The sequence below is a fragment of the Streptomyces sp. NEAU-YJ-81 genome, from assembly GCF_017592595.1.
Lineage (GTDB): Bacteria > Actinomycetota > Actinomycetes > Streptomycetales > Streptomycetaceae > Streptomyces > Streptomyces hygroscopicus_B.
Genome location: NZ_JAGFNO010000006.1, coordinates 344286 through 390790, shown reverse-complemented (window position 1 = coordinate 390790; position 46505 = coordinate 344286). Strand labels below are relative to the sequence as shown.

General features: G+C 71.2%; 34 protein-coding genes (1 of these 34 only partly in view). 11 read left to right on the top strand and 23 right to left on the bottom strand.

All coding sequences use genetic code 11. The features are described 5' to 3' along the window. From J5X86_RS17855 to J5X86_RS17840, 4 genes are all read right to left on the bottom strand, one after another. Nucleotides 1–197: flavodoxin-dependent (E)-4-hydroxy-3-methylbut-2-enyl-diphosphate synthase (locus tag J5X86_RS17855; RefSeq protein ID WP_208517766.1), on the bottom strand; the 197-nt coding region annotated here is incomplete at its 3' end. 141 nt (nt 198–338) lie between these two features. Then, a complete protein-coding gene (locus J5X86_RS17850) occupies nt 339–1640 on the bottom strand; it encodes an RIP metalloprotease (RefSeq protein ID WP_078647698.1) in 1302 nt (433 codons plus the stop codon). Beyond that, nucleotides 1637–2899: a 1-deoxy-D-xylulose-5-phosphate reductoisomerase gene (dxr, locus tag J5X86_RS17845; protein WP_208517765.1), complete on the bottom strand. Its 1263-nt coding sequence runs from the start codon at nt 2897–2899 to the stop codon at nt 1637–1639. Before dxr ends, J5X86_RS17850 begins: the two co-directional genes overlap by 4 nt. 153 nt (nt 2900–3052) lie before the next feature. After that, nucleotides 3053–4987 (bottom strand): acyl-CoA dehydrogenase family protein, encoded by a 1935-nt coding sequence (locus J5X86_RS17840; protein ID WP_208517764.1) that lies wholly within the window; start codon nt 4985–4987, stop codon nt 3053–3055. A gap of 343 nt (nt 4988–5330) precedes the next feature. Here J5X86_RS17840 and J5X86_RS17835 point away from each other — a divergent pair, with 343 nt between their 5' ends. Continuing rightward, a complete protein-coding gene (locus J5X86_RS17835; protein WP_078644055.1) occupies nt 5331–6347 on the top strand; it encodes a LacI family DNA-binding transcriptional regulator in 1017 nt (338 codons plus the stop codon). Between the two features lie 91 nt (nt 6348–6438). Here the strand turns inward: J5X86_RS17835 and J5X86_RS17830 are convergent, their stop codons facing one another. The 5 genes from J5X86_RS17830 to J5X86_RS17810 are packed head-to-tail and all read right to left on the bottom strand — an operon-like array spanning nt 6439 to nt 12872. After that, nucleotides 6439–7140, bottom strand: a complete 702-nt coding sequence (locus J5X86_RS17830; protein WP_208517763.1) for a hypothetical protein — start codon at nt 7138–7140, stop codon at nt 6439–6441. Next, entirely contained in the window at nt 7110–9170 is a 2061-nt protein-coding gene (locus J5X86_RS17825) for a beta-galactosidase (RefSeq protein ID WP_208517762.1), read from the bottom strand. Before J5X86_RS17825 ends, J5X86_RS17830 begins: the two co-directional genes overlap by 31 nt. Before the next feature lie 44 nt (nt 9171–9214). Then, on the bottom strand, nt 9215–10168 hold the full coding sequence (locus J5X86_RS17820; RefSeq protein WP_208517761.1) for a carbohydrate ABC transporter permease: 954 nt from the start codon (nt 10166–10168) through the stop codon (nt 9215–9217). After that, nucleotides 10165–11190, bottom strand: a complete 1026-nt coding sequence (locus J5X86_RS17815; RefSeq protein WP_208517760.1) for a sugar ABC transporter permease — start codon at nt 11188–11190, stop codon at nt 10165–10167. The genes J5X86_RS17820 and J5X86_RS17815 overlap by 4 nt, the downstream gene beginning before the upstream one ends. After that, entirely contained in the window at nt 11190–12872 is a 1683-nt protein-coding gene (locus tag J5X86_RS17810) for an extracellular solute-binding protein (RefSeq protein ID WP_208517759.1), read from the bottom strand. The genes J5X86_RS17815 and J5X86_RS17810 overlap by 1 nt, the downstream gene beginning before the upstream one ends. 302 nt (nt 12873–13174) lie before the next feature. Between J5X86_RS17810 and J5X86_RS17805 the strand changes: the two genes are divergently transcribed. Then, nucleotides 13175–16195: a glycoside hydrolase family 3 C-terminal domain-containing protein gene (locus tag J5X86_RS17805; protein WP_208517758.1), complete on the top strand. Its 3021-nt coding sequence runs from the start codon at nt 13175–13177 to the stop codon at nt 16193–16195. A gap of 88 nt (nt 16196–16283) precedes the next feature. Here the strand turns inward: J5X86_RS17805 and J5X86_RS17800 are convergent, their stop codons facing one another. The 3 genes from J5X86_RS17800 to J5X86_RS17790 form a co-directional block, all read right to left on the bottom strand. Further along, nucleotides 16284–17744, bottom strand: coding sequence for an aldehyde dehydrogenase family protein (locus J5X86_RS17800; RefSeq protein WP_208517757.1), 1461 nt, complete (start codon nt 17742–17744; stop codon nt 16284–16286). Between the two features lie 201 nt (nt 17745–17945). Continuing rightward, nucleotides 17946–19709, bottom strand: a complete 1764-nt coding sequence (locus tag J5X86_RS17795) for a PucR family transcriptional regulator (protein WP_208517756.1) — start codon at nt 19707–19709, stop codon at nt 17946–17948. Between the two features lie 207 nt (nt 19710–19916). Further along, nucleotides 19917–22112, bottom strand: a complete 2196-nt coding sequence (locus tag J5X86_RS17790) for an ATP-binding protein (RefSeq protein ID WP_208517755.1) — start codon at nt 22110–22112, stop codon at nt 19917–19919. 363 nt (nt 22113–22475) lie between these two features. Here J5X86_RS17790 and gabT point away from each other — a divergent pair, with 363 nt between their 5' ends. Together gabT and J5X86_RS17780 are read left to right on the top strand one after the other, a co-directional pair. After that, nucleotides 22476–23825: a 4-aminobutyrate--2-oxoglutarate transaminase gene (gene gabT, locus J5X86_RS17785; protein WP_208517754.1), complete on the top strand. Its 1350-nt coding sequence runs from the start codon at nt 22476–22478 to the stop codon at nt 23823–23825. A 103-nt stretch (nt 23826–23928) separates the two neighbouring features. Continuing rightward, on the top strand, nt 23929–24849 hold the full coding sequence (locus tag J5X86_RS17780; RefSeq protein WP_208517753.1) for a phosphatase PAP2 family protein: 921 nt from the start codon (nt 23929–23931) through the stop codon (nt 24847–24849). 67 nt (nt 24850–24916) lie between these two features. Here J5X86_RS17780 and J5X86_RS17775 read toward each other — a convergent pair whose 3' ends face one another. The 8 genes from J5X86_RS17775 to J5X86_RS17740 all read right to left on the bottom strand — a co-directional run bounded on the left by J5X86_RS17775 (nt 24917) and on the right by J5X86_RS17740 (nt 33959). Next, on the bottom strand, nt 24917–26365 hold the full coding sequence (locus tag J5X86_RS17775) for an NAD(P)/FAD-dependent oxidoreductase (RefSeq protein WP_374229261.1): 1449 nt from the start codon (nt 26363–26365) through the stop codon (nt 24917–24919). A gap of 5 nt (nt 26366–26370) precedes the next feature. Beyond that, entirely contained in the window at nt 26371–27168 is a 798-nt protein-coding gene (locus tag J5X86_RS17770; RefSeq protein WP_208517752.1) for an ABC transporter permease, read from the bottom strand. Continuing rightward, on the bottom strand, nt 27165–28118 hold the full coding sequence (locus J5X86_RS17765) for an ABC transporter permease (protein WP_208517751.1): 954 nt from the start codon (nt 28116–28118) through the stop codon (nt 27165–27167). Before J5X86_RS17765 ends, J5X86_RS17770 begins: the two co-directional genes overlap by 4 nt. Beyond that, nucleotides 28115–29278, bottom strand: a complete 1164-nt coding sequence (locus J5X86_RS17760; protein WP_208517750.1) for an ABC transporter ATP-binding protein — start codon at nt 29276–29278, stop codon at nt 28115–28117. The genes J5X86_RS17765 and J5X86_RS17760 overlap by 4 nt, the downstream gene beginning before the upstream one ends. A 20-nt stretch (nt 29279–29298) precedes the next feature. Further along, nucleotides 29299–30549, bottom strand: a complete 1251-nt coding sequence (locus J5X86_RS17755) for a spermidine/putrescine ABC transporter substrate-binding protein (protein WP_208517749.1) — start codon at nt 30547–30549, stop codon at nt 29299–29301. A gap of 80 nt (nt 30550–30629) precedes the next feature. Continuing rightward, entirely contained in the window at nt 30630–32150 is a 1521-nt protein-coding gene (locus J5X86_RS17750; RefSeq protein WP_208517748.1) for a gamma-aminobutyraldehyde dehydrogenase, read from the bottom strand. A gap of 309 nt (nt 32151–32459) precedes the next feature. After that, the gene (locus tag J5X86_RS17745) at nt 32460–32882 is read right to left on the bottom strand and encodes a DUF4190 domain-containing protein (RefSeq protein WP_208517747.1); all 423 of its coding nucleotides are present in this window, start codon (nt 32880–32882) and stop codon (nt 32460–32462) included. Between the two features lie 153 nt (nt 32883–33035). After that, nucleotides 33036–33959: a DUF4190 domain-containing protein gene (locus tag J5X86_RS17740; RefSeq protein WP_208517746.1), complete on the bottom strand. Its 924-nt coding sequence runs from the start codon at nt 33957–33959 to the stop codon at nt 33036–33038. 112 nt (nt 33960–34071) lie between these two features. Between J5X86_RS17740 and J5X86_RS17735 the strand changes: the two genes are divergently transcribed. Further along, a complete protein-coding gene (locus J5X86_RS17735) occupies nt 34072–35094 on the top strand; it encodes an adenosine deaminase (RefSeq protein ID WP_208517745.1) in 1023 nt (340 codons plus the stop codon). Beyond that, nucleotides 35091–35780: a glycerophosphodiester phosphodiesterase gene (locus tag J5X86_RS17730; RefSeq protein ID WP_208517744.1), complete on the top strand. Its 690-nt coding sequence runs from the start codon at nt 35091–35093 to the stop codon at nt 35778–35780. Before J5X86_RS17735 ends, J5X86_RS17730 begins: the two co-directional genes overlap by 4 nt. Here the strand turns inward: J5X86_RS17730 and J5X86_RS17725 are convergent, their stop codons facing one another. Together J5X86_RS17725 and J5X86_RS17720 are read right to left on the bottom strand one after the other, a co-directional pair. After that, entirely contained in the window at nt 35781–37070 is a 1290-nt protein-coding gene (locus J5X86_RS17725) for a hypothetical protein (RefSeq protein ID WP_208517743.1), read from the bottom strand. Nucleotides 37071–37157: 87 nt separating this feature from the next. Then, nucleotides 37158–38609 carry a gamma-aminobutyraldehyde dehydrogenase gene (locus J5X86_RS17720; RefSeq protein WP_208517742.1) on the bottom strand — a complete coding sequence of 484 codons (1452 nt, stop codon included), beginning with the start codon at nt 38607–38609 and terminating at the stop codon, nt 37158–37160. Nucleotides 38610–38787: 178 nt separating this feature from the next. On the opposite strand from J5X86_RS17720, the gene J5X86_RS17715 reads away from it, so the two are divergent. Together J5X86_RS17715 and J5X86_RS17710 are read left to right on the top strand one after the other, a co-directional pair. Continuing rightward, entirely contained in the window at nt 38788–39258 is a 471-nt protein-coding gene (locus J5X86_RS17715) for an Lrp/AsnC family transcriptional regulator (protein ID WP_043235601.1), read from the top strand. A gap of 2 nt (nt 39259–39260) precedes the next feature. Then, nucleotides 39261–40622 carry an aspartate aminotransferase family protein gene (locus J5X86_RS17710; protein ID WP_078644019.1) on the top strand — a complete coding sequence of 454 codons (1362 nt, stop codon included), beginning with the start codon at nt 39261–39263 and terminating at the stop codon, nt 40620–40622. Between the two features lie 153 nt (nt 40623–40775). Here the strand turns inward: J5X86_RS17710 and J5X86_RS17705 are convergent, their stop codons facing one another. Continuing rightward, the gene (locus tag J5X86_RS17705) at nt 40776–42320 is read right to left on the bottom strand and encodes a PucR family transcriptional regulator (RefSeq protein WP_208517741.1); all 1545 of its coding nucleotides are present in this window, start codon (nt 42318–42320) and stop codon (nt 40776–40778) included. 268 nt (nt 42321–42588) lie between these two features. Here J5X86_RS17705 and J5X86_RS17700 point away from each other — a divergent pair, with 268 nt between their 5' ends. From J5X86_RS17700 to J5X86_RS17690, 3 genes are all read left to right on the top strand, one after another. After that, the gene (locus J5X86_RS17700; protein WP_208517740.1) at nt 42589–44064 is read left to right on the top strand and encodes a sodium:solute symporter; all 1476 of its coding nucleotides are present in this window, start codon (nt 42589–42591) and stop codon (nt 44062–44064) included. Between the two features lie 88 nt (nt 44065–44152). Beyond that, nucleotides 44153–45829 carry a thiamine pyrophosphate-binding protein gene (locus tag J5X86_RS17695; protein WP_208517739.1) on the top strand — a complete coding sequence of 559 codons (1677 nt, stop codon included), beginning with the start codon at nt 44153–44155 and terminating at the stop codon, nt 45827–45829. Between the two features lie 169 nt (nt 45830–45998). Next, nucleotides 45999–46505: the 5' portion of an ABC transporter ATP-binding protein gene (locus J5X86_RS17690; RefSeq protein ID WP_208517738.1), read on the top strand. 219 nt of this gene lie beyond the right edge of the window; the window shows 507 of its 726 coding nt (coding positions 1–507); the start codon lies at nt 45999–46001; the stop codon falls past the right edge of the window.

The following is a 46505-nucleotide window of genomic DNA, read 5'->3' as shown; positions in this document are numbered from 1 at the left end:
TGACAGCCCGACGCCGTCAGCTCCGCGATCTGCTGCAGCGTCGCCCCGATATCCGCCGTCACCGTCGTCGTCATCGACTGAACCGAGACCGGAGCATCGCCACCCACGGCCACCGGACCGACCTGGATCTTCCGGCTGACCCTGCGCTCGGCGAGCTTGGCCGGTACGGACGGCATTCCTAGCGAAATCGCAGTCATCTGGTTCGTAACCCCAAGAAGGTGTGTGCGTGGCCGGAGATCAGCGGACTCCGATCTCCGAGATTACGGCAACGGTGATGGCGTCAGCACACCGCGCTCCTGAAGTCCACCTAAAGGTGAACTTCAGGACATCTCGCGTCATCAAGAGATTTTCACGGGGTTCACGACGTCCGCCACCAGGACGAGGAGGGTGAAGCAGATGAAGACTCCGGCGATCACATAGGCGACCGGCATCATCTTCGCCACATCGAACGGCCCGGGGTCGGGCCGCCGGACCAGCCGGGCGGTGTGGCGCCGGATGGCCTCCCACAGCGCGCCCGCGATATGGCCGCCGTCCAGCGGCAGCAGCGGGAGCATGTTGAACAGGAACAGCGAGAGGTTGAATCCGGCCACCAGGAAGAGCATGGTCGCGATCCGCTGGGAGGGCGGGATGTCGAGGCTGGCGACCTCGCCGCCGACCCGGGCCGCGCCCACGACGCCCATCGGGGAGTCGGCCTTGCGCTCGCCGTCCCCGAAGGCCGCGTTCCACAGGTCCGGGACCTTCGAGGGCAGCGCGATCATGGAGTCGATGCCGTCGTGGACCATGTCGCCCATGCGGTCCACGGACTGCCCGAAGGACTGCTGGACCACGCCGTTGGCCGGGGTGAAGCCGAGGAAGCCGGCGGTGACGTACTCCCCCTCGACATAGCCGCCGTTCCCGTCGGACTTGGCGACCTGGTTCTCTATGAGGTTGGCGTGCAGGGTCTTGCGGACGCCGTCCCGCTCGATGGTGATCGTGGCGGGGCCGGTGGTCTCGCGGATGTCCTTCTGGAGCGCGCCCCAGTCCGGGGTGCGGTGCCCGTTGAAGGCGATGATCTTGTCCCGCGGCTGCAGACCGGCGGCCTTGGCCGGGGAGTCCTTGGCGGTCTTGGGGCACTTGTCGGTGGCGGACGAGGCCGCGACCACGCACTGGGAGACCGTGCCCACGCTGGTGGTCTGGGTGTTGACGCCGAAGCTCATCATCACGCCGAGGAAGATCACCACCGCGAGGACCAGGTTCATAAAGGGCCCGGCGAACATGACGATCACGCGCTTCCACGGCTTGCGCGTGTAGAAGAGGCGGTTCTCGTCGCCGGGCTGCAGCTCCTCGAAGGCGGCCGACCGGGCGTCCTCGATCATGCCGCGCCAGGGGGAGGTGGAGCGGGCGGTGAGCTTGCCGTCGTCGCCCGGCGGGAACATCCCGATCATGCGGATATAGCCGCCGAACGGGACCGCCTTGATGCCGTACTCGGTGTCTCCCTTCTTGCGGGAGAAGATCGTCGGCCCGAAGCCGACCATGTACTGCGGGACCCGGATGCCGAAGAGCTTGGCCGTGGAGAGATGACCGAGCTCATGCCAGGCGATCGAGATCAGCAGGCCGACGGCGAACACCACTATGCCGAGGACCGTCATCAGTGTCGTCATGCGCGAGCCTCCGGGGTCGCCTTCGCCGCTCTGGCGGCCAGTTCCGTTGCGCGGGCGCGGGCCCATGTCTCAGCCTCGAGGACGTCCGCGACGGTGAGCCGGGTTCCCACGGCGGGGGTGCCGTGCTCGGCCACCACCTCGGCGACCGTATCGACGATTCCGTTGAAAGGCAGCTTTCCGTCAAGGAACGCGTCCACGCACTCCTCGTTCGCCGCGTTGAAGACGGCCGGGGCGGTGCCGCCGAGGTCGCCGACATGGCGGGCGAGGCCGACCGAGGGGAACGCTTCGGTGTCGAGCGGAAAGAACTCCCAGGTGTGGGCCTTGGTCCAGTCACAGCCGGGCGCGGCGTCCGGCACCCGCTCGGGCCAGCCGAGGCCGAGCGCGATGGGCATCCGCATATCCGGCGGGCTCGCCTGGGCGAGCGTCGAGCCATCGGTGAATTCAACCATCGAGTGGATATACGACTGAGGGTGGACCACCACCTCAATCCGCTCGAAGGGAATGTCGTACAGCAGATGGGCCTCGATGACCTCGAGGCCCTTGTTGACGAGGGTCGCGGAGTTGATCGTGACCACCGGGCCCATGTCCCAGGTGGGGTGGGCCAGCGCCTGCTCCGGGGTGACCGAGGCCAGCTCCCGCTTCGTCCGGCCGCGGAACGGGCCGCCGGAGGCGGTGACGACCAGCTTGCGGACCTCCTCGCGGGCGCCGCCGAGCAGCGCCTGGAAGAGCGCGGAGTGCTCGGAGTCGACGGGGACGATCTGGCCGGGCTTGGCGACGGCCTTGACCAGGGGGCCGCCGACGATGAGCGACTCCTTGTTGGCCAGCGCCAGCACCCGGCCCGCCTCCAGGGCGGCCAGGGTCGGCGCCAGGCCGATGGAGCCGGTGATGCCGTTGAGCACGGTGTGGCACTGGGAGCGGGCGAGCTCGGTGGCCGCGTCGGGCCCCGCCAGGATCTCGGGGAGCGGCTCACCGGCTCCGTAGAGCGCGCTCAGCGCCTCGCGCACCTCGGGCACCGCCTCCGGACGGGCAACCGCCACCCTGTCCACCCGCAGCAGGTGGGCCTGCTCGGCGAGGAGCCCGGCCCGTCCCCCGGCGGCGGACAGGCCGGTCACGCGGAAGCGGTCGGGGTTGCGCACCACCACGTCGATGGCCTGGGTGCCGATCGAACCGGTGGAGCCCAGGATCACGATGTCGCGCACGCTCTCCGCGGCGGTGGCCGCTGGAAAGCGCAGATGCGGGTCAGCCAGGGATTCCGTCATCCCCCCATTGTGGCGGCAAGGGATGACGGCTCGGGGACATGCCCCGGGTTACGGCGATCACGGGCTCCAGCGGCCTCCGAAGTGACTCCTCGGTCCTCTTCAGTGACTCCTCGGTCCTCTTCACTGATTCCTCGGTGACTCCTCGGCCGCTCCTCAGTGGATGGGGCGGTGGACGTTCTGTGCGGCGGTCGGGCCGGGGGTGGCGTCGGCGATCCAGGGGCCGTCGCCGCTGGGGTCGAGAACGCCCTGCTCGAGCCACTCGTACGCCCCGGAGAGCACCCCGGAGACCACCTTGCGGTCGAGGTCGTCGGTGTTGGTCCACAGCCGCCCGAAGAGCTCGTCGGCGCGGATCCTGGCCTGCCCGCAGAACGCGTCGGCCAGCTGGTAGGCCGCGACGCCGTGGTCACCGCGCGAGCGCAGCATCTCGGCCCGTACGCAGGCCGCGCTCATCGCGAACAGCTCCGCGCCGATGTCCACGATCCGGGCGAGGAAGCCCTGTTTGGTCTCCATCCGGCCCTGCCAGCGGGACATGGCGTAGAACGTCGAGCGGGCCAGCTTGCGCGCCGAGCGCTCCACATAGCGCAGATGCGGTGAGAGGTCCCGATGGTTGGCCGGGTGGAACTCCGGGTAGGCGCGGGGCAGTTGGCCGGGCCCGGCGAGCAGTCCTGGCAGCCAGCGGGCGTAGAAGCCGCCGGCCTTGGCGGCCGCCTTGCCCTTGTCCTGCAGGGACTTGTCGGGGTCGATGAGATCGCCCGCCACCGACAGATGGGCGTCCACGGCCTCGCGGGCGATGAGGAGATGCATGATCTCGGTCGAGCCCTCGAAGATCCGGTTGATGCGCAGATCGCGGAGCATCTGCTCGGCGGGGACGGCCCGCTCCCCGCGGGCGGCCAGCGAGGCCGCGGTCTCATAGCCCCGGCCGCCGCGGATCTGGACCAGTTCGTCGGCCATCAGCCAGGCCATCTCGCTGCCGTAGAGCTTGGCGAGTGCCGCCTCGATGCGGATGTCGTTGCGGTCCTCGTCGGCCATCTGGGAGGCGAGGTCGATGACGGCCTCCAGGGCGAAGGTGGTCGCCGCGATGAAGGAGATCTTGGCGCCGACGGCCTCGTGCTCGGCGATGGGCTTGCCCCACTGCTCACGGGCGGCGGACCATTCGCGGGCGATCTTCAGGCACCACTTGCCGGCGCCCGCGCACATCGCGGGCAGCGACAGCCGTCCGGTGTTGAGCGTGGTCAGCGCGATCTTGAGGCCGGCGCCCTCGGGGCCGATCCGGTTGGCGGCCGGGACGCGGACCTGGTGGAGGCGGGTGACACCGTTCTCCAGGCCGCGCAGCCCCATGAAGGCGTTGCGCTTCTCGACGGTGACGCCCTCGGAGGCGGTCTCGACTACGAACGCGGTGATGCCGCCCTTACGGCCCTCGGAGCGCGGCACCCGGGCCATCACCACCAGGAGGTCGGCGACCACGCCGTTGGTGGTCCACAGCTTGACGCCGTCGAGGAGGTAGTCGTCGCCGTCGGGCACGGCGGTGGTGGCGAGGCGGGCCGGGTCGGAGCCCACGTCCGGCTCGGTGAGCAGGAAGGCCGAGATGTCGGTGCGGGCGCAGCGCGGCAGGAAGCGGCCCTTCTGCTCCTGGGTGCCGAAGAGCTTCAGCGGCTGCGGTACGCCGATGGACTGGTGGGCGGAGAGCAGGGCGCCGATCGCCGGGCTGGCGGAGCCGGCCAGGGCGAGGGCCTTGTTGTAGTAGACCTGCGTGAGACCGAGGCCGCCGTACTTGGTGTCGATCTTCATGCCGAGCGCGCCGAGTTCCTTGAGCCCCTGGATGGTCTCGTCGGGGATCTGGGCCTCGCGCTCGATGCGGGCGGCGTCCACCTGCGTCTCGCAGAACTCGCCGAGCTTGGCGAGGAAGGTCTCGCCACGGCGCACATCATCCGGGGCGGGGGCGGGGTGCGGATGGATCAGGTCGAGTCGGAAGCGGCCGAGGAAGAGCTCCTTGGCGAAGCTGGGCTTGTGCCATACCTGTTCGCGTGCGGCCTCGGCGACCTGGCGCGCTTCACGCTCGGACACCGGCCTGACGGAGGATGCGGTCATCGGTGCTCCCTTGCCGCGAATGACGATCTCGTGACATTACCGGCACGTACCGCTGCCAGTGTGCCTCCGGTCCGACCGGTCGGCAAAGCGGGAGGACGCCGCAATCGGGAGGATGGAACGGGATTGCCACAGCCGTGGGACTCAGGGGGCGCACGAGGGGTGCCTAAGTGGCGTCGAAGCCCAGTCGAAGCGCTTCGATAACTCTGGACAGCTCTGCACTACAGGTCTACTGTCAATCCGCATGGCCAGCGGGAAGAGGCTCGACCATGCGTCGAAGCGCTTCACTGATTCGTCTCGCCTTCTTCTCTTCTCCTCGCAATCCCATCGGATGGAGTCGCCCCGCATGGTCACCCTCGCCGAGGTCGCCCGCCACGCCGGAGTCTCCGCCAGCACGGTGAGCTATGTCCTCAGCGGCAAGCGGTCGATCTCCGCCCCCACGCGCGAGCGCGTCGAGCACAGCATCAAGGAGCTGGGCTACCACCCGAACGCCGGAGCCCGCGCCCTGGCCAGCAGCCGCTCCAACATCCTCGCGCTCATGGTGCCACTGCGGACGGACATGTATGTGCCGGTCATGATGGAGATCGCCATCGCGGTCGCCACCACCGCCCGCTCCCACGGCTATGACGTGCTGCTGCTCACCGGCGAGGAGGGCCCGGCGGCGGTTCGCCGGGTGACCGGCAGCGGGCTCGCCGACGCCATGATCGTGATGGATGTGGAGCTGGAGGACGAGCGGCTGCCGCTGCTGCACGCGGCCCGCCAGCCCACCGTACTGATCGGGCTGCCCGCCGACACCGTCGGCCTGACCTGCGTCGATCTGGACTTCACCGCCACCGGCGCACTGTGCGCCGAGCATCTGGCGGAGCTCGGCCACCGGGAGATCGCCGTCGTGGGCGAGGCCGCGGCCGTCTATGAGCGCCACACCGGCTTCGCCGAGCGGACCCTGGAGGGGCTGCGGCGCCGCGCCGGTGAGCTGGGGTTGCGGCTGCTGCACCGCCCGTGCGAGGGCAGCTACGAGTCCATGGACGGCACCCTGTCCCGGATCTTCGACGAGCGGCCCGGCACCACCGGCTTCGTGGTGCAGAACGAGGCGGCCATCGATCCGCTGCTCAGCCTGTTGCGGCGGCAGGGGCGCGCGGTGCCCGAGGACGTCTCGGTGGTCGCCGTCTGCCCCGAGCAGGTGGCCACCCAGGCGTCGGTACGGCTCACCTCGGTGGCCATCCCGGCGCAGGAGATGGGGCGGCGCGCGGTGGAGCTGGCGGTGGCGAAGCTGGAGGGGCAGCCCCTTGAGGAGCAGGTGACCCTGCTGGCCCCGGAGCTGACCGTACGGGCCAGCTCGGGCCCGGCACCCGGCACCTCCTGACCCCGCGGGCCCGGAACCCGGCGCCTCCTTACCCCCGCGGGCCCGGTGGCGTACCGCCGCCGCGCGGGAGGGCGGCGGCGGTACGGGGGCATCAGCTCGCGCTCACTCCGAAGCTGTTGGTCCGGAAGTCCAGACCGCCGGCCGAGGAGGTGATCTCGTACCCGAACTGGACGTCGCCGATGGTCACATCGCCGAACCAGCCCTTGGTGTTCTTGATCCAGTTCACGATGGGCTTGATGTCCACGGAGCCGGAGGTGGAGTTCGAGGTGCGGATGAACGAGAAGACTTCGTTGGCCCCGTTGCTGCCCTTGTAGACGCTCCAGGTGTGGCCGCCGAGGGAGACATTGCCCTGGGCGGTGCCGAGCGGGCCCACCGGGCCGGTCTTGTTGACCCAGAGCATGATCTCGTAGTCGTAGTTGGTGTCCCAGATGTCGTACGAGGTGTTGTACGCGCCCGAGGACGGCACGGTGACGTTGTAGGTGCTGGTGAGGGTGGAGATGGCGCTGATCTTCTTGCCGACGACCTTCTTGGCGTTGGGGTAGGACTTGATGCCGCCGGTGTTCGGGTGGTTGGCCCACACTCCCCAGTCGCTGAAGGAGTTGGCCCAGATGCTCTGGGCTCCGGCGCCGGAGCCCCAGATGTTGTTGTAGAGGGTGTAGCCGCCGTTGGACCAGGTGCCCCACTGGTCCGAGGAGGACCAGGTGGCGGCCTGGGCGGGGGCGGCGGCGAAGCCGATCAGCGCGAGTAACGCGATCAGCGGGGTCAGGAAGAGCGTTCGGGCGGTTCGTCGCACGGGACTTGTCCCTTCGGGTGGAGGGCCGGACGGCGGGATTCGGGCGGAGCCAGGACCATGACCGCGAAGCGGTCGAGCCGGACGCCGGTGTGGTGCGCACGTCCGGTGAGCAGATCCGTCCGCGGGGACGGCAGGGGGACGGCCGCCGGGGTGCGGCCGTGGTTGAGGAGGAAGAGATACGGGCCGCGCTCCACCGCCTCGACGCCCTCGGGGAGACCGGGCAGCGCCGGTGCCAGCCCCGCCTCCTCGGCGGCACGGGCGAGCAGCGCGCGCAGGGCTGCGGGTTCGGGGAGGGTGGAGACGTACCAGGCGGTCCCGGCGCCGTAGGCGTGACGGGTCACGGCGGGGCGGCCGTCGAGCTCACCGCCCTTGACCCGGGCGACCGGTTCGGCGGTGGACGGCTCCAGGTCCTCGGACCAGCCGGTGCCGTGGAACGGGCCGAGCCAGGCGCCTTCGGCGTCGAGCGTCTCGCCCTCGTCCAGCGGCCACCACTCGTGGACCGTACGGATGCCGAGAAGCTCACGGAGCCGCCGGTCCACGCCGCCGGGGCGCACCCGGTCGTCCTCGTCGGCGACGCCCGTGAAGAAGCCGCAGACGAGGGTGCCGCCGCCGCGCACATACGCCGCGAGGTTGTCCAGCGCCTCGTCGCTCAGCAGATACAGCTGGGGGACGGCGACGAGGGCATAGTCGGTGAGGTCGGCGTGCGGATGGGCGAAGTCGGTGGTGAGGTTCCGCTCCCACAGGGCCCGGTGCCAGGCGCGCAGCAGCCCTTCGTAGGGGACCTGGGAGGAGGGTCGGCCGTCCTGGACGGTGGCCCACCAAGAGTGCCAGTCGTGCAGGATCGCGGCCCGCGCGGGGACGTCCGAGCCGGTGACCGGGGCCAGTTCGCGCAGCTCGGCGCCGAGGTCACGCACCCGCGCGAAGGTGCGGCTGTGCTCACCGGCGTGCGGGACCATCCCGGAGTGGAACTTCTCGCTGCCCTGCCGGGACTGCCGCCACTGGAAGAAGCAGATCCCGTCGGCGCCGCGCGCGACGGCCTGCAGGGACCACAGCCGCATCAGCCCGTCCGGCTTGGGGTGGTTGACGCCGCGCCAGTTGACCGGGCCCGCGGCCTGCTCCATGAGGACCCAGGGGCCGCCCGCCTGGGAACGGGTCAGATCCTGGACCATCGCCCCGTACGCCGCCGCGTGCGGGTCCTTGGGGTCGGGGTAGAGGTCGACGGAGACCACGTCCTCCTCCGCCGCCCAGGCCCAGCCGTCCTGGCCGATGAACAGCGGCATGAAGTTGGTGGTCACGGGGATGCGCGGGGTGCGTGCGGCCAGCGCGTCGCGTTCGGCGGTGAAGCACTCCAGCAGGGCGTCGCTGGTGAAGCGGCGGAAGTCCAGCCCCTGACCGGGGTTGATCATGTACTGGGCGCGGCGCGGCGGGATGATCTCCTCCCAGGAGTCATAGCGCTGGCTCCAGAAGGCCGTCCCCCACGCCTCGTTGAGGGCGTCCAGGCCGCCGTACCGCGCGCGCAGCCAGCGGCGGAAGTGCCGGGCGGTCTCATCGCACCAGCAGTGGGTGCCGTACTCGTTGCCGACATGCCACATCCGCAGGGCCGGATGTCCGCCATAGCGGTCGGCCAGATCCTCGGTGATGCGCAGCGCGTAGTCGCGGTAGACGGGGGACGAGGCGCAGAACTGGTTCCGTGAGCCGTACCAGACGACCGAGCCGGTCTCGTCGCGCGGCAGGGTCTCGGGGTGGCGGGAGCCCATCCAGGGCGGCGGGGAGGCGGTCGGGGTGGCCAGGCACACCTCGATCCCGCCGTCGTGGAGCAGGTCCATGACGCGGTCCAGCCAGCCGAAGTCCCGTGCGCCGGGGCGGGGTTCGAGCCGGGCCCAGGAGAAGACGCCGAGGGTGACGGTGGTGACGCCCGCCCGGCGCATCAGCCGGATGTCGTCGTGCCAGACGCTCTCGGGCCACTGTTCGGGGTTGTAGTCGCCGCCGTAGAGGATGCGGCCGCGGGTGGCGTCGTTCAGGTCGGGCATACCGGCTCCCGTCTCGGGTCGGCTGGGAACGGGGGCAACCGGCGTCAGCCCTTGACGGCGCCGGTGAGCATGCCCTTGGTGAAGTGCTTCTGGACGAAGGGGTAGAGCACCGCGACGGGGATCAGCGCGAGCACCATGACGGCCATCTGCACGGCCAGGCCGGGGATCTGCTGGGTGGAGATCATCTGGGACATGCCCTGCGGCGCCTGCTGCTTGATCACCAACTGGCGCAGGATCATCTGCAGCGGCCATTTGTCCTGGTCGTTGAGGTAGAGCATGGCGTTGAACCACTGGCTCCAGTAGCCCACCGCGTAGAACAGCGAGACCACCGCGATCACGGCCTTCGACAGCGGCAGCACGATGCGCAGCAGGATCCGCCACTCCCCCGCGCCGTCGATCCGGGCACTGTCGATCAGCTCCGGCGCGATGTTCTGGAAGAACGCCCGCAGCACCAGGACATTGAAGACCGAGACGGCCCCGGGCAGGATCATCGACCAGTAGCTGCCCTCCAGGCCGACGCCGGTGACCAGCAGATACGTGGGGATGAGACCGGCGTTGAAGAACATGGTGATCAGCAGCACCATCAGGATCGGCCGGTGCAGGAAGGACCCCGAGCGGGACAGTCCGTAGGCGCACAGGACCGAGACCACGGTGCTGATCACGGTGCCCACGGCGGTGAGCGCGAGGCTGACGAGCGTCGCGCGGGTCACCGTGCCACCGCTCAGCAGCTCGGTGTAGGCCCGGAAGGTGATCGCCTTGGGGACGATCACCAGTCCCCCGGCGTCGGTGATGGTCCTCTGGTCGGAGAGGCTGGTGACGATCACCACCCACAGCGGGCCGAGGATCACCAGACACACCCCGGTCAGGGTGACCCCCTTCAGCCCCTGGCCGACCTTGCCGGGCTCCTCCTCCCACACCGGGCGCCTCTCGCTGCCGCGCCGCCGCGGCGGCGGGGCGGTGGGGGTGGGCGGGGCCGGGGTCCGCTCGGTCACGGTCATTTCCGGTAAACCCCCTGCTCGCCGAGCATATGGGCGACTTTGTTGGCGATCAGCACCAGCACCAGGCTGAAGAGGCCCTTGATCAGCCCGCCGGCGGCGGCGATCCCGTAGTCGGTGTTGGCGATGCCGACCCACCACACATAGGTGTCGAAGACCTCCGAGGCGCCGGGCCCCACCGCGTCGCGCTGGAGCAGGATCTGCTCGAAGCCGACGGTCAGCGAGTCGCCGACGCGCAGCACCAGCAGCAGGGCGACCACGGGGCGCAGCGCGGGCAGGGTGACGTGCCACATCCGGCGCCAGCGGTTCGCGCCGTCCACCGCCGCGGCCTCGTAGAGGTCCTGGTTGACGGCGGAGAGGGCGGCCAGGAAGACGATCACGCCCCAGCCCGCGTCCTTCCACACCAGCTGGGCGGTGATCAGGAACTTGAACACCGCCGGGTCGGTCATCAGGTCGAAGCCCTCATGCCCATGGGCGCGCAACTGCTGGGCGAGCAGCCCGGCGCCGCCGAGCATCTGCTGGAAGATCGTGACGACCAGCACCCAGGAGAAGAAGTGCGGCAGGTACAGGATCGACTGCACCAGGCCGCGGACCCTGTCGCTGAGCACGCTGTTGAGCAGCAGCGCCAGCGCGATGGGCACCGGGAAGAACAGCACCAGCTGGATGAAGGTGATGGAGAGGGTGTTGGCGAAGGCGTCCCAGAAGCGGCTGTCCTCGAAGAGGAGGGTGAAGTTGTCGAAGCCCACCCAGGGGCTGGTCCACAGCCCCTGGGTGAACGGGTCGTAATCCTTGAAGGCGACGGTGGTCCAGATCAGCGGGACGTAGGTGAACAGCAGCAGACCGACGGCGGGCGCGGTCATCAGCAGCAGGGCGCGGTCCCGGCGCAGCCGGTGCCACCATCCGCCGCGGCCCGTCGGGACCCCGCGACCCGGCGAAGCGCCACGGGCCTTCGCGCGGCCGGGGCCCTTGGTCGGGCCGCCTCTGTTCCGGCGGCTCGTGGCCCGGCCGCGGATGTCCAGCGTCATCAGGCGCCGCTGCCGTTCTTGTCGAGAAGCTTCGCGTACCAGTCGCGGAGCCGGTCACCGCCACCGCCGCGCCAGTCGCCGATGGCCTGCTGGGCGTCCTTGATGGACTTACGGCCGCGGGTGACGTCCTTGGCGAGGTCCTCGAAGGGCGTGTAGAGCGAGGCGTAGCGGTTGGGCTCCTGGATCTGCATCCCGTAGAAGAGCGGCTTCCTGGCGAACTTGCCCATCCGCTGCATCCAGCCGCAGTAGTCCTCGACCATCTGCGGAAAGTCCGGATAGGCGACGCTCGCCTGCGGGGAGGCGATGAAGCGGTAGGTATCCTGGACGTCCCGGACGCCCGTGGCGTTCTTGACCGGCACCCCCTTCTTCATGTCGTGGTGCACGCCTTCGACGCCGTAGTCGATGAGGCGCTGTTCCTTGGTGCCGAAGGGCGCGGCGATGAAGTTCGCGAGGGCGAGGATTTCCTCGATCTCGTCCTTGGAGAGGTTCTTGTTGAGGAAGGACCAGATCTGGGCGGGCGGGTCGAGATAGAGGACCGGGTCGCCGCCGTCGGGACCGAACCAGTCCATTCCCTGGATCTTGAATTCGGGGTTCGGCCCGGCCTGTTCGAAGGTGGCGCCGTACCACTTGGCGTCGCCGTCGTTGTAGAGGAGCGTCTGGCCGGAGGTGAAGCGGGTCAGCGCGTCATTGCCCTTGCCCGCGACCGCGTCGGGGTGCACATAGCCCTTGGCGAAGAGCTTGCGGCACCATTCCAGGGCCTCGAGATAGTTCTCCGTCTCGACCTTGTGGACCAGCTTGCCGTCCTTCTCGACCCAGTAGTACGGCTTCTCCCCCGGGCAGCCGAAGAACCGCTGCGCCGACCACCACATGTCGTCGCAGGCCCATACCTTGCTCTTGGGCCGGGTGATCTCCTTGGCCAGAGCGAGGAATTCCGCCGGGCTCTTCGGGACCTGGTAGCCCTCCTTGGCGAAAATATCCTCGCGGTAGTACGGAATGACGCCGGTGAGCGGGCGGGAGGGCATCGGCAGCCCACGGAGCTTGCCGCCGAAGACGGACATCTGCCAGGCGGCGGTGGGAATGGCGGCGAGGTTCGGATATTTCTTGACCTTGTCGCCGGAGAGATACGGGCCCAGATCGGCGAATTTGGCGCTGACCGCGCCATGGATCCGCCCGCCCATCTCCCATAGCGGGATCATCACGATATCGGCGATATCGCCGGAGGCGAGGACGGCGCCGAGCTTCTCGCCGTAGGTGTTGCCGTCCTGCGGCTGCAGGCTGATCTTGGCGCCGAGCGCGTCGTTGACCGCCTTGTAGTAGGCGTTGTTCTTGGGCGGCGGCGTGCCCCACAGCGGTTCGAACATCGTGTAGCCGCCGCCGTGGCCGGGCTTGTCCTTCACGGAGGCGACCAGGTCGGCGGCGGGCGGGGCCTTGGTGTAGCCGGGGCTGGAGCCGTTGACGCTGGGGATGTCCGGGTCCGCCACCGTCGAGGCCACATAGGTCGGCAGCAGGTTCTTCAGCTCCTTGCCGGAGGTGGTGCCGCCCTTGCCGGAGCCCTCCTCGGTGGAGCACCCGGACAGCAGCGGTATCCCTCCCGCGACGGACGCCGCGGCAACCGCCGTGGAGGCCAGGAAGGTTCTTCGGCTGGGAGCGGAAGTGGAGGCCGAAGCCTGGGAGTTCGACATGTGCGTCAACCCTTCGTGGCGTGCCCGCCGTACGACCGATGGTCGAAGCGCTTCGATATTGCGCTGAGGTTAAGTCGGGGGGTGAGGTCGCGCAAGAGCGGTGTCGAAATGTGCCGTTGGGTGTCTGGCGATCGAGGATCTGGGCAACCGTGGTGGCGCTTGCGGGCCATTGACCCGTTGACCCGTTGAGCCTTGACAGGGTCGGTGTGGCGCCTCCAGCATCGAAGCGCTTCGAATTGATGATGCATCACGTCGTGCGGCACGTCTCCGACGAACTCTGGGTAAGGGGATCGGTATCCGTGATGAGTGATGACGGTGGTCTGATCACGCGTCCGCCGTTTCGCGATACGCGGCTGCCGGTGCGTACGCGCGTGGCGGATCTGCTGGCCCGGCTCACGCTCGATGAACGGATCGCGATGCTGCACCAGTTCGCGCCCGGAGTGGAGCGGCTCGGCCTCGCGCCATTCCGTACCGGGCAGGAGGCGCTGCACGGTGTCGCCTGGATGGGTCCGGCGACCGTCTTTCCCCAGGCCGTCGGGCTCGGCGCGACCTGGAACCCGGAGCTGGTGCGGCGCGTCGGCGAGGCGGTCGGCCGCGAGGCACGGGCCATGCGCGCACGCGATCCGCGGGTGGGCCTCAATGTGTGGTCGCCGACGGTGAATCTGCTGCGCGATCCGCGCTGGGGCCGCAACGAGGAGGGGTACGCCGAGGATCCGTGTCTCACCTCGGCCCTGGCCACGGCCTACGCCCGCGGGCTGCGCGGCGACCACCCGGAGCGCTGGCGCACCGCCCCCGTCCTCAAGCACTGGCTGGCGCACAACAACGAGACCGACCGGGACACCACCTCCTCCTCGGTACGGCCGCGGGTGCTGCACGAATACGATCTGGCCGCCTTCCGCGGGGCGGTGCGGTCGGGCGCGGTGGCCGGGGTGATGCCCGCGTACAACCTGGTCAACGGGCGGCCCAACCACGTCTCCCCCTATCTGCGCGAGCAGTTGCGCACCTGGACCGACCAGGAGCTGGTGGTCTGCTCCGACGCGGGCGCGCCGTCCAATCTGGTCGACTCCGAGCACTACTTCGACACCCATGAGGAGGCCATCGCCGCCGCTCTGCTGGCGGGGGTGGACAGCTTCACCGACCACGACCAGGACGCGTCGAAGACGATCGCGCGGGTGCGGGGCGCCCTGGAGCGCGGGCTGATCGACGCGTCCACGGTGGACACGGCGGTGCGGCGGCTGCTGACGATGCGGTGTGCGCTGGGCGAGTTCGACGAGTGCGACGAGCCCGAGGAGCCCGAGGAGCCCGACCAACCTGGCGGGTCGGCAGACGGAACCGACGGCGCCTTCGACACCCCCGCCCATCGCGCGCTCGCCCTGGAGGCCGCCGAACAGGCCGTCGTCCTGCTCGCCAACGACGGTCTGCTGCCGCTCTCCGACAGCGGCGTCCGCACCCTCGCGGTCGTCGGTCCGCTCGCGGACGAGTGCAAGCTGGACTGGTACAGCGGCAGCCTGATCCGGCGCAGTTCGCCACGCGAGGCGCTGGCCGAGCGGCTCGGCGCGGACCGGGTGGTATTCGCGGAGGGCCTGGACACCGTACGGCTGCGCACCGCGGCCGGTTGGGTGCGGGTGCCGGACGCGGCGGCGGAGGGCGAGGGTCCGGCGGAGGAGGGGCTGGCGGACGAGGGGCCGACGGACGAGCGGCCCACGGACGAAGGGCCCACGGACGAAGGGCCCACGGGCGAGGGACCGGCAGACGAAGGCTCGCTCAACCCTGCCCATGCAGCGGGCCGTACCGATCTGCCCACGCTGACCGTCGGCGACACCCCCACCGATCTGTCCCTGGCCGACTGGGGCGGCGGTGTGCTCACCCTGCGCGCGCCCTCCGGCCGCTATCTGACCGTGGCCGACGACGGCTTCGTGCGCGCGGCGGCCGAGCGGCCCGGGGGCTGGGTGGTCCAGGAGACGTTCACGCTCGAAGCACACCGCGACGGACACCTCCTCCGGCACATGGGGACGGGCGGCTACGTCTGTGTCGCCGCGGGCGCGCTGAAGGTTGCCGAGCGTGACAGCGGCGCGGAGGGGACGGTCTTCGGGCTGGAGGTCGTCGAGCGCGGCGAGGACGCGGTGGCCCGCGCCGCCGCGCGGGCGGACGCCGTGGTGGTCGTGGCGGGCAACGATCCGCATATCGGCGGCCGGGAGACCGAGGACCGCACCACCCTCGCCCTGCCCGCCCAGCAGGAGCGGCTGTGGCGCGCGGCCCACGCCGCCAATCCGCGGACCGCGCTGGTGCTGACGTCCAGCTATCCCTACGCGGTCGGGGAGGCGGCCGACGCACTGCCCGCGCTGCTGTGGACGGCGCACGGCGGCCAGGCGGCGGGCACGGCGCTGGCCCGGGTGCTGTTCGGGGACGTCTCACCGGCGGGGCGGCTGCCGCAGAGCTGGTACGCCTCCCACGACGATCTGCCGGACCTGCTCGACTACGACATCATCGCCTCGCGCGCCACCTATCTGTACTTCGACGGCACCCCGCTCTTCCCCTTCGGACACGGCCTGTCGTACACCGACTTCAGCTACGGCGAGCTGTCGGTGCGGCGGGAGGCGGGGCTCACCGTGGAGTGCGAGATCGCCAACTCCGGTCCGTACGACGGCGACGAGGTCGTGCAGATCTACGCGAGCGCGCCGGGGTCGCGGGTCCCGCTGCCGCACCGCCGGCTGATCGCCCACCGCCGGGTGCGGCTGCGCCGGGGCGAGAGGGTGCGACTGTTCTTCACCGTGCCGGTCGAGGACGCGCTGGGCTTCTGGGATGTGGCGCACGGCCGCTGGACCGTCGACCCGGGTACGTACGAGATCCACGCGGGCGCGTCCAGCGCGGATCTCCGTGCCACCGCCACCGTCACGGTCGAGGGGCCGCCGCCCGCGCCGCGCCCGGTGCTGCGGCGCGGTCTGGAGGCCGCGGACTACGACGCGGCGGACGGGATCGTGCTGGTGGACCGCACCAAGGTCCGCGGGGACGCGGTGGCCTGCCGTGATGACGCGGTCGGCCGACTGCTCTTCCGCGCCTGCGACTTCGGCACGGGCGCCACGTCGCTGACCATCGAGGCGGCGCGCGACGCGGCCGCGGCCGGGGCGGGGGATGACGCGACGGTCGAGGCGCACCTCGCCGACGGCACCACCCTTGCCACCGCCGCCGTCCCGCCCACCGGCGGCCGCTACGCCTACACCACGGTCCGCGCCGCCCTGCCCACGCCGCCGACCGGCGTCCAGGACCTGCACATCACGCTGCGCGGCGGCCTGAGACTGGCCCGCCTCGGCTTCTCCGGTTGAGGGTTTGAGGGATTGAGGGTCCGGAGCGGCCGGGGCGAGCCTTCCCCTGCGCCGGGCCCCGCAGTGGGGCGGGGCCCGGCGGGGTGGATCAGAGGTCGAGGCCGGTGAGGACCATGACCCGCTCGTAGGTGTAGTCCTCCATCGCGTACCGCACGCCCTCGCGGCCGACGCCGGACTTCTTGGCGCCGCCGTACGGCATCTGGTCGGCGCGGTACGAGGGCACATCGCCGATGATCACGCCGCCGACCTCCAGCGCGCGGTGGGCGCGGAAGGCGGTGCGCACCTCGCGGGTGAAGACGCCCGCCTGGAGGCCGTACTTGGAGTCGTTGACGGCCGCGAACGCCTCGTCCTCGTCCGTCACCTTGTGCAGGGTGAGCACCGGCCCGAAGATCTCCTCGCAGGAGAGGCTGACATCCGCGGGGACGTCCGCGAGCACGGTCGGGGCGTAGTTCGAGCCCTCGCGCTTGCCGCCGGTCAGCAGCTTCGCACCGGCCCGGACGGCCTCGTCGACCCAGGACTCGACACGCTTGGCGGCGTCCTCGCTGATCAGCGGGCCGACATCGGTGGCGTCATCGGTCGGGTCGCCGGTGACCTGCCCCTCGACGGCCGCGACGATCTTCGGCACGAGCTCCTCGTAGACGGACGCGTCCGCGATCACCCGCTGCACGGAGATGCAGGACTGTCCGCCCTGGTAGTTGGAGAAGGTGCCGATGCGGGTGGCCGCCCAGTCGAGGTCGGCGTCGGAGGCGTAGTCCGACAGGACGACCGCGGCGCCGTTGCCACCGAGCTCCAGGGTGCAGTGCTTGAGCGGCACCGACTCCTTGATCGCGTAGCCGACCTTCTCCGAACCCGTGAAGGAGATGACCGGCAACCGCTCGTCCTGAACCAGCGCGGGCATCCGGTCGTTGGGCACCGTAAGGACGCTCCAGGAGCCCGCCGGGAGCTCGGTCTCGGCCAGCAGCTCGCCGAGGATCAGCGCGGACAGCGGGGTCGCGGGCGCCGGCTTGAGGATGATCGGCGTGCCGACCGCGATCGCCGGGGCGACCTTGTGGGCACTCAGGTTCAGCGGGAAGTTGAACGGCGCGATGCCGAGCACCGTGCCGCGCGGGAAGCGGCGGGTCAGCGCGAGCCGCCCCGTCCCACCGGCGTCGGTGTCCAGCCGCTGGGCCTCCCCGCTGTTGAACCGGCGGGCCTCCTCGGCCGCGAACCGGAACACGGACACGGCGCGGCCCACCTCGCCGCGCGCCCACTTGATCGGCTTGCCGTTCTCATCCGAGATCAGCCGGGCGATCTCCTCACTGCGCTCGGCGAGACGGCGCGACACATGGTCCAGAGCGGCGGCCCGGACATGCGCGGGGGACGCGGCGAACTCCTCGCGCACCGCGTCGGCCGCGGCGACGGCCTCCTCGATCTGTGCATCGGTGGGAACGCTCACCACGCCGACGCGGCGGCCGTCCCAGGGCGAGGTGACCTCGAGCGTGCTCTCGCCCGTCGCCTTGCGGCCGGCGAGCCAGAACGCGTGGGTGACAGCTTCGTTTGTGTCTGGCACAGCGGATCCCGACCCTTCTGAAGTGGTGTATCTCCTCCCACCGTAGGCGCGCCCGGCCCGCTCGGCGTTTGTCCGGGGCGTAGCAGTCGGGACCGTCGGCGCTCCGCTATGGCGTGCCCGATTCGGGGGAGATCGGGAGGAGGGTGACCCGAATGAGGTGACCGGAGCGAACGCGGTCGCCTCGTGGTGCAGATGCGGGCCTCAGGCCGAGGTACCGGCGGCCGTGGCCTTGAGGGCGAGCCACAGCTCCATACGGACGTCCGGGTCGTCCAGGGAGCGGCCCAGGATCTCCTCGACGCGGCGCATCCGGTAGCGCAGGGTGTGCCGGTGGACTCCGAGGTCGGCGGCGGCCGCGTCCCACTGGCCGTGCCGGGAGAGCCAGGCGCGCAGCGAGGCGACCAGATCGCCCCGGCCGGTGGCGTCGTGCTCGTGCAGGGCGCGCAGCATGCCGTCGGCGAACGCCCTTACGGCGTCGTCGGCGAGCAGGGGCAGCACGGAACCCGCCGCGACCTGTTCATGCTCGACCAGCATCCGGCCACGGCGGCGCGCCACCGACAGCGCCTGCTCGGCCTGGCGGTAGGCGGCCGCGGCGGCGATGGGGCCCGCGGGGGCGGACAGCCCGATGACGAGCTCGTCGCCGTGGGGCGCGGTGGCGGCCGTACGGTCGCGGGGGCGGGCCTTGGTGCCGCGGCGGCTCTCGACGGCCCGGGCGTGCTCGGCGCATGCCGCGACCGCCGCGCCGCCGTCGGGGGCCAGCACGATAAGCCGTTCGCCGTCCGGCACCACCAGCACCGACTCGCCGATGCGGGCCGCGGCAGCCTCCATGGTGTCGGTGAGCGTGGCGAGGGGCTCGGCCGCCTCGGCCTCACCCGCGGCCGTGCCCGTGGCCGTGGTGGTGGCTTCGGCGAAGGGCTCCGGAGGGGCCTCGTCCGCTCCGGGCGTGGCCGTGTGGGGCTGCTGGGCCGCGCCGCCGGACGGCACCTCGGCGACCAGCATCCGGAACGGCGCGTCGAGCAGCCCGCCGTACAGCCGCCCGGCGACCGCCCGCGCATGGTCGGGCTCGCCCGCGAGCAGCATCCGCAGCACGGCGGCGCCGAGCCGCTGCTCGGCCTCCCGCAGGGCGCGGGAACGCTCGGTGGTCAGGGTCAGCAGCGCGACCGCGGAGTGCACGGCATAGCGCTCGGCGGTGCCCAGCGGCGCAGCCGTACCGACCGCGAGCACGCCACGGGTGGTACGGCGCCCGGTGCCCAGGGACTGGAGCTCCACCCGGTCGGCGGCGGCCGTGTCCTCGGCCGGTTCCGCGCCCGTGGCCCCGGCCTCGCCGCCCCCGCCGACCACGATGCTCGCGGGGCCGGGGCGGGAGCGCAGCCGCTCGACGTCGGCGGTGAGCCGGGCGGCGCGGCGCGCGGCCCAGTCGGGGGCGGCGGCGACCACGGAGCCGGAGACGTCGTAGAGCGCGGCCCAGCCGTCGACATGGGCGGCGAGCCGGGCGAGCAGCGCGGCGGGCCCCTCGGCGCCGATGGCGGCGCGGGTCAGCTCGCGCTGCGCCTCGAACCCGGCGGTCACGGCCCGGTACTGGTCGGCGGCTATCGCCGCGGAGACGGCCTTGCTGATCGCGATGAAGGGGGTGGGGCGGGGCACGCCGATCAGTGGCAGCCCCTCCTCCTTGGCCGCCGCGGCGAGCGCGGCCGGCACCTCGGCGTACTTGACGCCGAGCGCGAAGCCGAGCCCGACCACGCCCGCGCCGACCAGCCGCCGCACATAGCGGCTCATCTCCTCCGGGTCCTCGGCCTCGATCTGCATCGCGGTGATCAGGAGCAGCTCGCCGCCCTCCATATAGGGCACGGGGTCGGCGAGCTCGCTGACATGTGCCCAGCGCACAGGCGTCTCCAGCCGGTCCTCGCCCGCGAGCACGGACAGCTTGAGACCGGGGTGGCGGACGAGTGAGGCGAGCGTGGGAGGCATGGCACCTTCGATGCGAATGCGACGACTTCACCGCTCCGTATGAACGGCTACTGCCGATTCTGCCTCAATGGAGGAATACGTGGAATTGACGGCCTGATTCGGCCACCGGTCTGGCCGTGACGCTGCGGTCGCCCCGTCACGTTGAGCGGGGCAACCGCAGCAGAACAGCTGACTGCGGCAATGAGGAACGCCTGGGGCACCGGTCGGTCACCCGCGGAGATCCACCAGCACCGGCGGCCCGCCCTCGCCCCTTACGGAGGTCACCGACAGCACCGCATGCCCGGCGGGAACCGCGTGGGCCAGCTCTGACGCGGACCAGCGCTCGCGCTCCACCGTCCGTACGGTCACCGACTGCGTGGTCACCGCCTTACCGGTGACGACCTTACGGATGAAGTGCAGCACCTTGGTGAGCGGTTCCTCGGCGATGATCTGCCGGTCGGTGATGTCGCGCGTCTCGACCCACTCCGTCCCCCACACCTCCGCGAACCGCGCCCCGTCCCAGGTCGTCACCCCGGCGCAGGCCATCCGGCAGCCGACCGCGCCGAGCAGGGCGCTGCGCAGCGCCTCGGGGACGTCGTCGAGGGTGCGGAGGGTGAGCACGGCGCCCGCGTGGGCGGAACGGAGCCGCTGGATACCGCGCAGGGCCTCGGGAGTGATGGTGTGCGAGGCGTCGTCGAGGACCAGACAGGCGAACAGCGAACGGTCGGCGCGGCCCACGGCGCACTCGGTGAACTGCGCCAGGACCAGCCGCGCCAGCATCCGCGACGCCTCCGCATGGCCGCGCTCGGGCAGATCGATACGGACCCGGAGGGGGTGTTCGAGGGCCCGGAGGGAGAACGGGCGGCGGTCCCCGGTGGTGTCGAAGAAATCGGCGAACGCGGGCCGGTCCAGCAGCGCGATCCGGTCCGCGAGCAGCGTGCCCACGTCCCCGGGCGCACCCGACTGCCGGACCCGCGCCTCCAGCTCACGGGCCTGCGCCCGCTCCCCGGCCTCGTCCAGCGCCTCGCGCAGCGCGTTGACGGCCGCCTTGGAACCGTCCAGCAGCTCCCGCAGATCCGGGACGGACGGGAAGCGGCCGTGGGCGGCGCGGTAGGGGCCGAGCAGCTGGGCCAGCGCGGTGGCGGCGCGCCGGCTGTCCCCGCCGGGCAGCGAGGCGGCCATGTCGCCGATCAGGGCCTCGGCGAGGATGCCCGCCGCCTCGTCGGGGTCGGTGGTGCCGCCGTAGAGGTCGAAGTCGTAGCCGGAGTCGGGCCGGCCGATCTTCACGACGACGTCGAACGCCTCGTCCGCCCCGAGCCCGGCCCCCGCCGCCCCGACCGCCACCACGGCGACCTGCCCGGCGAGCGCCTGCAGGCACAGCGACTCCACGACGGGCCGCACCATCCGCCCCGTCTTCCCCGAACCGGGCGGCCCGACGGCCAGCAGCGAGGTGGCGAGCACATCGGGCTCGAGGGCGAGCCCGACGCCGCGGTGCTGGTAAGGGTTGCGGGGGTCGTCGGAGGCGGTGCCGAGGCGGACCTGATGCGCGAGGAGATCATGCCGCGCCGTCCTGGCGGGCAGATCCCGCGCGCCGGACGGGTGACCGTACGAGGCGGCGCCGTGGCGCAGCACGGTGTCGGTGAACGAGGCGAGGGAGTTCCTCCCGGCCCGCACGGACTGCCAGGCGCGCTCGATCCGGGCATGGTCGACGTCATTCATCGCCCCCGCCCGTGCGTCCGCCGCCAACCGATCAGCCGCACTGTGCGCCCCGGCGGCCCGCAAGTGCGGCCACTCCAGCGGATCCCCCTCGGGCCGCCCCGCGACGGCCGCCTCCGGGGCGGGCTCATCCCATGCCCGCCGGAAGAGGGGCGCGACGTAACGGCGCCAGACTTCGGACCAGTGGCCGACGCGGCCGAAGATCACGGCGATGGCGCAGAGAAAGAGGCCGTAGTAGGTGTACGTCGCTACGACATAGGCCACGTTGCCGCTTTCGGACCAGGAGTCGGGCGTGAGGAGGGCCAGCGGCCACAGCCAATAGCCACCCAGGTACCCGTTCCAGAGCAGCGACCAGACCAGCCAGCCACAGAGCACGGAGATCAGTGCCCCACTGAGCAGCCGCCGCCCTGGAATGCGGTCCGGCTCCTCCGGCGCCTTCGGCTTGTGCTCGTACGTCCACACCCCCGGTGCCGCCTCGGACCGCGGCGCGCGCAGCCAGGCGACGAAGGACGGGCGGGCCGCGGGTCCGGGAGCCGGGGGCGCGCCGGGAGCCTGGGCGGGTACCGGGGCCGCGCCAGGGGCCGCCGGGGGCGCGGTCGGCGGCACCGGCGGCGGGGCGGTGGGGAAGGAGGGCGGGGATTGCGGAGGCGGGGGTGGGAGCGGGTTGTGGCGTGTGCTGCGTGGGTCGAACGTGCCCTCGGTGTCCATGTGCTGCCCCTTGCCCCCTGACCGGCTGTTCCTCGGCTTTCGCGCCATCGCTCAATCTAGTGTTCCCGCGCGGGGAGTTCAGCGACCCGGGCGGTGCCGTCTCACTCGCGGGTTCCCTAAAGCGGTCACTGGATCCGTAAGCGGTCACCGGTAGGGCCGCCGCCGCATCCGTAAGGCCGCCGCCGCATCCGTAAGGCGGCCACCGGATCCGTAAGGCGGTCACCGGATCCGTAAGGCCGCCGCCGGGCTATGGCCGTCGCGGACAAGGCAACACGCGCAGTGCTCCCGAACGGAACATGCCTCATCCGCCGCCGCGCCCCTAGCCTGCGACTAAAACCGCTGTTCTTTCCCCTGGAGCCCCTCATGACCGAACTGTCCGGAGGCCCGTCCCTCCCCCAGGAGCGTCGCGTCATCACCGCCATTCCCGGCCCGAAGTCGCAGGAGCTGCTCGCCCGTAAGAACGCGGCGGTCGCCGGTGGGGTGGGGAGTGTGCTGCCGGTCTTCACCGTGCGTGCGGGCGGCGGTGTAATCGAGGACGTGGACGGCAACTCGCTGATCGACTTCGGCTCCGGAATCGCCGTGACCTCCGTCGGCTCCTCCGCGGAGGCCGTCGTGCGCCGGGCGTCCGCGCAGCTGGCGGACTTCACGCACACCTGTTTCATGGTCACGCCGTACGAGGGCTACGTGGAGGTCTGCGAGGAGCTGGCCCGCCTCACGCCCGGCGACCACGCCAAGAAGTCGGCGCTGTTCAACTCGGGCGCCGAGGCGGTGGAGAACGCGGTGAAGATCGCCCGTTCGTACACCAAGCGCCAGGCGGTCGTCGTCTTCGACCACGGCTACCACGGCCGGACCAACCTCACCATGGCGCTCACCGCCAAGAACATGCCGTACAAGCACGGCTTCGGTCCCTTCGCGCCCGAGGTCTACCGCGTTCCGCTCGCCTACCCCTACCGCTGGCTGACCGGTCCGGAGAACTGCGCCGAGGAGGCCGCGGCCCAGGCCATCGACATGATCAGCAAGCAGATCGGGGCGGAGAACGTGGCCGCGATCATCATCGAGCCGATCCTCGGCGAGGGCGGTTTCATCGAGCCCGCCAAGGGCTTCCTGCCCAGAATCGCGGAGTTCGCCAAGACCAACGGCATCGTCTTCGTCGCGGACGAGATCCAGTCCGGATTCTGCCGCACCGGCCAGTGGTTCGCCTGTGAGGACGAGGGCATCGTCCCGGACCTGATCACCACCGCCAAGGGCATCGCGGGCGGTCTGCCGCTCGCCGCCGTCACCGGCCGCGCGGAGATCATGGACGCGGCGCACTCCGGCGGTCTCGGCGGCACCTACGGCGGAAACCCGGTGGCGTGCGCGGCGGCGCTCGGCGCGATCGAGACGATGCGCGAGCTGGACCTCAACGCCAAGGCCAAGCGCATCGAGGAGGTCATGAAGGGCCGCCTGGCCGCGATGCAGGAGAAGTACGACATCATCGGCGACCTCCGCGGCCGCGGCGCCATGATCGCCATCGAACTGGTGAAGTCCGGCACCAAGGACCCCAACCCCGAGGCCACGGCCGCCGTCGCCAAGGCGTGCCACTCAGCCGGGCTGCTGGTGCTGACCTGCGGAACCTACGGCAATGTGCTGCGTTTCCTGCCGCCGCTGGTGATCGGCGAGGACCTTCTGAACGAGGGTCTCGACGTCCTCGAGAGCGCCTTCGCCGAGCTGTGACTGTGGGTGATCGATGGGTGGGCGTGAAGAAGATGTGCGGGGCCGATGACAGGTGGGTGATCGGCCTGTCGGGCGGGGCTTCGCTGCCGTACGGTCATTCCAGATGAGAGAAACACCCCGCTCGCAGGGGACTGCGGGCGATGCCGAGCCGGTGCTTCCCCAGCCCCGACCCGGCTGTGCCCTCGCGCACACCACTGGAGCCTCCGGCTCCGGATCTCCTCACCGATCGGACGGCCGCCCGCCCCAAACCCCCCGGGGCGCGCGGCACACCGGTCGCCACGGCGGCCCCGGAACTACCCCCCCTGTTCCGGGGCTGCCGACTGTTCACTCCCCTTCCGCGCCCCAAGCGCCGTTCTTCGCGCCCCTCGCGCCCCTCGCGCTCCCCGCGCTCCTCACACCCCTCGCACTGATCGCACTGCTCGCGCTGTGCACCTGGCAGATCGCCGCCCATGGCCCCCTGCGGACCTACGACGAACGGCTCGGCCGCGCGATCTCCGGCTCGGCGCTCCCCTCCCCCGTCGCCGAGTTCCTCGCCGACCTCGGCAATACGGCGGTGGCGGTCCCCGTCCTCGCCGTCGCCCTCGGCTGGGCGGCGTGGTGCGCCCGGCGCGCGGGAGAGCCGCGCTGGTGGCTGCCGCCGCTGGCCGCCGCGGTGGCGATGGCGGCGGTTCCGGCACTGGTGGTTCCGTTCAAGGCGCTGATCGACCGCCCCGGCCCGCCGGGTCCGCTGGCGGGCGAGACCGGATTCTTCCCCTCCGGCCATGCCGCGACGGCCGCCGTCGCCTATGGCGCGGCGGCGCTGCTCCTCCGCCCTCTCCTGCGCCCGCGGCTACGGCGGCCCCTCCTGGTGGCCGTCGCCGTACTGAACCTCGCCGTGGCCGCCGGGCTGGTCCGGCGCGGCTACCACTGGCCGCTGGACACGGTCGCGAGCTGGTGTCTGTCCGGTCTGCTGCTGTGGGCGATGCTCTCGCTGAGCCGGATCAGCCAGGGTGACGGTTCGAGCCGGTCGAGCCCCGGCGGCTAGCTGAAAGCGGGCCGCGGTGGCCCCAGGCCACGCGGAACGGCCCAGGGCAACCGCGGCCCGGCTCAGCTCAGCTGTCGAACCCCAGCCCCACCTTGTCCATGGCCTTCAGCCACAGATTGCGGCGCCCGCCGTTCTCGTCGGCCCGGGTCATGGACCACTGGGTGATGCCGATGCCCGCCCAGCGCACCGGCTCCGGCGGGAAGGGCAGGGGCTTGCTGCGGACCATCTCCAGGCGGGTGCGCTCGGTGCGCTCACCGGCGAGCAGATCGAGCATCACCTCGGCCCCGAAGCGGGTCGCCCCGACCCCCAGGCCCGTATAGCCGAGCGCGTACGCCACCCGCCCCCCGTGCGCGCTGCCGAAGAACGCGGAGAAGCGCGAGCAGGTGTCGATCGCACCGCCCCAGGCATGGCTGAAGCGCACGCCCTCCAACTGCGGGAAGCACTGGAAGAAGTGCTGGGCGAGGGTGCGGTAGGTGGCCGGGTGGTGATCGTATTCGGCGCGCACCCGTCCGCCGTAGCGGTAGACGATGTCGTAGCCGCCCCACAGGATGCGCCGGTCGGCGGTGAGCCGGAAGTAGTGGAAGTGGTTGGCGGTGTCGCTGAGTCCCTGCCTGCGCTGCCAGCCGATCGCGTCGAGCTGCTCCTCGGTGAGCGGTTCGGTCATCAGCGCATGGTCGTAGACGGGCGCGATGAACGGGCGGACGCGGCGCACCAGGGCGGGGAAGGCGTTGGTGGCGAGCGCCACCTGGCGGGCGCGGACCCGGCCGTAGGGGGTACGGACGGCCATCGCCGCCCCGCTGCTCGCCAGCCGTTCGGCCGGGGTGTGTTCGTAGATCCGTACGCCCAGCTCGGCGCAGGCCCGTGCCAGGCCCCAGGCGAGCTTGGCGGGGTGCACCATGGCCACGCCCCGGCGGTCCCACAGCCCGGCCAGGAAGGTGGGCGAGTCGACTTCGGCGCGCACCGCGTCGCGGTCGAGGAACTCGGGCGGCTCCAGGCCGAGGGCACCGGCCTGTTCGACGGCTTCGCGCAACTCCTCGACCTGGTGGGGCGCGGTGGCCACATCGATCTCGCCGGTGCGTTCGAAGTCGCAGTCGATGCCGTAGCGCTCGACGGCGGATTCGATGGCGTCGAGGTTGCGGTGGCCGAGCCGCTCGAGTTCGGCCAGCTCATCGGGCCAGCGGGCCGCGCCGTTGCCGAGGCCGTGGGTGAGGGAGGCGGCGCAGAAGCCGCCGTTGCGTCCGGAGGCGGCCCAGCCGATCTCCTGGCCCTCGACCAGGACCACCTCGCGGTCGGGGTCACGTTCCTTGGCGATCAGGGCGGTCCACAGTCCGCTGTAGCCGCCGCCGACGACGAGCAGATCGCAGTGCTCCTCCCCGACGAGGGCGGGGCGGGGGCGGGGCCTGCCGGGGTCGTCCAGCCAGTACGGCCGGTACGCGGCGTCGGCCAGGGCTTTGAGGGCGGACGGGCCGGGGGCGCTGTCGCCCCCGGGCGAGCGGGTCATGGCGTCCGTGGCCATGGTTTTCAGCTCCTCTTGCGGCGGGCGCCGGCCAGTTGGCCGGCGAGAACGCACAGCACCGCGACGGCGAACATCGCCGTTCCGATCACATTGATCTGCACGGGCGTGCCGCGCTGTGCGGATCCCCAGACGAACATGGGGAAGGTCACGGTCGAACCGGCGTTGAAGTTGGTGATGATGAAGTCGTCGAAGGAGAGCGCGAAGGACAGCAGCGCGCCCGCGGCGATACCGGGCGCGGCGATCGGCAGGGTGACGCGCACAAAGGTCTGCGCCGGGGAGGCGTAGAGGTCCTGGGCGGCCTGTTCCAGCCGGGGGTCCATGGACATCACCCGCGCCTTGACGGCCGTCACGACGAAGCTCAGGCAGAACATGATGTGGGCGATGAGGATCGTCCAGAAGCCGAAGTCGACGCCCATGTTGAGGAAGAGGGTGGCCAGCGAGGCGGCCATGACGACCTCGGGCATGGCCATCGGCAGGAAGATCAGGCTGTTGACCGCGGAGCGGGCCCGGAAGCGGTAGCGGGCCAGTGCGAAGGCGATCATCGTGCCGAGGAGGGTCGCGCCGATCGTCGCCCATATCGCGAGCTTCAGGCTGAGCGAGAGCGAGCCGCACATGTCGGCGACGCCGCACGGATCGGTCCAGGCCTCGGTGGAGAACCGCTGCCATTCGTAGTTGAAGCGCCCGTTGGGCTTGTTGAAGGAGAAGACCAGGACGACGACGTTGGGCAGGATCAGATACGCGAGGGTGCCGAGCCCCGCGATGACCACCAGGTTCCGCCGTATCCAGCGCGTCAGGGCCGTCACACCAGGTCCTCCGTCCCGGACTTGCGGATGTAGACGGTGACCATCGTCAGGATGGCCGCCATGAGGATGAAGGACAGCGCCGCCGCCGTCGGATAGTCCAGGACCCGCAGGAACTGCGACTGGATGACGTTGCCGACCATCTTCTGGTCGGCGGAGCCGAGCAGTTCGGCGTTGATGTAGTCGCCGGTGGCGGGGATGAAGGTGAGCAGTGTGCCCGCGACGACCCCCGGCATGGACAGCGGGAAGGTCACCTTCCGGAAGGTGGTGACGGGCCGGGCGTAGAGATCGCCCGCGGCCTCGTGGAGCCGGGGGTCGATGCGCTCCAGCGAGGTGTAGAGCGGGAGGATCATGAAGGGCAGGAAGTTGTACGTCAGCCCGCAGACCACCGCGAGCGGGGTGGCCAGCACCCGCTGTCCCTCGGTGATCCCCAGATAGCTGGTGACGTCCAGGATGTGCAGCGAGTTGAGCGCGCCCACCACCGGGCCGCCGTCGGACAGGATCGTCTTCCAGGCGAGGGTGCGGATCAGGAAGCTGGTGAAGAACGGCGCGATGACCAGGATCATCACCAGATTGCGCCAGCGGCCCGCCCGGAAGGCGATGAGATACGCGAGGGGATAGCCGAGCACCAGGCACATCACGGTGGCGGTGGCGGCGTAGAACACCGAGCGCAGGAACTGCGGGTAGTACTCGCTCAGCGCGTCCCAGTAGGTCTGGAAGTGCCAGGTGACCTTGAAGCCCTCTTCGAGGGAGCCGGTCTGGACGGAGGTCGAGGCCTGGTAGATCAGCGGCGCGGCGAAGAAGATCAGCAGCCAGAGAATGCCGGGGAGCAGCAGCCAGTAGGGCACCAGCCGCTTGCGGACGGCGGGCTTGAGGAGGGGTGGCTTCTGTACGGGCTCGGGTACGGGCCCGGCGGCGTCCGGCGGGGCGTCGGGAGTCGCCGTCGCACTCATGGGGCCTCCTCGTCCAGCTCCGTACCGGCGTCGATGTCCTGGGTCGCGTCGAGGCCGAAGGTGTGGGCGGGGTTCCAGTGCAGGACGACCTCAGCGCCGGGGACGAGCCGGGCGTCACGCTCGATGTTCTGCTCGTAGACGGTGATCTCGGGGCAGCCCGGGGTGGTGATGAGGTACTGGGTGGAGACGCCGATGAAGCTGGAGTCGGCGATCCGTCCGGTGATCCGGTTGCGCCCCGCGGGGATGGTCCCGGCGTCCTCGGCGTGGGTCAGGGTGATCTTCTCGGGACGCACCCCTACCAGCAGTTTCCCTCCCGTGCGGACGGGGGCGCTACATCGGTCGGCGGGCAGCGAGAGCTTGCCGCCGGCGGCTGCGAGGACGAGGTCGCCGCCGCTCTTGTCGGTGATCTCGGCCTCGATGAGGTTGGAGGTACCGAGGAAGTTGGCGACGAAGGTGGTGCCGGGGTTCTCGTAGAGGTCGGCGGGGGCGCCGCGCTGTTCGACCCGGCCGCCGTTCATCACCGCGACCGTGTCGGCCATGGTCATGGCCTCCTCCTGGTCGTGGGTGACATGGATGAAGGTGATGCCGACCTCGGTCTGGATGCGCTTGAGCTCCAGCTGCATCTGACGGCGCAGCTTGAGGTCGAGCGCGCCCAGCGGTTCGTCGAGCAGCAGCACCCGCGGGTGGTTGATCAGGGCGCGGGCGACGGCGACGCGCTGCTGCTGGCCGCCGGAGAGCTGCTGCGGTCTGCGGCGGGCGAAGTCGCCGAGCTGGACCAGCTCCAGCATCTCCTCGACCTGCTTCTTCACCGACTTGACGCCGCGCCGGCGCAGTCCGAAGGCGACGTTCTCGAAGATGTCGAGGTGCGGGAAGAGGGCATAGCTCTGGAAGACCGTGTTGACGGGCCGCTTGTGGGGCGGGAGGGCGGTGATGTCCTCATCGGCGAGCCGGACGATGCCGCTGGTGGGCTCCTCCAGTCCCGCGATCATGCGCAACGTGGTGGTCTTGCCGCAGCCGGAGGCGCCGAGCAGGGCGAAGAAGGAGCCGGCGGGCACGTACAGATCGAGCGGCTGGACGGCGGTGAAGGACCCGTAGGTCTTGCTGATCCCGGTGAGACGGACATCGCCGCCGGAGGCGGGGGTGGCACTGGGGTCGGTCATGGGGTGGCTTCCCTCGTCTGTCAGGCGCCGGTGAGCTTGGTGAACTTTTCCTCGAAGGCTGTCTCTTCCTCGCTCGACAGCGAACGGAAGGCATGAGACTTGGCGGTCATCTCCTCGTCGGGGATGATCAGCGGGTTCTCCGCCAGGTCCTTGTCGATCTTCGCCAGCTCATCGCGGACCCCGTCGACCGGACATACGTAGTTGATGAAGGCGGCGACCTTCGCGGCGTTCTTGGGCTCGTAGTAGTAGTCGATGAGCCGCTCCGCGTTCTTCTTGTGGCGCGCCTTGTTCGGGATCAGCAGATTGTCGGTGGAGGTCATATAGCCCGCGTCCGGGACGGCGAACTCCACCTGGGGCTTGTCCAGTTGGAGCTGGACGAGGTCGCCCGCCCAGGCCACGCACGCCGCCAGGTCGCCCTGGCCGAGGTCGCCGGTGTACTCACCGCCGGTGAACCGGCGGATCTGCCCGCGGTCGACGGCCTTCTGAATGCGGGCGAGGGCGGCGTCGTAGTCGTCGGCGGTGACGTCCTCCGGCCGCTTGCCCATGTCTAGCAGGGTCAGCCCGACGGTGTCGCGCATCTCGGTCAGCATGCCGACCCGGCCCTTGAGCTTCGGGTCCTCCAGGAGCTGCGTGATGGAGGTGACCTTACGGCCGCCGGTGGCCTTCTTGTTGTACGCGATGACGGCGGGGATGCCGGTCCACGTATAGGAGTAGGCGCGGCCCGGGTCCCAGTCGGGGGTGCGGAAGCCCTCGGCCAGGTTGGCGTACGCGTGCGGCAGATTGGCCGCGTCCAGCTTCTGCATCCAGCCGAGCCGGATCATGCGGGCGGCCAGCCAGTCGGTGACGCAGATGAGGTCACGGCCGATGTTCTGGCCCGCGGCGAGCTGCGGCTTGATCTTCCCGAAGAACTCGACGTTGTCGTTGATGTCCTCGGTGTACTTCACCGCGATACCGGTGCGCCGCTGGAACTCGTCCAGAGTGGGGTGGCGCTTCTTGTCCTCGCTGATGTCCATGTACTCCGACCAGTTGGAGAAGTTGACCTTCTTCTCCTCGTCGGAGTGGTCATCGGAGGCGTTGTTCGCGTCGGTGCGCCCGGCGGGCGGGATACCGCAGCCGCCGAGCGCCCCGAGCCCGCCGACGGCGATCGCCCCGGCGCCTCCCGCACGCAGCAGGGAGCGGCGGGTGAGCGCCATCCGGCCGCTGGTCATGGAGCGCCGCATCGCGGCGATCTGCGGTGGGGACAGGCTCTCGGACTCGTGCCGTGCTTCCATAAGCTGTGCCTTTCGAGGGTGTCGGCCGGTGGCGGCCGGCCGAGGCCACGCGGAGGTGGCCGCACATTCAGGTCTGTCGGTCAGGTCTGTCGATCCCCGAAGACCGTGCGGTGCCAGTCCTTGCGGACCACTGCGGTGTTGTCGAACATCACGTGCTTGACCTGCGTGTACTCCTCGAAGGAGTACGCCGACATGTCCTTGCCGAAGCCGGACGCCCGCACACCGCCGTGCGGCATCTCGCTGATGATCGGGATGTGGTCGTTGATCCAGACGCAACCCGCCCGGAGCTCGCGGGAGGCGCGGCCCGTCCGGTAGACATCGCGGCTCCAGGCGGAGGCGGCGAGACCGTAAGGGGTGTCGTTGGCGAGTGCGATCCCCTCGTCGTCGCCGTCGAAGGGGAGGACCGCCAGGACCGGGCCGAAGATCTCGGACTGGACGATCTCGCTGTCCTGGGGCGCGCCGGCGATGAGCGTGGGCCGGTAGTAGGCGCCCTTGGCCAGGTCGCCGCCCGGGGCGTCGCCGCCGGTGACGACGGTGGCGTAGCCGCGGGCCCGGTCCACGAAGCCCGCCACGCGGTCGCGCTGGGCGTGGGAGACCAGCGGGCCGAGGTCGGTGTGCGGATCGAAGGGGTCGCCGAGCCGTACGGACGCCATGAGATCGGCGACGGCGGCGACGAACGCGTCGTACAGCGGGCGCTGGACATACGCGCGGGTGGCCGCGGTGCAGTCCTGTCCGCTGTTGATCAGCGCACCCGCGACGGCGCCGTGCGCGGCGGCCTCCAGGTCCGCGTCGTCGAAGACGACGAAGGGCGCCTTACCGCCGAGTTCGAGATGGATCCGCTTGACGGTGGAGGTGGCGAGTTCGGCGACGCGCTTGCCGACCGCCGTCGATCCGGTGAAGGAGGTCATCGCCACCGCGGGGTGGGAGACCAGCCACTCGCCCGCCTCCGGACCGGTGCCGCTCACCACGTTGACGACGCCGTCAGGAAGGCCCGCCTCGGTGGCCGCCTGCGCGAACATCAGCGAGGTCAGGGGCGTCAGTTCGGCGGGCTTCAGCACGATGGTGTTGCCCGCGGCGATGGCCGGGAGGACCTTCCAGGCCGCCATCTGGAGGGGGTAGTTCCAGGGGGCGATGGAGCCGATGACCCCAATGGGCTCACGGCGAATGTACGAGGTGTGGTCGCCGCTGTACTCGCCGGCGGCCTTGCCCTCCAACTGGCGGGCGGCGCCCGCGAAGAAGGAGGTGTTGTCGATGGAGCCGGGCACATCGAACTCGGTGCTGAGCTTGATGGGCTTGCCGCACTGCAGCGACTCGGCATAGGCGAGGTCGTCCGCCCGCTCGGTGAGCACCGCGGCGAAGCGGTGCAGCGCGTCGGACCGCTCGCCGGGGGTGGCGCCCGCCCATGCGGGGAAGGCGGCCTCGGCCGCGGCCACGGCGGCGTCGACATCGGCCGCACCGGCGAGCCGGTAGCTGAACACCTGCTCGCCGGTGGCCGGGTCGACGACCTGATGCGTGCTCTCGGAGCTGCCCTGGCGCAGGCGGCCCGCGATGTACTGGGCACCGTCGGCGAACCGCTCCGTCACGTCGAACCGCTGATCCATCGCGCTCTCCTCCGCCGGTCCGCCCCAAAGAGGCGTGGCGTAGCTCCAACCGGAATTGAAGGCTGATCCTGACAGAGAGCCTTCGCTTCAACAAGGGATTCCGTTGTTGCTTTTTGATTTCGCGACGGATTCAGTGACCAGAGCGGCCCCGGCGTCACCGTTTCCGCGCCGGATCCCGGTCCGGACCGACGGTTTGGACAGCCGGGCTGGACGCCGGTCCGGATGCCCGGCTCGGACGCCGGTCCGGATGCCCGGCTCGGACGTCGGTCCGGATGTCGGTCCGGACGGCCGGTCTGGAAGACGGCCGGTCTAGAAGATGGAGTCGATGGCGGCGTCCACCGCCGCGACGTAGATCACCGGGAGCACCATGCCGATGATTCCGCAGACCAGACCGGCGGTGGCCGAGCCTCCGTTGTTCGCCTGACCCCGGCCGACCTTCCCCTTGCCTATGGCGCCGAAGACGATCGCCAGGATGCCGAGGATGACCGCGAAGACCCACAGGAAGTAGGTGATCCCGCAGACCAGGCCGACGATGCCGCAGACCAGCGCGGCCGTGCCCATGCCGTTGTTCAACCGCATCGGCATCCCGGCCGCCCCCGGGTAGACGGGCGGCGCGGCGGGGTAGCCGGCTCCGGGGTACTGCGGTGGCTGGGCCGGCGGCGCGGGCGTGGCGTAGGGATTGGCCTGGGGGTCGTACGGATCCTGCGGCGGGCCGGGCATGGCGCTGGACATCGGTGGTCTCCCCTCCTGGTAAACGTCCGGCAATGTTATGGGCATGCCGCATCCCGGGACAGCTCGATTGCCCAGGTCGGCGCGGCTGTCGGCGGCGCCTGTCGGTGAGGGGTGGGAGCGTCCCGGGAGGCCGGTCGCGTCGCGGTAGGGGCGTCAGCCGCTGATATCGGCGAGCGGGAGCACCGCCGCGGCCGAGACATCGGCATAGCCCGGATCGTCACCGCTGTCCGAGCCGTCGTCCTCGGTGGCGATGTAGACAAAGACCATGGCGACGCTCGCCACCACGGCGACCACCCCGAGGATCACCCCGGCGAGCGCCGAACCGCCATTGGTCGCCTCGCCGCTTGCCGCCCTGGCGCGGCCGAGCACCCCGAAGACGATCGCGAGCACCCCGAGGATGATGCCGAGCACGATGCTCGGGGAGAGGACCAGGCCGATGATGCCGAGCACCAGGGCGGCCGTGCCATGGCCGTTGTTCGGCACATACGTCCCGCCCGGCCAGCCCTGGCCATACGTCCCTCCTGGGTAGGCGGCGCCGGGGTAGGCGGTGCCCGGATATCCGGAGCCGGAGTATCCCGCGCCCGGGTGGGCGGTGCCCGGGTAGCCGTAGCCGGGATAGCCCGGCACCCCGCCGTACGGGGACTGCTTGGCGGGCGCCTGCTGCCCGTATCCGGCTTGGCCGTATCCCGGCTGGGCGTATCCGGTCGGCCCGTAGCCCGCCGGGCCGTACGGCCCGGCGGCCGGATAGGCGCTGGGCGTCCCGGGGCCGGTCGGCGCGGGCGGCGGTGGGGGCACCGCGCCCGGCGCGGCCACGGGGCCCGGCGGGGGCGGCGGAGGGGGCGGGGGCGTCTGGCCCGGCATGGCGGTATAGGAGGTGAGGGTTGGCTGCTCGGCCACCGGGGGGCGGGGAGCCGGTTGCCGTTGTTCGGCCGCCGCCTGGTCCATCGGGCTTTTGTCCATCGCGACCCGCTGCGCCGGAGGAGCCCAGGGATCGCGCTCGCGCGGTTCGGGCTGCCTCGGCTGCCCGGGCCGCCGTGGCTCATCCTGCGGCTCGGACGGGTCGTGCTGGTCGGCCATGAAGCTCCCCCACAAAGACGTCCGCCCATGCTACGGCCTGTGGCGAACCCGTCGGCGACACACCATACGATGACCGGAACCCGCCGTCGGCGGGCGTCTCCCGGAGGTTTCGTTGACCGATCTGACCACCTTCATCGCCGGGCTGCCCAAGGCGGAGCTCCATGTGCACCACGTGGGGTCGGCGTCCCCGCGCATCGTGGCCGAGCTGGCCGCCCGGCACCCCGACTCCAAGGTGCCCACCGACCCCGAGGCCCTCGCCGAGTACTTCGTCTTCCGGGACTTCGCGCACTTCATCGAGATCTATCTCTCCGTGGTGGACCTGATCCGCGACGCCGAGGACGTCCGGCTGCTGACCTACGAGATCGCCCGCGACATGGCCCGGCAGAACATCCGCTACGCCGAGCTGACCGTCACCCCCTACAGCTCGACCCGGCGCGGCATCCCGGACACCGCCTTCGTCGAGGCGATCGAGGACGCCCGTAAGGCGGCCGAGTCGGAGTTCGGCACGGTGCTGCGCTGGTGCTTCGACATTCCCGGCGAGGCCGGTCTCGAGGCCGCCGAGGAGACCGCCCGGATCGCCTGTGAGCTGCGCCCCGAGGGGCTGGTCGGCTTCGGACTCGGCGGCCCGGAGATAGGGGTGCCGCGCCCCCAGTTCAAGCCGTACTTCGACCGGGCCATCGCCGCCGGGCTGCGCAGCGTGCCGCATGCGGGCGAGACCACCGGACCGCAGACGATCTGGGACGCCCTCATCGAGTTGCGGGCCGAGCGCATCGGCCATGGCACCAGCGCCGTCCAGGATCCGAAGCTGCTCGCCCATCTCGCGGAGCATCGCATTCCGTTGGAGGTCTGCCCGACCTCCAACCTCGCCACGCGCGCCGTCGCCACGCTCGATGAGCACCCCCTGAAGCAGATGGTCGATGCCGGGGTGATCGTCACGATCAACAGCGACGACCCGCCGATGTTCGGCACCGACCTCAACACCGAGTACCAGGTCGCGGCCCGGCTGCTCGACCTGGACGCGGCGGGCGTCGCGGCCCTGGCGAAGAACGCCGTCGAGGCGTCCTTCCTGGACGCCGAGGGCAAGGCGCGGCTCGCCGCGGAGATCGACGCCTACACGGCGGTCGCGGACCGGTGAGGGCGGCGGGGGCGCGATGCGTCCCGGTCGGCCACCGCGGCGACCCGTATGTGTGCCGTGAGAACACCCTGCCCTCGATCCGCTCCGCGGTGCGCGCGGGGGCGGGCGCGGTCGAGATCGACGTACGGCTGACCCGGGACGGTGTGCCGGTGCTGCTCCACGACGCCACGCTGAAGCGGCTTTGGGGCCGGGACCGGCCGCTGTCCGGGCTGACCGCCGACGAGGTGCGGCAGCTGACCGGCGGGGGCGTCCCGACCCTGCGCGAGGCCCTCGCGTGCGCCGGCTCCACCCGGCTGCTGATCGATCTGCCGGACGCGTCGGCCGCGCCCGCCACCGTCGCCCAGGTGCGGGAGAGCGGGGCGGGCGACCGGGTGTACTACTGCGGCGCCCTGGCGGCCCTGCACGCCGTGCGCCGCGCGGAGCCGCCCGCCGAGATAGCGCTGACCTGGACCACGCTCGCCCCGCCGGGTCCGGCGCTGCTGGCGGCGCTGCGCCCCCGGTGGCTCAACTACCGCTTCGGGCTGGTCTCCCGTGAGCTGGTCGCCCGCCATCACGCGGACGGGCTGCTGGTCTCCGCCTGGACCGCCGACACCCGGCGGTCGATGTCCCGGCTGCTGCGGGCGGGCGTCGACGGCATCACCACGAACCGGGTCGGCGCCCTGGCGGCCCTTCTGCTCAGCGGCTGATCAGCGGCTGACCGCGCGGCGGGCGGAGGCGCCGCCCACCCACAGGTCATTGCTGCCCGCGATGACGACCTTCCCGTCGGCGCGGGTGGTGATGGCCGAGGGCAGCGAATCGCCGCAGCCGAGCTCGGCCCGCTCGGCGTCCTCGCCGAAGCCTCCGGTCCACACCATGCCGCAGAAGATGTGCTCCCCGCTGCGGAGGCCGAGGAGCACCAGCGCGCCCGAGCCATCGACGCTCGCGCCCCGTATCCGCCCCTCGCCCAGCGCCGAGGTGTCCTCGACCGTCCAGTGCAGGCCGTCCGCGCTGGTCAGCACGGACGGCCGGTCGGGCTTGCCGTAGTCCTCGCGGCCGCCGTAGGACCGGGCGCCGTAGGCGATCCACCGGCCGTCGTGCCACAGCACGCCGCTCACCGGGGCGTAGCCGTGCAGCCGGGGGGTGAGCGCGGCCCGCCAGGTGCGTCCGCCGTCCGTGGACGCCCATACCGGCAACCGTGGCCGCCCCTGGCCCTGGGCGTTGCCGCCGATGGCCACGATCCGGCGGCCCTCGGCGGCCATGGCCAGGACGCCCGTCCTGGTGAGGGAGGCGTCCGAAGCGGCGGGCAGCTCCGGGAGCCGCTGGCGCCGGACGGTCCTTCCCTGGTCCGCGGAGATCCACACCGTCGGTACGAGCCGCCGCTTCTCGGTCACCGAACCGCCGAGGACCAGCCGCTGCCCACTGCGCACCATGACGGCCGCGCCGCCCGGGTGCCGGGCGCCCGGTTCGGCATCCGGATCCGGCTCCACGGGCGGGACCTCGAGGTCGGCCAGCCGGTGGACGCGCCCCGAGCGGTCGAGGCGCGAGAGGGACGTACCGGCCGCGTACACCGAGCCGTCCTCGCCGGGCAGCACCGCCCTCCCGGCGAGTCCGCCGCCGCCCCAGCCCTCGGCGCCGTTTCCCGGAGCCATGTCCCCGGGCACCTCGCCGGGGGTGGCCCCGGTCTCCGGCGCCGGATCGAGCGAGAGCTTCGTACAGGCCGCGTCGCCGGTCCAGTTGACGCCCACGTCGCGGTGGCCGTTGCTGTACGTGCCGAGGCCGAGGACGCAGTCGCCGTACGGCACGAGCGCGTCGAGCCCGTGCTCACCGCCGCTGTCCTTGGTGATCGCCGGGTACTGCACCGCCCCGGCGTAATGCCGGAACCCCAGCTCGGACGCGGCCGGGCCGCCCGGCTTCTTCTCGCCGCAGCCCGCGATGGCCGGCAGGATCGCGGCGACCGCCGCGATCCACAGACGTCCGGATTTCCCCCACTTGGTCATGACAGGGGATCCTGCCATGACCAAGTGACAAGTCCGGCGCGGGAATCGGCCGGGATCGGCTCGAATCAGCCCGGGATCAGCCCGGGATCAGCCCAGCGACGTCATGACGTGCTTGATGCGGGTGTAGTCCTCGAAGCCGTAGGCGGAGAGGTCCTTGCCGTAGCCGGACTTCTTGAAGCCGCCGTGCGGCATCTCGGCGACCAGCGGGATGTGGGTGTTGATCCAGACACAGCCGAAGTCCAGGGCCTTGGACATCCGCATCGCGCGGGCGTGGTCCTTGGTCCACACCGACGAGGCCAGCGCGTACTCCACGCCGTTGGCGTACGAGATCGCCTGCGCCTCTTCCGAGAAGGTCTGCACGGTGATGACCGGGCCGAAGACCTCGTTCTGGATGATCTCGTCGTCCTGCTTGAGTCCGGAGACCACGGTGGGCGCGTAGAAGAAGCCCTTGTCGCCGACCCGGTGGCCGCCCGCCTCGACCTTGGCGTGGGCGGGGAGCCGGTCGATGAAGCCGGAGACCTGGGCCAGCTGGTTGGCGTTGTTCAACGGCCCGTACAGCGCGTCCTCGTCGTCGGGCGCACCGGTCTTGGTCTCGGCGGCGGCCTTGGCGAGCGCGCTCACGAACTCGTCGTGGATCGACTCGTGGACCAGCACCCGGGTGGCGGCCGTACAGTCCTGGCCCGCGTTGAAGAAGCCCGCGACCGAGATGTCCTCGACCGCCTTGGGGATGTCGGTGTCCTCGAAGACGACCACCGGGGCCTTGCCGCCGAGCTCCAGATGCACCCGCTTGACGTCCTTCGAGGCGCTCTCGGCGACCTGCTTGCCGGCTCGCACCGAGCCGGTGATGGACGCCATGGCGGGCACGGGGTGCTCGACCATCAGCCGGCCGGTCTCGCGGTCGCCGCAGATCACGTTGAAGACGCCCTGCGGATGGCCCAGTTCCGCCAGCACTCCGCCGATGATCTCGGCGATCAGCACGGTGGAGGCGGGGGTGGTGTCCGAGGGCTTGATGACGACCGTATTGCCCGCGGCGAGGGCCGGGGCGAACTTCCATACGGCCATCATCATCGGGTAGTTCCACGGTGCGACCTGGGCGCAGACCCCGACCGGCTCACGCCGGATGATCGAGGTGAGCCCCTCCATGTACTCACCGGCCGAGCGGCCCTCCAGCATCCGGGCCGCGCCCGCGAAGAAGCGGATCTGGTCGATCATCGGCGGGATTTCCTCGTCCCGCGTGAGACCGATCGGCTTGCCGGTGTTCTCGGACTCGGCGGCGATCAGCTCCTCCGCCCGCGCCTCGAAGGCGTCGGCGATCTTGAGCAGTGCCTTCTGGCGCTCGCCGGGCACCAGGTCGCGCCAGGCCGGGAAGGCGGCCTCGGCGGCGGCCATCGCCGCGTCCACGTCCGCGGCGCCCGACAGCGGCGCGGTGGCGTAGGGCTCGCCCGTGGCCGGGTTGACCACCTCCGTGGTCCGCCCGTCCGCGGCGTCCCGGAACGCTCCGTCGATGTAGTTGCGCAGACGACGCAGTTCGGTGGTCACGTGCCACCCCTCCTGTCAGCTGTCCGATGGGTGAGACACCCACAGTAGTCGCCGGGGCTGCGCTTTCAACATACCCGCCACACCAGAACAACGGAATCAGTGTTTTCAGGGCCCCTTAACGACGAAATTCATCGATGAAGGGTTGCGACACGGGCGAGGCTCGTGCACAGTGAGGGTCGTGGCCACACCTGACAAGAACGGCACGACCCTCGACTCCGTATCCCTGGCGATCATCGAGCAGCTCCAGGAAGACGGCCGCCGACCGTACGCCGCCATCGGAAAGGCCGTGGGGCTCTCCGAGGCCGCCGTGCGGCAGCGCGTGCAGAAGCTGCTCGACCAGGGCGTGATGCAGATCGTCGCCGTCACCGATCCTCTCACCGTGGGGTTCCGGCGGCAGGCGATGGTCGGCATCAACGTCGAGGGCGATCTCGACCCGGTCGCGGACGCGCTGACCGCCATGGACGAGGTCGAGTACGTGGTCGTCACCGCGGGCTCCTTCGATCTCCTGATCGAGATCGTCTGCGAGGACGACGATCACCTCCTCGAAATGATCAACAAGCGGATCCGCACGCTGCCCGGTGTGCGCTCCACCGAGAGCTTCGTCTACCTCAAGCTCCGGAAGCAGACCTATACCTGGGGAACGAGATAGCAATGAGCGCCGACCTCTCCAAGACGGCGTACGACCACCTGTGGATGCACTTCACCCGCATGTCGTCGTACGAGAACTCCCCCGTGCCGACGATCGTGCGCGGTGAGGGCACGTACATCTACGACGACAAGGGCAAGCGGTACATCGACGGCCTGGCCGGCCTGTTCGTGGTCAACGCGGGCCACGGCCGGGTCGAGCTGGCGGAGACGGCCTACAAGCAGGCCCAGGAGCTCGCCTTCTTCCCGGTGTGGAGCTATGCCCACCCCAAGGCCGTGGAACTCGCCGAGCGGCTCGCGGGCTACGCGCCCGGCGACCTGAACAAGGTCTTCTTCACCACGGGCGGCGGCGAGGCCGTCGAGACCGCCTGGAAGCTGGCCAAGCAGTACTTCAAGCTCACCGGCAAGCCCACCAAGCACAAGGTCATATCCCGGGCGGTGGCGTACCACGGCACCCCGCAGGGAGCCCTGTCGATCACCGGGCTGCCGGGGCTCAAGGCCCCCTTCGAACCGCTGGTCCCCGGTGCCCACAAGGTCCCCAACACCAACATCTACCGCGCCCCGATCTTCGGCGACGACCCCGTGGCGTTCGGCCGCTGGACCGCCGACCAGATCGAGCAGCAGATCCTCTTCGAGGGCCCGGACACCGTGGCCGCGGTCTTCCTGGAGCCGGTGCAGAACGCGGGCGGCTGCTTCCCCCCGCCGCCCGGGTACTTCCAGCGGGTCCGCGAGATCTGCGACAAGTACGACGTGCTGCTGGTCTCGGACGAGGTCATCTGCGCCTTCGGACGGCTGGGCACGATCTTCGCCTGTGACAAGTTCGGCTACGTCCCGGACATGATCACCTGCGCCAAGGGCATGACCTCGGGCTACTCTCCGATCGGCGCGTGCATCATCTCCGACCGGCTCGCCGAGCCGTTCTACGAGGGCGACAACACCTTCCTCCACGGCTACACCTTCGGCGGCCACCCCGTCTCGGCCGCGGTCGGCGTCGCCAACCTCGACATCTTCGAGCGCGAGGGCCTCAACCAGCATGTGCTGGACAACGAGGGCGCGTTCCGGTCCACGCTGGAGCGGCTGCACGATCTGCCGATCGTCGGCGATGTCCGGGGGGATGGTTTCTTCTACGGCATCGAGCTGGTGAAGGACAAGGCCACCAAGGAGTCCTTCGACGAGGAGGAGACCGAGCGGATCCTCTACGGCTTCCTCTCCAAGGCGCTGTACGAGAACGGGCTGTACTGCCGGGCCGACGACCGCGGCGACCCGGTCGTGCAGTTGGCGCCGCCGCTGATCGCCGACCAGGCGCTCTTCGACGAGATCGAGCAGATCCTGCGGGCAGTGCTGACGGAGGCGTGGACCAAGCTCTGAGGGCCGGTCGTCTCGGAGCCCAAGGCGGCGTGGCTCGGGCCCACTTGAGGGTGAACCTCCCTTTGGCGTCCCAAGGCCGCGTGATTCAGGTCCAGTTGAGACTCATTGCTGCGTGAGGCTCAGGACTACTTGAGGCTCAGGCCCACGTGAGGCTCACGCCCACTTGAGGGCGAACCACAGCTCCATCCGGATGTCCGCGTCGCCCAGGTCCACATCCAGCAGGGCCTCGGCGCGGGCGATCCGCTGACGGACCGTATTGCGGTGCACCTCCAGTGCCACCGCCGTACGGTCCCAGTTGCCGTGCAACGACAGCCACACCCGCACCGTCTCCAGCAGCGCCGGTGCGCCGTCGAGCGGTGCGAGCAGGGCCCGGCCGTGCGCCCCCGCCTCGGCCGGGTCCACCAGCGAGACGACGCCGCCCGCGCGGGCCGGGCCGGGCCGCACCAGCGGCACCCGCTCGGCGACGGCCCGCCGCAGCGCACGGGCGGCGTCGGCGCCGCCACGCGGCAGCTCCGCGGCCGGTACGGGCGCCCCGACGCCCAGGGTCCAGCCAGGCTGCGCCCGTACCTCCCCCTCGCCCGGCACGAGGGCGCGCAGCGCGTCCCCGTCGAGGTCGACCAGCGGCGTCCCGAGCCCGGCCGCGAGCGCCGCCGTAGCCAGCAGTCCGTCGTCCCGGCCGCGGCCGCGTCGCCGCCCGTGCACCACGGTCCACAGCCCGCCGCCCTCCGGGGGCCCGGATCGCATATCGGAGGGCGTCCCCGCCTGCCCCGGCGAGCGGCTCAGCAGTCCGGCCACCCGTGCCGGTTCGGCGCCGAGCATCAGCCGTACCAGCGCCGCCGTGCGCTCGGCCTCGGCCCCGACCACCCGCCGCGCCGTCAGCAGCGACAGCAGCACCACGGCCACCCCCACGATCGCCCCGTCCGCGCCGTCCCGCCGGGGAGCGCAGACGCCGAGTGCGAGCCGGTCCTCCGGCCCGGCGGGGCCACCCAGCCCGTACGCGGTCAGCTGCAGCTCCTCACCGGCCGCGCCGGCCGCCCTGCCCGCCGCCGAGGACGGGCCCGAGCGCAGCCGCGCCGCGAGCGCGCCGAGCGCCGTACGGGCCTCCCGCGACGGGCGCGGCCCCGCGGCCGCCAGCTCCGCGCCGTCCGGCCCGTAGAGCACCGTCCACGCCCCGAGGTGCTGGCCCAGCTGCCGCAGCACGGCCGGTACGGGGTGCGGGCGCGCCGCAGCCGTCGCCAGCGACTGCTGTGCCTCGGTGACGCTCCGCAGCTCATGGTGGCGGCGCTCGGCCATCGCGTCCCAGACGGCGCTCGCGACGGCCGTGAAGGTCGTCTGCCGCGGCACCTCGACCAGCGGCAGCCCATGCCGGTCGCACGCCTCGACCAGCGCGCGGGGCACCGTGTCGTGCACCGGCGCGATGCCGAAGCCGAGCGCCGCCGCGCCCGCCTGGACCGTACGGGCCACATAGCGGTCCCAGTAGGTGCCGGCGCCCGCCGCTTCCGGGCAGTGCACCCCCGCGCTGAGCAGCAGCTCGCCACCCAGCAGATACGGGACGGGGTCCTCCATCTCGCTGGTGTGGACGAAGTACACGGGCGTGTCCGCCTCGCGCGCCCCCGCGACCTGCCGCAGCCCGAGGGCGGGGTGGCCGAGGAGGGTGGCGAGGGGGACGGGGGCCGTCGGGGGTACGCGGTCGTTCATCACGGCGGGCCTCGCGTGGGGATGGTTCGTACATCCCGGGGATCGGGAGTGGAGGAAACGTACACTTCCCGGACGCTCCGGCGACACCTAGGGTCTGCGTCACTCCCCACATTCCCCGCACGCCCCGTACTCCCCCGCGCCTCCCCCACTCCCCGAACTTCCACGACCCGATCCCCACGGATCGCCGGGACCTCCCCGATCCCGTGCGGCTCCGCTCCCCCGACCTCCCGACCGCTACCCGACCCCCGCCGGACCGAGGAGCACTGCCATGACCGCTGTCGACTACACCGTGATCGTCGTCTATCTCGCGGGCATGCTCGCGCTCGGCTGGTGGGGGATGCGCCGCACCACGTCCACCAGCGACTTCCTGGTCGCGGGCCGGCGGCTGGGGCCGTTCATGTACTCCGGGACGATGGCCGCGATCGTGCTCGGCGGAGCGTCCACCATCGGCGGCGTCGGGCTCGGCTACCAGTACGGGCTCTCCGGCGCCTGGATGGTCATCGCCATCGGCCTGGGGCTGCTGGCGCTGTCGGTCTTCTTCTCGGCGCGCATCGCCCGCCTCAAGGTCTACACGGTCAGCCAGATGCTGGACCTGCGCTACGGCGGCACCTCCGGGCTGATCTCGGGCATCGTGATGTGGGGCTACACCCTGATGCTCGCGGTCACCTCGACCATCGCCTACGCCACCATCTTCGACGTGATCTTCGGCCTGGACCGGGTCATCGCCATCGTGCTCGGCGGGGCGATCGTGGTCTGTTACTCGACGCTCGGCGGCATGTGGTCGATCACCCTCACCGACATGGTGCAGTTCGTGGTCAAGACGGTGGGCGTGCTGCTCCTGCTGCTGCCGATCGCGGTGGTGAAGGCGGGCGGCTTCGGCGCGATGAAGTCCGAACTCCCCCACGGCTACTTCTCCCCCATGGGCATCGGCGGCCAGACCGTCTTCACCTATGTGCTCATCTACTCCTTCGGCATGCTGATCGGCCAGGACATCTGGCAGCGGGTCTTCACCGCCCGCGATGACAAGGTGGCCCGCCGTGGCGGCACCGTGGCCGGTACGTACTGCCTGGCCTACGCGGTCGCGGGCGCGGTCATCGGCACGGCGGCGAGGGTGCTGTACCCCAAGCTGGACGCCCCGGACGACGCGTTCGCGACCATCGTCAAGGACTCCCTCCCGGTGGGCGTGAAGGGGCTGGTGCTGGCCGCCGCGCTGTCCGCGGTGATGTCCACCTCCTCGGGCGCGCTCATCGCCTGCGCGACGGTGGCCAACAACGACATCTGGGCCCGGCTGCGCGGCCGTACGCTCCGTACGGCCGGTGGCTCCCACGACGAGGTCGGCGGCAACCGCGTCTTCATCCTCATCATGGGCATCGCCGTGATCGGCATCTCGGTCGCGCTCAACAATGTCGTCGAGGCGCTGACCGTCGCCTACAACGTGCTGGTCGGCGGGTTGCTGATGCCGATCCTGGGCGGGCTGCTGTGGAAGCGCGGCACGGGCGCGGGCGCCCTGGCCTCGGTCGGTGTCGGCGGCCTTACGGTCATCGCGCTGATGGGGTGGAAGGGCATCCTCGCCAACGAACCCATTTACTTCGGGCTGCTGGCCTCGCTGGTGGCGTATGTGGCGGTCAGCCTCGCCACCAAGCCGACCGACGCGGCGATCCTCGACGCCTGGCGGCGCCGACTCGCCGGTGAACCGGCCGCCCCCGCCTCCGAGACCACCAGCCCGGCCACCGCGGGCGCCTGACACGGCCTCGCGCCCCCACACCGGCACCGCCATACGTACCCCTCCCTCTTCCGCGTCTCCATACACCCCGTCAGAAAGGCACCAACCCATGCCCACCGCACAGCGCGCGCGTCACGGCGGCGATCTCGTCGTGGAGTCCCTCACCGCGCTCGGGGCGAGCACCGTGTTCGGGCTTCCCGGACAGCACGCTCTCGGGGCGTTCGACGCGCTGCGGCGGTCCGGGCTCACCTATGTGGGGCTGCGGGTGGAGAACAACGCCGGGTTCGCCGCCGACGCCTTCGCGCGGGTCACCGGCACGGTGGCGCCGCTGCTGGTGTCCACCGGGCCGGGGGCGCTCATGACGCTCGCCGCGCTGCAGGAGTCGGCGGCGGCTTCCGCACCTGTCCTGGCCATCGGCAGCCAGGTGCCGACCGCGGGGCTCGGCGGCGGGCGCAAGGGCTATCTCCATGAACTCGTCGACCAGAAGGCGTCGTTCCGCGACGTCGTCAAGTCCGTCCACACGGTCCGTACCGCCTCCCAGATCCCCTCCGCGGTCGCCGCCGCCTGGGCGTCCGCGCTGGAAGCCCCCGCCGGGCCGGTGTGGCTGGAGATCCCGCAGGACGTGCTGCTCGCACCGGTCTCCGTGCCGCCGGTGACCTCCCTGCGCGCCGAGCCCCGTCCGCTGCCGCCCCGGCCCGAGCTGACAGCGGAGGCCGCGAGGCTGCTGGACGCCGCCGAGCGTCCGGTGATCCTGGCCGGGGGCGGAGTGGTGCGCGCCGGGGCGCGGCAGGAGCTGCGGGCTCTGGCCGAGGCGCTGGACGCGCCCGTGGCGACGACCTTCGGCGGCAAGGGCGCGTTCCCGTGGGATCATCCGCTCTCGCTCCAGTCCTGGCTGGAGGACGCGCACACCACCGAGTTCCTGGAGGACGCCGATGTCCTGCTGGTCGTCGGCTCCGGACTGGGCGAACTCTCCTCCAACTACCACACGTTCCGCCCAGGCGGCCGCCTCGTCCAGATCGAGGCCGATCTCGGCAAGCTGGAGTCCAACCACCCGGCGCTCGGCATCCACGCCGACGCCCGCGAGGCGCTGGCCGCCCTCGCCGAGGCCGTCACGCCGCGTCCGCCGGGCACGGCGGCCAAGGCCGCGGCCAGGCTGCTCACCCGGGTGCGGGAGCGGATCGACGCGCAAGGTCTGGAGCTGGAGCAGCGGGTGCTGGGCGCGGTGCGGGACGCGCTGCCCGATGACTCTCCCAGCTTCTGGGACATGACGATCCTCTCCTACTGGGCCTGGTCGGCCTTCGATTGCCGTGCGGGCGCCCTGCACTCGGCGCAGGGCGCGGGCGGCCTCGGCTACGGCTTCCCGGCCGCCCTCGGGGCCGCCGCCGCTGATCCCGGCCGGCCGGTGCTGGCCGTGTCGGGCGACGGCGGGGCGATGTACTCGATCGCCGAACTCGCCACCGCACATCAGTACCGGCTCCCCGTCACCTGGCTGATCGTGGACGACGGCGGCTACGGCATCCTGCGCGAGTACATGACGGACACGTTCGGCGAGGCGACCGCCACCGAGCTGTCCCGCCCGGACTTCGTCACCCTGGCCGAGTCCTTCGGCGTCCCTGCGGTCCGTACCACACCCGAGCGGCTGCGCGCGGACCTCGCCGGCGCCCTCGCGGCCCCCGGGCCGTCGGTCGTGGTGCTGCCCGCGCTGCTGCGGATGTTCGCGCCCACCCACCTCGACCGGCTCGCCGACGGCGGCCCCGATGACAGCCCCGGACCCGATCAGCGCTGATCGGAGCCCGACCCCGATCAGGGCTGATCGGAGGAAATGGGGGCCACCCGCGCCGAGCCTGGGCGCGGGCCCCCACCCGAGTCCTTACCGTGCCAGTGACCCATTGGCTTCGCGCTCGTTCACCCAACCGGGGGAATGAGACGATCGCAGGTAAGGCGAGGTGCTCGGGATGGTGGCTCCGCCGGACGACGACATGCTCGCGGCACGCACCGTGTCGTATGCCTACGGCGGCTCACCCGCCCTCCTCGGTGTCTCCCTCGGCGCCCGAGAAGGCGAGATCCTCGCCGTCACCGGTCCGCGGGGCTGCGGCAAGACCACCCTCCTCAGCTGCCTGGCGGGCCAACTCGTCCCGGACGGCGGGGAGGTGTGGTTCAAGGGCGTCCCCGTGCACAGCCTCCCCTCGCTCGGTCTCGAACGGCTGCGGCGCGACCACTTCGGCTGGATCGGCACCGAGCCCCATCTCGTCCCCGAGCTCACCGCCTGGGAGAACGCCGCGCTCGCCCTGCTGCTGCGCGGCACCGGGCGGCGCGCCGCGAAGAGCGCCGCGTGCGAGTGGCTGGACCGGCTCGACGTCGGCGAATGCGCCCGGGTGCGGCCCGCCGCGCTGCTGCAGTCGCAGCGCCAGCGGGTCGCCATCGCTCGTGCCCTGGCCGCCGGGCCGAGCGTGCTCTTCGCC

Bases quoted from the DNA above. Each gene is read 5' to 3' on its own strand.
- J5X86_RS17725 (WP_208517743.1), bottom strand. From the start codon at position 37,070: ATGACCAAGTGGGGGAAATCCGGACGTCTGTGGATCGCGGCGGTCGCC.
- J5X86_RS17760 (WP_208517750.1), bottom strand. From the start codon at position 29,278: ATGACCGACCCCAGTGCCACCCCCGCCTCCGGCGGCGATGTCCGTCTC.
- J5X86_RS17780 (WP_208517753.1), top strand. From the start codon at position 23,929: ATGAGAGAAACACCCCGCTCGCAGGGGACTGCGGGCGATGCCGAGCCG.
- J5X86_RS17820 (WP_208517761.1), bottom strand. From the start codon at position 10,168: ATGACCGTGACCGAGCGGACCCCGGCCCCGCCCACCCCCACCGCCCCG.
- J5X86_RS17795 (WP_208517756.1), bottom strand. From the start codon at position 19,709: ATGCCTCCCACGCTCGCCTCACTCGTCCGCCACCCCGGTCTCAAGCTG.
- J5X86_RS17705 (WP_208517741.1), bottom strand. From the start codon at position 42,320: ATGAACGACCGCGTACCCCCGACGGCCCCCGTCCCCCTCGCCACCCTC.
- J5X86_RS17815 (WP_208517760.1), bottom strand. From the start codon at position 11,190: ATGACGCTGGACATCCGCGGCCGGGCCACGAGCCGCCGGAACAGAGGC.
- J5X86_RS17765 (WP_208517751.1), bottom strand. From the start codon at position 28,118: ATGAGTGCGACGGCGACTCCCGACGCCCCGCCGGACGCCGCCGGGCCC.
- J5X86_RS17850 (WP_078647698.1), bottom strand. From the start codon at position 1,640: ATGACGACACTGATGACGGTCCTCGGCATAGTGGTGTTCGCCGTCGGC.
- J5X86_RS17745 (WP_208517747.1), bottom strand. From the start codon at position 32,882: ATGTCCAGCGCCATGCCCGGCCCGCCGCAGGATCCGTACGACCCCCAG.
- gabT (WP_208517754.1), top strand. From the start codon at position 22,476: ATGACCGAACTGTCCGGAGGCCCGTCCCTCCCCCAGGAGCGTCGCGTC.
- dxr (WP_208517765.1), bottom strand. From the start codon at position 2,899: ATGACGGAATCCCTGGCTGACCCGCATCTGCGCTTTCCAGCGGCCACC.
- J5X86_RS17750 (WP_208517748.1), bottom strand. From the start codon at position 32,150: ATGGATCAGCGGTTCGACGTGACGGAGCGGTTCGCCGACGGTGCCCAG.
- J5X86_RS17790 (WP_208517755.1), bottom strand. From the start codon at position 22,112: ATGGACACCGAGGGCACGTTCGACCCACGCAGCACACGCCACAACCCG.
- J5X86_RS17835 (WP_078644055.1), top strand. From the start codon at position 5,331: ATGGTCACCCTCGCCGAGGTCGCCCGCCACGCCGGAGTCTCCGCCAGC.
- J5X86_RS17710 (WP_078644019.1), top strand. From the start codon at position 39,261: ATGAGCGCCGACCTCTCCAAGACGGCGTACGACCACCTGTGGATGCAC.
- J5X86_RS17695 (WP_208517739.1), top strand. From the start codon at position 44,153: ATGCCCACCGCACAGCGCGCGCGTCACGGCGGCGATCTCGTCGTGGAG.
- J5X86_RS17740 (WP_208517746.1), bottom strand. From the start codon at position 33,959: ATGGCCGACCAGCACGACCCGTCCGAGCCGCAGGATGAGCCACGGCGG.
- J5X86_RS17700 (WP_208517740.1), top strand. From the start codon at position 42,589: ATGACCGCTGTCGACTACACCGTGATCGTCGTCTATCTCGCGGGCATG.
- J5X86_RS17840 (WP_208517764.1), bottom strand. From the start codon at position 4,987: ATGACCGCATCCTCCGTCAGGCCGGTGTCCGAGCGTGAAGCGCGCCAG.
- J5X86_RS17755 (WP_208517749.1), bottom strand. From the start codon at position 30,549: ATGGAAGCACGGCACGAGTCCGAGAGCCTGTCCCCACCGCAGATCGCC.
- J5X86_RS17825 (WP_208517762.1), bottom strand. From the start codon at position 9,170: ATGCCCGACCTGAACGACGCCACCCGCGGCCGCATCCTCTACGGCGGC.
- J5X86_RS17810 (WP_208517759.1), bottom strand. From the start codon at position 12,872: ATGTCGAACTCCCAGGCTTCGGCCTCCACTTCCGCTCCCAGCCGAAGA.
- J5X86_RS17805 (WP_208517758.1), top strand. From the start codon at position 13,175: ATGAGTGATGACGGTGGTCTGATCACGCGTCCGCCGTTTCGCGATACG.
- J5X86_RS17775 (WP_374229261.1), bottom strand. From the start codon at position 26,365: ATGGCCACGGACGCCATGACCCGCTCGCCCGGGGGCGACAGCGCCCCC.